The organism is Loktanella sp. D2R18 (genome assembly GCF_003318235.1).
Taxonomy (GTDB): Bacteria; Pseudomonadota; Alphaproteobacteria; order Rhodobacterales; family Rhodobacteraceae; genus Yoonia.
In genome coordinates, this window is the sequence record NZ_QOCG01000005.1 from 1 (window position 1) to 50450 (window position 50450).

Here is a 50450-nt window from a genome sequence, read left to right on the forward strand (position 1 = left end):
GGCTTGCATCCAGAGCGCCTAAAGAGCAAGCATCACCGCACGCAAAAACCGACAAATTAACAAAACGGCGAGGGTAAAACCACGCTAAAGACATGTACGTTTTTGCGGTTTGTAATACACCCTATAGGTAGTGTCGCAAACTTTCGATGGCGGTTGCACCCTGTGATGGCTTGGTTCAATGAATCCTCCTTCCAAAACCAATTTCAGGATTAAGACATTGATCAGTTTCAAAGGCGCACATTACCCAAAACCCGTCATCTTGTACGCAGTGTATTTCTACGTTCGGTTTCGTGAGTTTGCTCAGACCCTCCTCCAAGCGGGCATAAAAGTTCCTAGCTAAATGAAACGCAATTGGGCTTTCGTCTCGATGGTTGGTAGGATGTAGACTAGGCCAGAAAGAGGCAGGTAGTAGTCACGTATATTCGCATTTTACGACCTTGAAACCACGGGGACATCACCCGCTTTCGACCAGCCCCTACAGTTTGCGGCGATCTTGACAGACAACGACCTAAATGAGGTTGAGCGCGTGAATATTCGCTGCAGACTGGCACCGCACATTCTTCCGGCACCATGGGCGCTTGCTGTGACGGGGATCTCGCCAGATCAGTTGGTGGGCCCTGCCCTTCCATCATGGTTCGAGTGTTCACATCAGACACTCTACGAAGAATCTGGTCTTCCTTTATCGCTAAGTCCGCATTTGTTCAGCCTGCGTTTGCAGCCAATCTCAGCGCGGATCACAATGTTTTCTGGACGGCGGGGAAATGCTCGTCCAAGGCGTTTCCTGATCCACCCCGACAAATGGTTCGAGACTGAAAAGACCTATATTACAGCTGGACAACTGTTGCGGAAATTAGTCTTGCCCTAAAGCGCGATGCGCCTCCTGAGACGAAAGTACGCCTTCTTTTACCAGCGTTTCGGCCTGTTTAGCGATCGGAGCGAACCCTTCATCAACCGCAGCAGCGAGCAATGCAGGACCACGGGCACCCTGCCCGATCGCATCTGCAATCGTTGACGAAACCGTCAACATTTCTGAAACTGCCATGCGCCCTCGTTTACCGCTAGAACCACATTGATCGCACCCCGCACCCGCGCAATCTGCACAATTGCGCCGCACTAACCGCTGTGAAAGCACGCCGCGCAGCGTGGCCCCCACAAGGTAAGGGGCAACCTTTAGATCAATCAGGCGATCAACAGCGCTGATAGCATCGTTGGTATGAATCGTCGATAACACGAGCCGACCAATAAGTGCCGCGCGCACAGCAATTTCGGCGGTTTCTTCGTCCCGAATTTCGCCAACCATTACAACATTGGGATCTTGACGCAGGATCGCCCGCAAGGCCGCAGCGAATGACATATCGATTGCGGGATCAACCTGCACCTGATTCACGCCATCAAGCGAATATTCCACGGGGTCTTCTACGGTGACAATCTTGCGGTCATCAGTGTTGATCCCTCGCAATGCTGTGTAAAGCGTCGTCGTCTTTCCGCTGCCGGTTGGCCCTGCCACCAAAAATATGCCGTTTGGAAACGACATCAGCTTTTCGATTTCCGCAATCCGATCAGGCGGGAATTGCAGCGCCTTCCAATCAAGCTGCATACGTGCGCGGTCAAGCAAACGCAAAACGATGCTTTCACCAAATTGGGTTGGCAACGTTGACATCCGGATATCAATATTTCGACCCCGCACAACGATATCTGCACGCCCGTCTTGCGGTCGGCGTTTTTCAGAGATGTTTAAATTGGCCATAATCTTAAGCCGAGACGCAACAGAACTGCGAATGTCTTCTGGTATGAGCCGATCGATGCGTAGCAGGCCATCAACCCTATAACGAACACGTGCGCCGCCATCTTGAGCCTCGATATGTACATCAGATGCACCCAACCCAACAGCTTTCCCAATGATATCATTGACCAAACTAATGACAGGGCCATCATTCGCGAGCGCGCGCAACCTTTCAACATCACCGCTAGCCGCAACATCGGAAGGCGCAATGTCTTGGGCGTTAGCAAAGGTCAGCACCGCAGCAATCGTGCTCGGCGAGGCCATGGCACCTATGACACGCGCATTAAGTAAAAAACTAACACTCGCGAGGGTATCGGCCATATCAGGGTACGCTGTGGCGATAGCATATTGATCATCAACCAAAGCGATTGGTACAACCAATGCTCGCTTCATAAATCCCGTTTCAAGCAGCCTAGAACGGACTAGGTCATGATCAATATCGTCAATTGTCACATAACGAACGCCCATAAAATCGGCGAGCGCTTTATACACCACCTCTTCTTCAAGAAGCCCTAATTCAAGGATCACCCGCTCTACGCGCGTCGTCGCCTCATTGGCGGCAAGCGCAACGCGACGAATGGTACTCTTTTGCAGCGTGCCAACACGTTCAAGGTAGTCCAAAAATGCAGCGCTATTGAAAGCGTTAAGGTCATCAGGCATCGTATATGCAATATATATGTGTTACATGCGCACAACCTACACTATAGGTTGTGACAATAACTATAAGAAATTATCACCAACCACCATCGCAACGGGCAATTAATGGCAAGCGGTATCCTCTCAAACTACCTCGACATGTTGCGTGAAGGCAGTAGTGACTTGATCCCAAATTGGTTCAAGACAGTATTTCTTGGCATGCCCACGGCGAAAAAACTTCGGTTTGATGGCAAACGATCAGACAATAGCCTTCCCATAAACATTCTGGTAAATGGAGAACTGGGAGACAAACCCAAACAGATGGTCACCGTCGATGCTGTTTTGCCTACAGACCTGCTTTTGCGCCGCACGATTGAAATACCACCTGCGGCTCGGTCGTCGCAGACAATGGTCGCAAAACTCGACCTCCAACGCCGTACGCCATTTAAGCTATCCGAGATTTATTGGGCGCTTGATGCAGAACAAACAGGTACTGAAAACCAAGCCATCCAATGGGTTGCAAAGCGCGCGGACATCACACAATTTCGTACCGTTTTACGGTCACATGGGTATGCAGTCCGTCGTTTTGTGACTGATGGAAAGACCAAACAGACCACAATCGCAGATTTTACAGCAGATATCGCACCGAACGCACGATTCTGGCGCCGGCTGAACATCGCCTTATGTATTCTTGTGATTGGATTCGGGGTCGCAATTTGGCTCGAACCTGCATGGCGCGCACGGGTTGAAACGCAAACAGCCAACAGTGCGGTAAATGCATTACGCGCTCAAGCCATAGATTTACGCACCGAGATCGAAGCGCTTAAACAGGCCGATAGTGAACGCACCGCATTTCTAAATGCAGTTTCACAACACCCCAGACTTGTTGACGCCCTGCGTCAGATTACGGTGGCTCTACCTGATACCGTCTGGGTATCTGATTTAGTATTCACAGGGCCGCAGATTACGGTTAACGGGCAAACTTCGGCATCTGCAGCTGATTTGGTTTTGCAACTCACACAAAGCAATCTGCCCTATGTTCCAGCGCTCACAGGTCCAGTGTCACGTACCAACGACGGACGCGAACAATTCGGGCTCGTCTTCACATCAAAACGGCTGCAACAATGATGGGTAACCAATTCCTTTCGCGCGCCGTCACGCTTACGACTTTAGTCACTGTGCTTACTTTGCTTTTCTTTGGCGCCCTATCCCCACTTGCTGGTTGGCGCAGTGCGAAACTGGCAGAACACGCGCAGACACAAGCTAGGCGCGCCCAACTTGAAGATAGCATCGCGCGGCTTGAGGCAGAGCGGGTCGCATTCGTCAGCGATGATTTAGCAGGCCTAACTTGGGAAGGCGCACAAGAGGCAGAAGCCACGGCCAAGGTCCAATCAGCGGTCAACGACATGGCCCGCAACAACGGCATTCTGATGCGATCAATTGCACCGACCCGCGACAACAACACCGAGATTACCAATGCAATTGGCTTCCGGTTGGAATTCGAAGCAAGTCTTGATCAGCTCGTGCCATTCCTTAAAACCGCTGAATTCAGCCAACCAGCCTTGGTTGTGACACGCGCCAGTCTACGCAGGCTCGCACGACCCAATCGCACTGGAACGCAACCAGATATCTTTGCGCAAATCGACATCGTGGCTCCTTTCTCATTAACAACTGAGAGACCCGAATGATTATAGACAAATTCTTACCAATACTAGGAACCGCGCTGTTGGTAGCTACAACCGTGATTGTCGGACAAAAAGCACTAACACCGATACCTGAAATAGCGTTGCTTGATACACCGTCGACGCCGGGTCCCGGCTTGATTGGCGGCAACACTATAACGCGACGACCAACCGTCCCCTCGGTACGTCCCGAAATTTACTACAATGCGATCCTGGATAGGCCGCTTTTCGCACCCACGCGTGCGCCACGGCGGGCCGAAACAGAAACCGCGCATCCAACGGCCGAGGAAACACTACAAAATACGCCGGTCGCAACCAATGCGCCGCCATCAGATGTTCACCTCTCCGGTATTATCGGCGAGGTGAACAACCGATCCGCTTTGCTCGGGTTAGACGACACATATGGAAGTTGGGTGCGGGTAGACGACGAAATCGAAGGTTGGACTATCACCGAAATAGGTGCCGACTGGCTAGAACTGTCGCTGGACAGCCAAACCTATCGCCTGGAGCTTTTCGAATGACACGCCGCACACGCTATACACAAATCTTTAGCTCTCTTGCTGTCTTCTTATGTTTGGCTGCGGCCTGCGCTGATGATCCGAACAATGCCGGGCGCGGCAGTAGACTGCTTGCAAATCAAAACAATGCGGTAGGCACGGCAGGCAGTGCAATCGAACGGTTTCAACAAGCCCTAAACGGACCAACCCCCGAAAGGCGCGTTCTAGGCACCGATACGTTCCTTGCCGAAACGAGAAACGGTAACCTGGTCGAAGCATCAACCGACGGGAGCTTCACACTAAATTTGGTTAATGTGCCGATCGCACAGGCTGCCAACGCGGTCTTGGGCGAGGCACTAGAACGCAATTATACAGTGCAGCCGGATGTGTCAGGTTCTGTGACCTTGCAAACAACGCGTCCGCTTTCAGAGCGCGAATTGCTTGAGACCTTTCAAACAGTTTTGGAGCTGAACGGCGCTGTCATGCAGGTAAACGATAGTCTGATCAGCATTGTGCCAGCAGCGGGGGCAACGCAACGCATATCAAACGGTAACAATGCTCAACTTTTAGGGGCGCGTGTCGTTGCCGTTCCGCTGGAATATATCGGGACAACCGAAATGGTCCGCCTGTTGGAACCAATCATCGGGTCAACCATTCGGCTTCAAGCCATTCCACAACGTAACATCCTGCTCATCGCTGGAACACGTGATGAAATAAACGCGGCGATCGAGGCTGTAAACCTGTTCGATGTTGATGTTCTAAAAGGCAAATCTGTTGGATTGTTCCGATTGCGCGCAGCCGAACCCGAAGCGGTAGTCGAAGAACTCAATGTTATTTTTGAAACCCGCGAAGGCGGTAGCCTTCAAAACGTATTGACGTTTGTTCCCTCCACACGGCTTAGCGCAATTTTGGTAGTCACTTCGCGTTCGCAATACCTCCAAGAAGCGGAAACTTGGATCCGTGACTTGGACCGTACTGCCGGGGGGGCAACACGACGCCCTGTCGTCTACAACCTCCAAAGCCGTAGCGCAGACGACCTTGCACCGATCCTGACAGAGATGCTGCAAGAAGTATCCGCTGAAGAAAGTGCGAATGTCCAAGGCACGGCGCGGATCGTCGCCGACGCCACGAAAAATGCGATTATCGTATGGGGCAATGACACCGAGCAAGAAAGCCTCGCGCGGTTAATCAACTCGCTCGACAGTACGCCAGTGCAGGTCTTGCTCGAGGCGACAATCGCCGAGGTGTCATTAAACGATGAACTAAACTTTGGGCTTCGTTGGTTTTTTGAAAACGGGAACGCGACATTTAGCGATGTAGAAACGGGGGGCGTTGCTTCTAATTTTCCGGGTTTGTCACTTTTGTTTAATGGCGCATCTTCAGCCGCAGCAATTAACGCGCTGAATTCGATCACTGACGTCAATGTAGTTTCCTCACCCAGTCTGATGGTTCTCAACAACCAAGAAGCGACATTACAAATCGGCGATGAGGTCCCCATTGCGACCCAGCAGGTAGTCGATACATCTGACGTCAGCGCACCAATCGTGAACACTATTTCTTTCCGCGATACTGGCATCCTGTTGACAGTAAAACCCAGAGTATCGAGCGGCGGCCAAGTTATCTTGGAGATCGAACAAGAGGTCAGTAGTGTCTCTAATACAACCACCTCAGGCATTGATAGCCCGACAATTTCGCAGCGCCGGATCGAAACCTCGGTCATTGTGACCGACGGCCAAACAATTGCATTGGGTGGGCTTATTCAGGAAAGCAACAACCAAACCAATACACAAGTTCCCGGAGCGGGCGATGTCCCTATCTTGGGCGCATTGTTTCGAAATCGGTCAGATACAATCGCAAAGACCGAACTTCTTATCCTAATCACACCGCGCGTTATACGGAATGGTCAGGAATCGCGAAGCGTCACCGACGAATTGCGCCAACGCATCAGCGGTGCTGACGGGCTTATCACGAATGGCATCGGTGTACCGTCAGACGGTCACCGGATTATCGATTAGGCGGATAGAATGCCAACCTTCGCTTATCGTGCAGTTGATTCCTCCGGCACCCGGCGCAAGGGTGAAGTCATCGCCGCAGATGAAGTGGCTGCACTCGATCAAATTTCTGGGCTTGATCTGATACCCATCGCTGTGAATGAAGGTGGCACGAGTGTACCGTGGTGGGCACGCGACATTAAATTCTTTGGCAAACCAACACTAAAGCCAAAAGAAACAGAGAATTTTTTTACTTCTTTAGCAGCAATGCTAAACGCAAAGACACCCTTACCGACCGCCTTGCGCTTTTGCGCCGACCTATCCAATGACCGTGCAATGACAGCTAAACTCCAAGAGGCAATCGCATCCGTCGAAGACGGCATGTCACTGGCCGACGCGCTGGCCGACGACCAAGGGCTGTTTCCCGAACAGCTTCTTACCATGATCCGGTTGGGCGAGGCATCAAATAGCCTCGCAAACGTCGTGACGCGCGCGGCACAGGCTCTCGAATTAGAAAGCCAGCTACGTCGGGAAGTGCGCCAAGCAATGGTTTACCCAATCATATTGCTGGTCATGGCACTTTTGGTCATGGCACTTTTAGTATTTTATCTGGCTCCGACCCTCGCGCCAGTCTTCAGCACGGCCAATTCGGAACCGCCGCTGATCATAGCGATAATGATGCGCTTGCAACAAGCAGCGGTAAACGACTGGCCGGTAATACTAATCGGTGTAGGTGCGTTGATTACGGTACTGTTAATCAGCCGTGCTAAAATCAAACAAATGGGGCAAAAAATCTTGCAGATTATGCCAGTAACCAAACGCTATTTTTCACGACGCGAAACCTTACGGTTTTGCCAGACGCTCCACTTAATGCTAACAAGCGGGGGCCAACTCAGCGATGCTGTCAAAATAGCAGCTGATACTGCCAACCAACGCAATTGGCGCGACATGCTGTTGGCAGCACATGATCAAATCAAAGCCGGTCAAAGCATGTCCAGTGCGATGCTAGATAGTGACCTTATCGACCCGATGGCGCGGACCATCTTAAAGACAGGCGAACAAAGCGATCAGTTGGTTGCCGTGCTTGGACCTGCGATCACAACACTGCAATCACAAACGACACAATCGCTCGCACAAGCGGTCAAGCTTTTGACGCCATTAATGACGCTTCTTATCGGGGCTACCGTTGGGGCAATCATCCTGTCCACCGTCTCGGCAATTATGGAATTGAACAATGTCGTTTTCTAACGACATCAAGTCCAACAGCGGGTTTTCATTGCTCGAAGTGTTGATCGTTCTAAGCGTCGTGGCATTAACGATCGCAGCCCTATCAACCACCCGCCTCGGGCCTTCTCCAGCGATGGCGCTTGAAACCCAAGCAAGCCAACTCCAACAAACAGTTGCAACAGCCAGAGCCGAGGCCATCCGCAACAACAAACAGACTACTATCACACTAGACCATACTTTATGCACGCAAAGCGATGACACCCTGACGTTTTATCCAGACGGAACTGCGAATGCCGCAAACATCTGCTTGCAACAAGAAACCTTGGAACGCGCGCTTAAACTCGACCCGCTGACGGGACAGCTCGTACGCGGTGTCGGCTTATGACCCGCCGCACAGGATATTCTTTGCTTGAAGTCCTTATCGCCTTTGTCATTTTGACTTTGGTTCTTGCCGCGCTTCTACCCGGCCAAGCACGTCTTTTGGGTCGCGCAACCGTGCAAGAACAACAATTGTTGGCGCATGACTACGCACTATCGCAAGTCGCAGCGATCGGTACATCCACACCGCCGGATATCGGCACGACTGAAAACACATACCGAAACTGGGACATCACAACGACAATCGCCCCGTCAGAAAGTTTGGGCGACCCCACTACGTTCATAGCAATAGAAGTCCGCGTACATAACAGCCGTAGTCAGTTATTGGCGACCGCGCATTCTGTGATGGTTTCCCGATGAACTGGCGCGATCGCAGCGGGCTTAGCCTTCTTGAGTTGTTAATCGCGCTCGCATTGCTTGCCGTGATCAGCGCTGCACTGGCGACAACCACCAACTTTGGGGTTCAACTGCTAAATAGAACAGAACAGTTAAGCAGCACCAACACCGAAATCGCCTTACGGATCAGATTGCGGCGATGGATGGAAAGAGCCGCTGGGCCACAACTGATTGTTGGTTTTCCAACAACATTTTCAGGCACACAAGACAGGGTAGAATTTGTGACCTTGGCCCCTGCCCCGTTCGCACCAGATAGCGCGGCACTGCGGATCATTCTACAAACAGGAACCGACACCTTAAACCTTCAAATCAACGAGGTTGATGATACCGGTACCGCCCTAACAAACCATAATCGCGTTTTAGCCACGGAAATCCGCAATGTCAGTTTTAGCTACTACACCACGGACCCGGACATCGCCGGGTGGCACGACACATGGACCAATGAAACCGCCTTGCCCGCCTTGGTACGCATCACCGCCGACCAGGGCAGCACGCCATCTTGGCCGGAATTCACTGTCCGATTAATATTCGCACAGACAGATTACTGACCAAGATCTTGGTCTTCGCCAGTTCCGCCTTCTTCACCGTCACGACCCAAGGATTTGATACTGAAATCGGCCGCAGTTTCCGGTTCTGAATAGATGTAATCACGCCCCCATGGGTCAATAATACCATCTGTGCTTTCCAAATATGGCCCGGCCCAAGACGCCTCGCCAGCTGGGGCAGATAGCAAAACAGCTAAGCCTTCGCTATCAGTCGGATAGCGTCCAACATCAATGTAAAACAATTGCACTGTCTGTCTAATCTGGGCAATCTGCAACGATGCCGTTTCAGTCTTGGCGCGCCCTAGATAACCAATCAATCGCGGACCAACAACACCGGCAATCAAGGCAATAATTGACAGCACAATCAGAATTTCAAGGATCGTTACCCCCGATTTAGGGGACCATTTTGTGTTTTTTATATTCATCAAATCAGATCCTTAAACAGCCAGACAATCCAGGTAGAAAGACAAAGGAACGGGCCAAAAGCAATACCTGTTTTATCCAATTTAGCATCCTGCGTATATCCTGTAACAGACCCACCCAGAATAGCCAGAACGCCCGCAATAGACGCGCTAAAAACAACCGCGGTCGTACCATTTAACCCCAGCCAAAACCCGATGCCCAACATCAGCTTAACATCACCAAAGCCAAGCCCCTGCCAGCCTCTCCATCGCGCATATGTACTTGCAACAAACCAAAACAACCCAGCCCACAGAACGCCGCCCACGATGTGGTCAATAAATATGACCTCGCCCGTCTGATACGCAAATACTCCGCCAGTCAGCGCAAGCAACGCAGATGCTGTATCAGGTATTTCGAACCGTTCGACATCGATCACGCTGATCCAAACCAACAATAATGCCAATATCAAAGCGGTTGGCATCGGAACGGGCTGAAACCAGCTTCGCAGCGCCAGAAATCCGGTATAAAAACCAAAATGGAGCGCCCATAGGGCCCCGTTTTTGAATGCGGGTGAAGTCATGGTAAGGGGATAAGTTGCGACAGCAAATAGAGCAAGCAATGACAGTGCACCGAAATCGCGGTTTCGCGATCATAGTGGTGCTCGCATCGTTGTTGATTTTGACCGCACTTTTTGCGATTTCAAGCACGCGCAGTATGGCACATATCCAAAATCAAAGTGCGGAACAGTACTTGGCCGCAAACGACAGCCACCGCGTCACATTGCTGCAGCTTGTCTTGGCAAGGGAACCCAACAATCCAACGGGGGGACCGTTAATCTTACCAGCGCCGTTTCACGCGCAAACACTGCGTCTGCAGGACGTCGGCGGTCTCATCGACCTCAACTCTGCCTCGCCTGAACTTCTGGAAAAGATGTTCCGACACTTGCAATTTCCTGACAACGCCCAAGAAAGCTTTCGATCTTGGCGACGCGACGGACGGCGCCTTATGCGGATTGATGATCTCATTCGCATCACCAATGCTGATCCTGTCTTGCTCCCAGACCTTGCCCAAGCCGCTACAGTCTTCTCTGGTCGGCGCGGTATCGCGATAGAACATGCGCCAGAAAAAGTCTTGGAAATCGTCCGCGATGGAGGCAGCACAATTAACGACAGCGACATCTCTGCGGCGTCAAACACTAATTTCCGCGTGTATTTGCAAGATGCTGACAACAGTGAACAAATGATCGGTGTTGTCAGTATTTTCGGCAGTAACGGACAGTCACGCATTTTAGAAGCACGATGACGCTACACACATCACAGATCTTCAAACGCGCCAGGCATCAGGTCTTCCCAAAAGGCAAAAATAGCATCCGCATTTAGTGCTGACATCCAGCCATGGTTTTCAAAATCCAGCCTTGCGCCTGACGAATCCAAACGAGACATGAACAATCGTTTATCCGCATCGCGTTGGGTTGGCGTGCGTGCGACTATCAATTCACGGACACGGGCCAAGCGTTTGGCACGGTCCGATATCGGCCCCCCCTGCCCCGTCTTCTCGTCTTTATAATCTTCGCGTAGCGCCGCCGTCAGATAGCTAACTGGATTTTGCACATTTTTGCGTTCGCTAACATAATCTATCTTTTCAGAAATATGCGCCGAACCGTGTTCTTTGATCCATTGACGGGCCAAACGGTCGCTCACACCTTGCTCTAAAAGCTTTTCGTAAACGGGTTCCTTACGTACACCTTCACCATCATCAAGATCAAGGATCGACAGCTGCGGGTTCTTCGCAATCTTAAACCGAATTTTCGTCACCGAACGCCCCATTTTGCGGGTTTCCGCGGTGACAATGATGTTCGATGTCTTGTTCACCTCTGCAACGGCAGGTTTAATGACCTTTGCATTCAAATGTTTGAACACCTCATAATAGGCGCTGTCATTTACCCCCATCAAGCGTCGAAACAATTCAAGCGGCCACCAACCGGTGCTACCGGTGCGCACAAACCTGTAACAGTTTTCATAAAGTGCCAGCGCGTGACCACTGGTAAACCGTCGTTGAATGTTCAAATTGATCAGCGCGAAAGCCTTAGGGTCATGCAGCTTTTCTGCAAGCGCTGCAGAATAAGCATACTCGCACACGCCACCCTTTAATTTGGCGTAGGATAGCAAACTGGATACACCCCATTCCTGCTGCCCGTTCTCATCCAACATATCCCATTCTGCCGATGTCTCGACCAAGCCGCGCAAGGACTGTTTCAGGGTTTCCATGTCATTCGAATTATAGCCGATCATCGTGCACAATGTACGCGCATCAATCGCGTGTGAATGTTTATGAATCAAAGTGTCATAAGCATTCAGCAGCAGTACATTGGACAGCTTGCGCTGCAACAGCGTCAGCTTCCCGCTCACGTGAATCGCCGCCACGTTCTTTTTTACTTCACCACGGCGCAAGGCACCGCTTAGCGCCACTTGATCAGATACCATTCCTGCTCACCTACTATCGAGGTTTCTTATAGTTTGCATTAAAAGGCACCTAAGTGCAAGAAGCCGGTGGGGACCTTTGGTGGCATAAATCGGTTCCCGTAAATGGGTTCCTTAAATGCAGAACGGGTACGAAATGAAAGAAAAAGGTATCCATATTCGGGATGAGCCGTGCACAAAAACACGCAATTAGGCACTAACACGGCAAATACTGACACTGGGCACCTCTAACCCCGCGAATCGGACCCTGCTATCCTGTATGCGGTGACCACAGAACCCGTATACGGATACCTTTCATCCTGTAACTGGGTCCAAATTACAGCTAATCTATTGATAAAGAATAATTTTTTCTTAGCAAAGTTCTTAAAGTACTTAAAGAATCTAAAGTACTTTATCGCGTGGTTCTCTATGAATTTCAGATATTTTGGACAAATAGGTGCTTAACGATTCGCAAATCCGATTTCATGTGCGATAGTCGAAAGCAAATCACATCAAACAGCTTACATTGAGTTTCAAACATGTCATCTTCAAGCAAGCCTCCCCTGCCTCCTTATATGAACATTGATCCAGCCAAGGCAGCAGCCAAGTTATCTGACCCTATCGACACCACGCGATTCGCAAAAGCGGCTACTTTCGCTGCCAAAGGGCGCGATGATCTCGCCAAGCGGGGGCACGCGCCTGACGGAGAAAAACGGTTGCGCCGCTTTTCCACATGGGAAGTGTGCCGTTACCTAATTCCTGTCGCGACATCGCATCTGCGACGTGTGCTCAAGGCCAACCCTGAACTTCCGCAGGGACATGGTGAAGGCGGGTCAAAATGGTTCACGCTTGAAGACATCTTAACGCTTCGTAAATTCTTTGCCACTGAAGGCGCCGCAGATCGCGAATACCTGCCCTACCGACCTAAAGGCCAGCCAGCAAAAATCATTGCTGTCGCGAACTTCAAGGGCGGCGTTGGCAAAACGTCCACGACGACGCATCTTGCAATGTCGGCGGCATTGGATGGGTACAAGGTGCTTGCCATCGATCTTGATAGCCAGGGGTCGCTTACGTCGATAATGGGTGGCAAGGTGGATGATGAATGGCAAACCGCCTTTCCGTTGATGGCTAAAGACTATGCGATGAATGTCGAGGCCGAAAACAAGCTACGCGCGCGCAACGGGCAAGCACCCCTACCCCTTGATGAAACGCTGTCCGAGGCACGCAATGTCAACGCACGTGATTTGATCCAATCCACCCATTGGCCAAACATTGATCTGATTGGCGCGCAGCTAAACCTGTACTGGGCCGAATTTCAGGTGCCTGTATGGCGTATGCAATTGCGTAGCTGGGCGCTTTGGGATGCGCTTAGCAACGCACTGTCCGGTGAAGGTATTTTAGATGAATATGATATCATCCTGATCGATACCCCACCTGCCCTTGGATATCTGACGATCAATGCGCTGGCTGCAGCTGACATTCTGCTGGTACCGCTTGGCGCGTCGTTCCTTGAATTTGACAGTACGGGCCGGTTCTTTGATATGCTTTACAGCACTTTTGCGTCGATCGAAGACGGTGAAAACGCGGTACGTCGGCGTGACGGGCTACCAGAAATGAAATTTGAATGGGATGCAGTGCGCGCCATTGTGACCCGTTTCGACGCAAACCAGCAAACCGATTTAGCAAATGTGATCCAAGCCTATTTTGGTGATTTTATGACAACCTATCGCCAGGAAGTCACAGCAATGGTGGGCCAAGCCGGTGAACACGTGAACGGCATCTACGAGGCAGATTATCGCGATTTCAACCGCGACACCTATATCCGCGGTCGCGAAACATTTGACCGGACGTGGGCCGAAGTCAAAGAGGTTCTTTTGGGAACTTGGTGGCGTGACGAGCAAATGCAACAATCCGAGCAGGAGGATTAACCAATGGCGAAACGGCGTAAACTAACGACCCCATCTGCCGAAGATCTGCAAGCCATCGATGCCGAGTTTCGCAGCGAAACTCCTGCGCGCGCAACGCGGGGGACTGCACCAATTGCGCAGGTCGCCGCTGATAGCGCCCAATTCGGCCATGCCGAAAATGTGCAGTCACGGCTGGACAGGCTCGATGCCGAACGGCTGCGTGATGCTGAACAGAATGGGTTGATTGTCACTGAAATCCCAACCGATAGAATTACGACTGACGCAATGGTCCGCGACCGTACGGTTCTGAGTGAAGAAGAAATGCTCGAGCTGCGGCTGTCAATCGCGGCCAACGGTTTGCGACTACCTATTGAAGTTTACGCCGACGAGCAGGGCTATAACCTGTTGTCGGGGTACCGGCGCCTGATGGCAGTGCGCGGGCTGGCGGAATTGAACGGTAACGGTACCTATACGACGATCAAGGCTTTCGTGCGCCCAAGTAAGGACACCGCATCGGCCTTTGCTGCGATGGTCGAAGAAAACGAAGTTCGCGCAAACCTTAGCCATTTTGAACGGGGGCGCATCGCGGTGATCGCAGCGCAACAAGGCGCTTTCGGAAGCACAGAGGAAGCGGTGAATGCGCTGTTTTCTTCTGCGTCGAAATCCAAACGCTCGAAGGTGCGTTCTTTTGCAGAAGTGTTCGAAATGCTGGGGGATATGCTTGCGCATGCAGAGGGCCTCACGGAACGCCGTGGCTTGCGGCTGGCGGGGGCATTGCGTCAAGGCGGCGAAACCCGGTTGAGAGCGGCGCTCGAGGCGGGGCAGGGTGGTTCGGTCGAAGAAGAATGGGCCGCGCTTGAACCCGTGATCGACGAGATAGAGCAGGGGCCACAGTTAACGGTCAAACGTGGTCGTCCCAAAGCAGCGACACCAGTAGGCTGGATCGGCAATAATACCTTGAAGTTGTCGACAGGGGTGGTCCTGCATAAAGAACGTGACAGCCAGGGGTTTGTCATTCGTCTGTCTGGGAAACCCGTCGATGCTGAAATGGTCGATGCCGCAATGGAGGAACTGCGAAACCTGTTCGAGCGTGGATAGGGTTTCGCAGCGAAACTCCCGTTAGACAGCATTGATCTTGCATACTTTGGCTAAGGCTGGCTGCAATGATGTGATTGATTTTGTTTTTCAAATCAAACTTTCTGTATATTTGATCTGAAAGCCTGATATAATTACATCATGGTACAGATATGGCAATCGGGGCACTGGCCCAATTTCGTTTATGATCACGCCGCGGTGGAGCCATATTTGGCTCAAGCAATGCATACGCTGGGTGAGGTCCAAGGCGTTCACGCTGGGATCGGTCCCGACGATTTGGCAGAGCTGCACCGCATGCAAATCGTGCAAGAGGCGCTCGCGTCATTCGAAATTGAAGGGGTCAGCCTCAATCAGGATGAAATCGAAGCATCTGTTATCGCATCTATAAAGCACCGTGAAGGCGCGGCGATTTCACGCCGGACTGACGCCATCGTGTCACTGATGGTCGCGGCACGTAATATGAACGCGCCTGTGACCGAACAGCATTTGTGCGATTGGCATCGGTTATTGTTCTACGGGATTGAGGTCGAAAACCTTGGTATGTGGCGGGGCTTTGATATTGAAATCGTGCGCTCTGCCACGGCCGGATCGCATGATGTGCTGTACAAAGCCCCGCCGCCTGATTTGGTGCCTGGCCACATGAGAGATTTCGTTGTGTGGCTAAGGGATGAGGCAACATTGCCCGTACCTATCCGCGCAGCTATAGCCCATTTATGGTTTGAATCCATTCACCCGTTTTCGGATGGGAACGGCCGGATTGGCCGTGCGTTGATCGAAGCCGTTTTTGCCGCATCGCGCCCACTACCATTTTCGTTTTCACGGCAGATCGAAAAGGAAAAGCTATGCTATTATGCTGCGCTACAGGCGGGACGCCAAGAGGGCAGGGGCGGCATTGACGCTACTCCGTTTGTGATATGGTTCTTACAATCGTTGACCCGTGCGGCGGATGCTGGACGTGAGGAAGCGATGTATTTGGTGCGCCGCAATCATTTTTTTGCGCGTCATAGGGCCGCTCTAAACCCGCGCCAGCATAAGGCGCTGACAGTAATATTTGAACAAGGCGCGGAACGTGTGGCGCTTGGCTTAAGCGCAAAAAGCTACCGCAAGATAGCCAAGACCACCGCCCCCACCGCAACGCGTGATTTGGTAGCGCTGGAAAGCGCAGGGGTGTTGCGGCGATCAGCGGCAGGTGGGCGGTCGACCCGCTATGTGATTCTGTATTGATTGACGTCGATACGCAAAAGCGCCACCAGAGACATGCATCGAAAGCCGCACAGGGCAACCATGCGCGATGCGAGCGTCCTGCGTCTTTAGCGAGCCGTTTGTTTCAGTATTGGGGTGTTTTATTAATTTTTTTTTGCAACCCAGTGTTGATTGCTCTGTGGTTGTTGGTTAAGCGTTTTCTTAACTGATTTTTTTAGGAATTAATATTTTGTTTATTTCAACTATGCGCGCGGCTTTTGTCAGTTTTCTTTGGGCATCATCGGGTGGCTTTGCGTTCGCAGATGTTGCAATTCCCATTCAGGCAGAGATTGGCCATTCGGTCACGCTGGACCCGACAGATAGTTTTATGGCACTTGAAGGTGGTGCGCTTCGTGCTGAGTGGAGCTGGGTGGAACGCCCTGCTGTTAGTGTTGCTGGATTTTCTGATGAGACAGCGTTGCGTCCAACGGTTCTCGTTGATGTTAATGGAACTTATGTCGCGCAGCTTGATCTGTTTCCGGCTGATGATCTTGCAGCAATAGAGCCATCTTACTCTGTTACGCTTGAGATCAGCACTGAGAATTTGAGCCCTGTCGCGCAGATTTCCGGACGTAGTCTTTCGGGTTTTGATGCGCCTTTCTTTTTGGACGGTTCGGCCAGCTACGATGTCGATGGGGATGCGCTAAGCTATAGCTGGTCTGTGGATACAGTGCCCACATCGGGTAGCGCGACCTTTGGCAGTCCTGATGCGCCGATGACGGCTGTTTCTTTTGATGGTGTTGGTTTTTACACGCTTGGATTGACTGTGACGGATGCTACTGGTCGCATGTCAGTTGTTGCAACATATGATGTTGATTTCGAGGGTGAAGAGGCACCAGCGTTCGACCTACAAAATACTCTGGGTACGTTTAACTTGGTGACCGAACAATTTTTTGGCCGTCAACAAGTTGAAGGGCGTACCTATATCGGCAGCACGATTGATGGGACTAATGGGCAGTTTGGTTACAACCCGGCCAATGATGGTTTGGATTTTGCGGAACTGTATATCGATGGCGATGTGCGCAACGGGAACATCAACCTGACGCACGGCGATGAGGCACGGATTTCGGGTGTGCGTTTTCAGGCCAATGTTAACAATGGCACATTGGTTGAGAATGCAACCGATCTGCCAGCCTTTGATTTTGATCAGTTCAAGTTTCAATCAGCATTTTTGGCCAGTTTGACAGGCGATACACCTGATCTTTCGGATCAAAACCACAAGCGCTTTGGCGGTGCCTCTAATGCAGACATGGACGAAGCATTGTTTGGCGCGCAGACACGTGTTGTGCACACTAGTCTGCAAGATTTGCGCACCGGCGGATATTCTATCGATGTGTCGCAAGCCGATACTGTGATTATCAATGTTTCTGGCACGTCTGGTATGTTCCAAATGAACCCGCTGGGCGGCACGCAATCTGCTGAACATGTGATTTGGAATTTCTACGAGGCCACATCGATTGATATTAACGCCGTGATTGTAGGTCATGTTTTGGCCCCACATGCACAGCTACGCGGGTTCTCTGGTGGTTCTGTAGGGACCGTGATCGCGCAAGATGTTCAACTGACCAATGGCCCACTGCGCCAAGGTGCATGGTTAGGTGAAGTGGCCGGATCATTAGAGGCCGATGTCACGGCACGTAACGTGGCCCCGGTTGGCGCGCTGTTTTTTGACCAACGTGTCCAAGATGATACGCCGCTCACCCTGAGCGCGTTGGGCAGTACTGATATTGACGCTAATACGCTGTCGGCCAGCTTTGATGTGCTGTTCGGCGATCCAGCAATCCTATCAGATGTGGGTGGGGTTCTTACTGTAGATCCCACACCGTTGAACAAAGAAACGCTTGTCTCGGTCCGTGTCTCAGATGGCGTGTCGCAGGGTGCCGATCAGGTGTTGCTGGTTCCCACTGGCAATCAGGTCCGACCCCAAGCGGTCGCAACGCAGATGGTTACAGGTACGTCGCTGGTAACGTTAGACGGCACTCAGAGCTATGATCTGAATGGTGATTTGCTGTCCTATAGCTGGTCGCTTTTGTCTCAGCCGATTGGCAGCGTAACCAGCTTGAATGCAGATGCGCCGATTGCAACCTTCACGGCAGATGTAGACGGTCGCTATATTGCGCAACTGATCGTGTATGACGGCACTGCGGCTTCGGTGCCGCAAACGATTGTGATTGATACGTTGGCGGCTTTGCCGGTTGCCTATGCAGGCGCCGATCAATTGGCCGATGCGCAAGGCAGCGCCATTGTCGATGGTGGGCTATCATCGGGTGCTGTGCTTGACTTTAACTGGTCTGCAACGGGCCTGACCGGTGCAGACGGCGTGTTTGGTACACCGACAGAAATGATCACAACCGTCGATTTGTCAGATGATGGGGCAGGAGAGCCGTTGCCATCCGCTTTGCAGCTGATCGTGGCAGACGCGAACGGTGTGTCCTTGCCTGATACTGTCTTTGTGGGAACCGGAAACATCCGGCCTGTTGTTGGCCAAGGTGCCGAATTGACGGTCACGGGCGGTATTGCGACCAGCTTGCTGGCTTCTGATTATGCATCCGATCTGAATAGTGATGCACTTAGCTATCGTTGGTCGATTGTGTCGCGCCCAGATAACAGTGTTCTCACAGTTGATCCGGCGGATGCGGCCACCCAAATTGTGATTGGCGCGCAGTTTGACTTTACGCCTGATGTAACCGGTTTGTATTTAATTCAGCTTGTTGCTGACGATGGGCTGCTTGCGGCACGTCCTGCAGTTATTTCTGTGATTGTTGAGAACACCGCACCGATCGCGGTGGCGGCTGCGATTGCAGACAGCGTTGTTGGTCTTGCAGTGACCCTTGACGGTTCGGGCTCATCTGATCCTGACGCTGATGCCCTGAATTACCAATGGGTGGTGACCACCCGCCCGGCAGGCAGCACGGCTACGATTGTCGACCCAACGGCTACGGTTGCGCACTTCACGCCAGATGTGAAAGGCAGCTACAGCTTTGCACTGACAGTGTCGGATTTTGAATTGAGTTCTGACCCGGCCGTGACAAGCCTGACGGTCTTGAACCAGTCACCTGTCATTTCCATTGTCGTGCCTGATGTCATCACTATTGGCGAAGCTGCGGTCTTTGATGCATCGGCTTCGGTTGATCCGGACGGTGATCCGCTTATCTTTACGATCGATGTCAGCGGCCCACCGGGAAGCACACCGCAAATTGATGAACTTCCGGGCGGGATTTTTGGCGTTACGGCCGATATTCCTGGGGATTACACGATCATTGTGTCTGTCTCTGATGGGGAGATCACGGAGAACTCGACCACGACGTTGACCGCGGTAGGCGCAAACTCTGCACCTGTTCTTGCGGTGTTGCTCGATACTTATACCGTCGAGTTGGGCCTTGAACTGGCTTTAGACCTACAAGCGACAGACGTTGACGGTGATGTGCTGACCTTCTACGCAACACCGCTGCCCTTGGTTGATGGGGCCAGTCTTGATGCAAACACAGGTGCTGTGCGGTTCCGGCCTGAAGCAGGGCAAGAGGGGAGCTATACGTTTACGCTGGGTGTCACTGACGGGATCTTAACCGACGAAGCCATCGTGACCGTCGACGCGGTGACAGGCACTGCGAGTGATACATCTGTCTTTGGACGGGTGCTTGATGCGGTTGATTTTGCCAACGGTATTGAAACGCCATTAGCTGGCATACCTGTGCGCCTGGACACAGCAGCGCTGGAGGCAATCACGGACGCGACAGGGGTTTTCCGTTTTGGTAGTTTGACCGAAGGAAGTGATAGCGTCACGGTTGGCCCAGACGCTGACGGAGGGTCAGGTGGCTATGTAGCCGTGCAGCGTGCGATCAATATCACTGCAAATCAAGATCGCGACTTGTCCCCTGATTTTTTGCTGACCTCACTGAACGAAGGGTGTGTTAGTGTCTTGGCCGGACAGATAACGTCGCTGGTCGGTACGTCCACGGGGGTATCACTTGAGTTTGCCGCTGACACGATTTTGAATGCCGACGGTTCTACTTACACGGGGCAAGTCTGTCTTGGTTCACTTCCACGACAAACTGCGCAAGATGGTTTCCCAGAAGACACGCTGGCCTGCCAAATCTACGGTGTCAGTGCTCCTGGCGCGACATTCAGCGCAGGGGCTCTAGTTACCGCGCCTAATTATGACAACTTGCCAGAAGCAACAACGTTGACGTTTTGGGAGAACACGCAAAGCACGCGGTTCCGCCGTGTGGCTGGCGCGGGTGTTGATGCGGGCGCATCGACTGTGAGCGCGCAAGTGGACCTGAACGAGAATGGAATGTTCACCTTCTTGCCGCAATCACCAAGAACCGTTGCTTCGGACGATCAACCGACAGGGAACCACACACTAAGTGTTTTTGAAGGTGACCTGAACGAAGTCTATACATTGCCGGGCTATTTTGCCTTTAACCAAGCCCAGCAAGTGGGGCTAAGCTATCACTCCTCCGCCGCTGATCCGACCGTGATCGTGGCTGGCGACGTGACCATCGCAGATGACGCATCACTGCCAATTGAGCTATCGACACGGATTGCGGTTGGCGGTCTTTCACTGACTTCCGATGTGACGTGGACGCCGCGCGAAGCAGCTGACGGCACGATCCCAGCTTTGGTCGGCGAAGAAGTTGCTTTGCGACAATCTATGCCAGTCGACGCCAGCAGCCTGTCCTCTGGGCGCTATGACTACGACTTCATCGCCCGGGCGCAATACGACTGCTCCACAGTCACCGCCACACACAATGCCGACCTTTATGTGCAAAACGAAACCGACAGCCCTTACGGCGTTGGCTGGTCCATCGACGGGCTGCAAGAATTAGTCGTTGCTGATGACGGGTCCGTCTCAATCATCGACGATGACGGTATCGCTGTGTTCAATCCAGAGCCAACACTCACGGAATTTGATGGTGATCCTTTGGTTATCCCTGTAGTGGGACCGTTTTCCTTTGATATCGGAGACGTTGATGGGAATGGTCTAGGAGACGTAATTGTGGCAGAGGTAGGCACAGGGTCGGTGTCTTTTATATACAACTACGGCGAACGGGAGTTTGAGTATGATGCAGGGCTTGCGCTCGTCGAACCAAATGAAATTCCTGCAACAGGATCATTTGGTCTTAACTTGGGTGATGTTGTTACTGCGGATTACGACAGCGACGGAGATCAGGACATCTTGGTCGGTGTTGCAGACAATAATACTGTGGACGTTTTGTATAATGACGGATTTGGTAATCTAACATGGGATCCGGCCGAAATGGTGCTGGGGAACAACACGGGTGCGCGCGCTATTGAGTACGCCGACATTGATCTAGACGGGCAAGCTGATATTTATGCGCCTTCGGGGTACCAGTTTCTGTTAAGCCGAGGCGGGCGGAATTATGTAAAGTATGGTGGCGAAGATACGACGATCAACGTGTTTGGTGTGCCAGGGAGTTTCTTTACGCGCGCCGTTCTTGCGGATGGCACGCTTGCTGACATTGATGGAGACGGTGATCTTGATCTTTCCTATCGGACATCCAACCGCGTTCAGCTTATCTATAACGAAGGTAATCGTACATACACGAGCACAAGTGACGACATCGTCTATCAGGGAACAGAATACCTGATAGCGACGCGTCACGCCTTTCTTGATGTTGATCTAAATGGCACGCAAGATTTGGTGATAAGTGGGACGAGCGCCCTTAACCTTTACTTGATTTCAGAAGACCGTACGATTTCTGATGCAATCTCTATCCCTCGACCTGCGGGCACCGTTGGGGCACTTACGCCGAATGCGATCGATGCGAATGGCGATGGAATGATGGACCTTTTGGTGTCGGGTAGCTTTTCACTGGATGACCAGGGCCCTGTATACGTCTACGAAAACGCTGGCGATGGTACGTTCCTGCCGCCCGAACAAGGATTTGTTGACCATACTATCGGCAAGTTAGCCTTTGCAGATCTGAACGGCGACGGCAGTTTAGACATGGTCTCAAGTCAGCGGTTTTCAATCACCATTGATTTTTCTGAGCCGAGTGAAAGCGGCAAATTTGTTGCCGGCTTGGGAGAATTCTCTACACTCACCAAGCTCGCAGATGGCACTTTTGAACGGCGCTACAAAGACGGCATGGTCGTTGTCTTTAGCGCGGATGGCTTGCAAACAGCTGAGGTCGATCCGCAAGGCAACCGCCGTGAATATACCTACGGCGGTGACGGACAACTTACCACGATTACTGATCAAGTCGGTGGAGAAACGACGTTTACCTACGATGCCACCGGGCGCCTTGCATCCACAACATACCCTGACGGTCGCACAACCGAATTTACCTATGATGATACCGGAACGTTAACCGACGTTACAGAACCCACCGGCAGTATCGTCAGCTTTGAATACAATGACGACGGGCAGCTTGTCTCAACGACGAACCAAAACGGCAACAACACATCATATAGTTATGACGCAGCTGGAAAGTTTAGCGATGCAACGCTGCCTGACGGGTCGAGCATCGCAGCCAGTGTTGCTGCCTCCCTTGGGCTTGCGGATGGTCTTGGAAATACTGGGCCACTGTTTTACGTGGCACCGGAAGACAGGGTCACGACGGTCACTGACCGTAAGGGCGAGATCACTGAAGTTATTGTCAATCAGTTCGGTTCGCCGATCCAAACCACGGACCCGCTGGGGCGCGTGACGCGCATGACCCGGAACGAGGATAACCTTGTTACGCGGATCGAACGGCCCTCTGATGCGACAGCTGACGGGATGCGGATTGACACCATCGCCTATGACAACAACTCTAACGTCACCGAAATGACCGAAGCGGTCGGCACGGATGCGGAACGCAGCACCCAGTACACCTACGAGCCAGAGTTCAACCAAGTCACCTCCATGACCGACGCGGATGGGTTCACCACGGCCTATGAATACGATGCATTCGGCGAGGTCACGAAAGTCATCGACCCAGAGGGCGGGGAGCGGATCACAGCCTACAACGCCGAAGGGAAACTGACCCAGCGGATCGACGAAAACGGAAACGAGACGACCTACATCTACAACGCTAACCAGAACCTCGGGCAGATGACCTACGCCGATGGATCGATCAGTACGATGATCTATGACGCAACGGGAAACACGACTGCGGTGAACGAAGCAGTCGGCACACCAATTGAGCGGCAGGTGCAACGGACATATGACGCGCTGAACAGGGTGCTTACGGTTGAGGTGACAGGGGACGATGGGGCGCAGATCGAGGGGATCACCAGCTACACCTATGAGCCGGCAGGGAACTTGGCGACAGTCACGGATGAAACCGGGCTGGTCACCTATATGGGGTACGACACGCTCGAACGGCTCGTGGCACTGGACGACCCGGCAGAGGGGCTGATCCAGCGCACATATAACGACGCAGGCGAAGTCACCGAACACATCAACGGCGATGGGGAAATCCATGCCTATGGCTATGACAGCGTCAGCAGATTGTCTGAGACCACCGACCCCGAAGGGTATGTCAAATCCTTCGCCTATGATACGCGCAACAACGTGACATCGGTGATCGACGGGCGCATGGGCGAAACCGTCTTTGGGTTCGACGTGTTGGACCGGATGACGACACGGACCAATCCGATCAACCAGACGATGACACGGGCCTATGACGCACGGGACAATCTTGATGTGCTGATCCGCGAAGATGGGCTGATTGAGACAGCCACCTACGACGGGCTCAGCCGACGCACGCAGGTCGTGACACCAGATAACACGCTGACCTATGCGTATGACGCGCGGTCGAACCTGACCGAAGCCGCTGACAATGACAGCCGGGTGACCTTCACCTACGATCTGCGTAACCGGCTGGAAACCACCACCACGGATGGCACCGTTGGGCCACAGCCCGCGGCCACGATCAGCTACACCTATGACGCACTGGACCGACGGACCTCCATGTCCGACAGCTTGGGCGGGACCACCACCTATGCCTATGATTTTGAGGACCGGCTCACCGATCTGACCGCCCCCTGGGGGACCATCTACAGCTTTGGCTATGACGGGGAGGGGCGGCGTACCTCGCTGACCTCGACCTCGGGACGCGATACCTCCTATAGCTACACAAACGGCCTGCTGAGCGCGCTGAGCCATGCGCAATCGGGCGTCGCACTCACGGATCTGTTGTACAGCTATGACGTTGACGGGCAGTTAACGGCGATCACAGACACCCTCGATCCGACCAAATCACTCAGCATCAACTACGATGATCTGAACCGCCTGGTGCAGGTGGATCAGGGGATTCCTGTGGCCGACGGAGGCACCCCGCTGCCCATCGAAGACTACCAATACGACGAAGAAGGCAACCGGCTCGCGTCGCATCTGAGCAGCCTTTATTCCTCAAACGGACACAACCAACTGACCGAGGACGACAGCTATAGCTACGCTTACGACGAACGGGGAAACCGCGTGTCGCGGACGGACAAGGCTGATGGCAGCGTCGAGACATACAGTTACGACAGCCAGAACCGACTGATCGGGTATGCGTCCGACACGACAACGGCAAGCTATGCATATGATGCGCTTGATCGCAGGATTGCGAAGACGGTGGATGGGCAAACGACAACATGGTTCCGAGACACAGAAGATCTCGGCTCGAGTACAGCCACCAACGGCTCTCTTGAATTCAGGGGCGGTAATTTATTCCGTCGTTGGCTGTTCACTACAGAAGTCGACGAACCTATCGCTTTTGAACAATATTCTGGCAACATAAGCCCATCGTCTGGTGCAATTGTGGATTTGTACGCTGATAAGCATGGCTCAGTTACTAGCGCTACTTCGCCTGCTACAGGCGCTGTATTGGCCACGTATGAATATGATGCATACGGAAACCGACTTACATCCACTACGCTTGTGCAACCGTATGGATTCATCGGGCGGGAACATGATGCAGAAATTGGAACGATACAGTTACGTGCTCGTGATTATGAGCCATCTACAGGTTTATTTCTTCAAGCCGATGTTGCTGGCTTTGCCGGAAGACAAGCTAACCTGTATACATATTCGTCCAACGATCCGGTCAATTTAGAAGATCCAAGTGGACTTGTTGTATCAACAGACTATCGATCTGGTGTTGACGCAAGACAACAAGCTGCCGCCTCGGCCAGTCGTGTTGTAGCGGACGGCGTGTTCGACTTGATGTTAGATTTACTTTCTAACTTAGACTCGTTTAAAAATTTCCCTACTCAAAATGTTAACGCAATTTCTGGCGCTGACGGGGGTGGCAGTTCCCACTGCAACGCGAAGTCCAATCAAATTGGCAATCATGTCTATGTTATATACAGCCGTCTCTCGGGACGAGCCATCAAAGTAGGTATTGCAAATAACAAGCGGCTACTAGCAAATGGAACTCAGTCGGCCCGGGCGCTAGAACAGATAACTGACCCACGGCTACAAGCGCATTCCGTTATTATTCAGACACCGGATGGATTTTACTCCAGAGGTCTGGCCTTGCAGTTGGAGCAGGCTATGGTCGATGCAGTGTTCGCAGTATTCGGTGGCTTCGATCTATCGGACATAGTACACCAAAGGCCCGGACCAAGCTGTAGGATTTAGGATGACTAAAGGCAATTTTATTGAGTCATTCGGTGTTGGGTGGGACCCGCTTTGTTGCCTGCCACCGATAGATTCGCTTCGAACGGCTGACGAAAAACTGTCCTTCCAAGCTACAGTTACTCGTGTTGAGGCCGCACTCCGCAGCTTTCATCCGCTAGCCCTCTCGATTTCTAAGATGTTTCATGAAGAAAAATATGAGTTACAGAACCCCACTATCAGATGGTGCAAGTCCATTTTGACAACTACTCCAAAGGATCGGGCTTACTTTGCCCCAAAAGCAAATCTATATGCGGAAATATTTTACGATCCGCTTAGTTTGGACGCTACTAATCTGGATCAAGTTGAGATAGGAAAGCTGGCGGTTCGTATTGCCGAGAGTACACTGAGAAAACTTTCCGATTGGTCCGACTTCCCTACAGAGCTAGTAACTTCAGCATTGCGAAAATTTGAAGCGGCCAACTATACCTATACTTGGGACATCAAGAGGGCGCTTATCGATAAAAAATTGACCCAGATCATAGTAAGTGGGGAAATTAGCGCAAGTAAAACAACTTGTACGTTTGAAGTAAGCCGCGAAGGTAACGTTTTGTACGCATCCAAAGTTTGGGAGGCAGATGGCGCGCAATGGCAGCTAGCCCAAAGGTTTAATAAGCTATCCGTTGTGGATGGACAACTAATAGTCGGCGTGTTGACGGATAGGATAGTGGACGCGTTTTCTGTTGATCTAGACAGCCTTCCTGCTGATGCAAAGCATGCGTTGATTACTAAATCCGGGTCCCTCAAGCGATGAAACACTGGGTGGCTTGCTCTAACTATGCAAACGCACCACAAACGTATGTACGCAATCTGTACCGGATATGGACGTGTAAAACGCGGAGCAATATTGGTCCACAGAAGCGGCTGCGTTTTGCAGTTGTAGCGGAGTAAAAGTCCGCCAGTTTGTGCCCTTCGTTTATACAGCTACGACAGCCAAAACCGGCTGATCGGCTACGCGTCCGACACGACAACGGCAAGCTATGCGTACGACGCGCTCGACCGGCGAATAGCGAAGACGGTGGATGGGGATGCGACGGGTTATGTCTATGATACGTCGATGGAAAACCCGCTCGCGCAGGATGATATCCTGCTAGAATTCGAAGCAGGGACCGAGCCATTCCTCGCACGGCGTTGGGCGCATTCGGTTGCGGTTGACGAACCGCTCGGGTATGAGGAATATCTGAGCACGCAAGACCCCGGCACCGGGGTAGAACACGCGATGTTCTCGGATCGTCTGGGCGCGATCAAGCAAACGCAAGGGGCCATGCAGCAGCCGTATGGTTACACCGGACGAGAGTTTGATGCAGAAAACGGACTGTATCACTACCGTGCACGAAGTTACGATCCACTGACGGGAATGTTCCTGCAAAGCGATCCGATTGGGTTTGGGGGTGGGCAGTTGGGGCTGTATGCCTATGTTGGGAATAATTCGAGCAATCTTGCAGACCCTTCTGGTTTGTCAGCTGTCGGAAACAGTCAAGTCAATAACACTACGGATAGATCAAGGAAGGGGGCATTCCCGCCTATAGCATATGGGGTTGGAGTTCTTGCCGGTAGAATTGCTGATGTATTTGGACAAATAAAATTGGTTAATTTACCCGCTGCAGTCAGGAATGATTATCCGGGTGCGGGCCGAAACTCTTCACCCCTAGGAGAAAATGATCCTGCATGCCTTGCGGCCAAAGAGGCTGTGCGGCAAGCAAAAGCGTTTAGGGCTTCCGTTGGCGGGAGTTGTACGCCTGCAAACGATCCGGCTAACCCAGTTCGGCTCGTTGCGGCGAGAAGAGAGGCCTTGGCGCGGCAAACTAGAGACATTGTCTGTCCAATGAATCCGTCGCAACTTTTACAGTTTGGCGTAACGCCGCTTGGTGAGCGTATTGCCAAAGAAAATGCATTTGGACATTGGTTCCGCTGTAGTGCAATTATTCAAGTGCACGGTAGTAGAAGGTAGTATTTGTTGATGGCTCATGACATTGAGTGCTTTGAGTGGCGGTTTACTTCTCAAGCGAAAATCCACCCGCTTGTCGCAATTGATCCGATTGCCATTGAGATAAATGATGCATTTTGCTCGAAGGATCTAAGAGATATTAAGCTAGCAGATTTTGAAGAATTTAGTGTATGCTTCACGTACCTTGAGCCAAAAATCGCAATTCTGTATGCTGCAAAGCTCATAAGTTTGGTTTTCGACGAAGGTGATTTATCAGGTGCTTGTATCAGAAACCTAGTTTTTCAGATTGCCTCTATCTCGTTTACGCAACCATTGAGCTTTTGGACAAAAGACAGTTTTTTGTTAACGCCCTTAGAGAAGAGCTTCCTTTCAGCAAAAATTTTGGAACTGGCACTCAGTGAGCAATGTAGTGATATGTTGCCTGAATTAGAAATTGCGTTTGATGTCGTTCTAGCGGCGAATCCTGTTGGCCCGTAGTGCCGACGGGTCAGGTGACCTTCGAAGGATACGATGGAAAACCTCAGCACCCAAGACCCCGGCACCGGGATCGAACGCGCAATGTTCGCCGATCGGCAGGGTTCGGTTCTCTATGTGACCTCCCCGGTAGGGACTGTTGCGTTAAATCGTAAGACGCTAGTTTAGGCAGGGCAGGGGGCGCAAATGCAACGAAAACAACCATTCAAACGCCATCGTTTTCCATCATTGATCATTTTATCCGTAGTACGGATGTATCTGCGATATCCGCTCTCATATCAAGATGTCGCAGATCTCCTTGCCGAGCGCGGCGTTGATGTTGATCGCTCAACCGTGTTTCGTTGGGTGCAAAAATTTGGACGTGAATTGGCGAAGCGCACGGAGCGCCATTTGTGTCGTTCAAGCTTAGATTGGCACGTCGATGAAACCTATATCAGGGTTGGCGGAAAGTGGCGTGCGATTGATGCCAATGGCCAGTTGGTCGACTTTCGGCTGACCACAAGGCGTGATGCTAAAGCCGCCAAAGCCTTTCTAAAGAAGGCGATCGAACGTGTCCGTCTTCACCGCCCTGTTTCCATTTGCACCGACAAGGCACCGACCTATCGGAAGGTCATCAAAGATATCAATCATCAATATGATCCACACTTTGATTACATCACCCACATCGACAAAAAGTACCGAAACAACCGTGTTGAAAGCGACCATGCTGCTCTGAAGAGGTTGCTTGGTTACCGGCAAAGCTTCAGATCATTGAGGGCGGCGAAAGCAACACTACAAGGCATGGAAACCATCAGAACAATCAAGAACGACCATATTCAAAAGCGACAACTAGGAGTACGAGGGGAGGTCGCCTTCGTAAGCCAGATATTTGGTTTGGCAGCATGAAAACAACGTGTTAGCCTCATTTTATGCGGACAAAAATTAATGCAACAGTCCCCTATTTATTAACATCAGAGTTCAAATCGGCAAAGGATCCGATGGCGACTTCAACACATACAATTTTGAAAGAACGATTTTCATATTTCTAGGTGCAGTCAGTTGAGCATTCCAAATATTTTCGAGACCAAGCGTAAGAATTATTCGGCGAAGTGTCCGCATTGTGGTGACCCGCATCACTATACGGAGCTGCAATTTCCTGCCGTCAATGACCGAGGAACCTGGGTCATCAAGTGCAATGCATGCAGTGAACACTTTGCCATTGGTCTAAAGAACCCTGTTGAATCACCCACAGGCACTTGTAAGGTTCTCGAGCGTTATGACGACGAAGAAAACCCCTATGCTGGACTTGCCGAATATGCGGTAGAAAAGGCTGTCTATAAACTTGCGATCAATGATGAAGATCCGATTTTCGACTACAGCGCTCACCCGATTTACTGCTGTCCTGAAACCGATGAAGGCTTGGAAAAAGCCGCTCTGGCCGAGCTTACCGCAGCTATTGGCGATATTAGACAGCAATGGGGGATCATCCAAAACAACTATCTCGCGCGTCGAATGCCAGATGTTGACCATTTGGTCGTCTCGATCAAGGTGCCGTGCTCTTGCGCTCAAAACCACATGGCCACCTTCTATTGTCCTCTCCAGATTAATCCAAATGCGAGTCTTGAAGAAGATGATTTCTTATTGGCCAATATCTCGGGTGTTGACCTAGATGACGTCCTAAGCGGGATACATTCGAAGTCCTATCTTATGGTGGCGCTAGACAAACTCATTGTGAGATGGCGTTTGTGTAAGGATCAAGTTCTGATCGCCGCCCCTTTCGTGGGTCATCAATGGAAATCCAAGAGCCAAAAACTTGAGATCTGGGAACGCCTCCTGAAGCAATTAGATGCCAGGCGAACTGTCTTTTTGACTCGCTCTGCGACATGGTCTGGCTATAAGTCGGCTCTGCAAGAAACTGGTTTGGATCACGATGTCCTTGCCAATTATGGCCTCGAAAACCAAATCGTGGCCACCGGCAACAAAAAGCAAGACTTTCATGCCAAGGTTTATATTGGAATTGGTGACCAATGCGAGGTTTTCAGTGGCTCAGCCAACCTAGTGGATGGTCCGTCTATGGAGAATGCAACCTTTGCAGTCTCTCCGCGCAACAAGGTCATCAAGAAATATGTAGATCCGCTAAAACTCTCACTGCCTGACGCGCCCGACCGAGCCAATCATCATCTGATGATCCATCTAACGGATGATGGCTGGATCGGTACGCTACAAGACGGCCCCGCACCTGAGTTGACCTGATGGATCTGCGTCGCTCCAAACCTACCGAAATCGTACGTTCGTCACGACATGGGAGTTTCCGATGGTGTTTGACTTGCAAAGCAGATTCTCAATGCAGGTCGTTACATGTGAGGCTATGCCTTATGGGAGTGTAGACAATTTGCTCGGATATGCATTGATGAATGGGAGTTCCACCAGTTGCTAGTTTGCCCCGATTGCTTCGAAGACAAGGGTCTTAAGGCGCGAATAGAAGAGATAAGGCCGCAATTTAATGAAGGAAAATGTGATTATCATAATACTAAAAAAGGTGTACCCGTCGTAGCAGTTGCCGAAGTACTGAAGGATGTTATCGAGAACAACTACCATCTTTCCGGCTATGGGTATGACGGTGAACCGACAGGTGAACTTCTTCTACCCCTCATCGAAGACCTTGCACGGCCTGATCAGTTTGAAATTGCAGAAGAACTCCAAAACGAGTTGATCAACCTCGATGATTACTGGCCGCCGGATGGCGGCGACCCATTCTTTGCGGATGATACTGGATACACGCGTATTGAGCAGTTCTTCGACGATACGCATTCTGCTCGATGGCAAGAGTTCCGCAGTGAAATCATGAGCGGGCAGCGGTTTTTCAGCCGACGTGCCAGAGATTTGCTTTCTGAACTATTCGATGGGCTGCACCTACTTCGCAACAAACGCAATGTACGCGCCGTGCGAACGCTCAAGCCGAGCGAGGTTGCACTGTACCGAGGTAGAAAAGCAAATGTCGCCGATGCTCAATCAAGAATTAGAGCGGCTCCTGAAAAGGAACTAGGCCCGCCGCCAGAGAAGCTGCGGGGTGCGGGTCGGATGAATCCATCAGGTATCCCGGTGTTCTATGGCGCTGAAGATATTGAGACGTGCTTGGCAGAGCTGCGACCGGCGGTGGGAGAGACAGTGATGGTCGCACGCTTTAGATTGACGCGCCCGGTTGTCGTCCTGGATACGACGTTGTTCGCATCACCACCAAAACAGCCCAACATCTTTGCAAAGTCGCATAACGAAAGGTTGAGTCTTTGGGGTTTCATGGCTGAGTTCATGTCGGAAATCTCGATGCCATGCCTGCCTGATGACGAGCACTTAGACTATGTTCCTACCCAAGTCGTCGCGGAGTATCTCGTACACGAGCATCTCTTTAACGTTTCAGGTCAAGAACGACATTTGGACGGGCTAATCTTTCAATCAGCGCAAAAGCCGGGAGGCAAGAACATCGTCTTGTTTGGACCAGCAGGGCTCGTTGAAACAGAGGCGAAATCACGTCCTAAGACCAACCCGGAATTAGCTGGGCTTCAAGTTGTCCCAAAATCGGTTGTTGAGATGAGGATACATGGGGTTTCCATCGATGCATTGGAAGTTGGATCGCACCTGAATGAATATGACGGTTGATCGGCCCAGAATTTCAGAGCAGTGATGACACGGCTACGTTAAATGTTTTAGTTGGGCGTCAATGAGCAAGCTTGGCACAAAGACCGACCTGTCTTCACTCCAGATGTTTAGGCCAAAAGAGGCGACCACGTGGATGCAACAGCCCTAGCTTCTCTAGGTTTTCTAACTATGCGGACCCAACGTGCTCCCCCCGAAATGCCTTCAAGGTTGTTAAGTCTGATAGGAAATTGCGCGCGCCGGTATCTTCCAACAGTGTTCTTTGCTTTATAATCCATAGGTCCGTTCCAGATAGTATTTGAGGCCTTGTCATGCACATTGAAGTTCTTAACGCTATTGTGGCCATCGGTTCATGTTGTCTGCAACGATAACTCCTCTCCGCTTTCTTTTGTATTATTTTCAAGGGGATAATCGTTTCAAACCGGCCAGTGAGACTTTCTTGACCTTGAATTCCATAAATCGTTGCAAAAGCGGTGAAACGAAAACTTGATCTGGTGGAAAATCTATGCTTATCAATGAAATAATCGGTTCACGTCGTTAGGATATCGTTTCATGGCCCTTTCGGATCAAGACATTCTCAATTTCATAGCGGCGAACCCCGGTGCCGGACGGGATGCTATTCGTAAGGGGGTGGCACAAGATGTAAGTGAAACGACCGTTTGGCGGGCCTTGAAGCGCTTAGTGGATGAAGGTCGTCTTGAGGTCTCAGGAAAGGGCCGGGCGACAGGCTACCAAATAGCGGGTGCAGCGGTCGTGCGCGCATACTTATCAACCCCATACAATCGACGACCTCTAGTGTTTTACCGGCCAGAATTTTTGGATGCCTATGTTCCGGGAAAGACGTGGTATTTGACTGAAGCCGACCGTGCTCGACTGCTTGAGGCCGGGCGACCTCAGGGGCGAGAACTTCCAGCGGGTACTTACGCGCGCCGCATTCTGGAACAACTTCTTGTAGATCTCAGTTGGGCGTCCTCACGGATGGAAGGCAACACCTATGACATCCTGCAAACCGAAAGACTGATCCGGTTCGGCGAGGAGGCCGAAGGAAAGGATCGCAAAGAAGCTTTGATGATCCTCAACCATAAAGAGGCCATACAGTACGTCGTCGATAATCTTGACGAGATAGGGCTCCGCCGCCCTGATCTATTTGCGCTTCATGCCCTCCTATCGGACGGCTTGCTTGCAGACCCTGCCATGTCCGGGCGGTTGCGGGCGATGCCAGTTGGGATCTCGCATTCGGGCTATCGGCCTCTCGATGACGCGGTTACGATCACCGAAGAATTTGACATTCTCATACACAAAGCGGCTCAGATCACCGATCCGTTTGAGCAGTCATTTTTCTTACTCGTTCACATCCCGTACTTGCAGGCTTTCGCGGATGTAAACAAGCGGACGTCGCGCGTTGCTTCCAACATCCCATTGCTGAAATCGGACCTTGCACCGATGTCTTTTACTACGATGGATGACAGGGATTACATTGACGGCCTGATTGGGATTTACGAGTTGAACAACGTGTCGCTGCTCCGCGAGGTTTACCTCGACGCCTATGTGGCTTCGGCGGAAAAGTACCGCATTCTGCGCGCCGAAGTGGAGAGCCCAGACAAAGCGGCGCTGGCCTACCGGGAGTTCGTCCGCACTGCTGTTCGCCGTTGCGTTTTAGAATTCAAGGCGTTCCATCAAGATGAAGTGCTCGCGATGGCCGCTGAGGCTGCTGTGCCAGAAGATGATCGCGCCGGCGTTGCCGCCTATGTCAAAGATCAGCTCTCAGGTCTTCACGAGGGGAACGTCATTCGTTATCGCCTCAAGCCTAGCGATCTGCTCGGGGTAAATCTGGGATAAAAAGCGCGGATAGCTATCTGTTTAGAAACTCATGATATTTGCAATGGCAGGACACATTCATGAAAACTAGGTAATTGGACTGGTACACATATTAGTTGCATAAGTTAATTCAGTCGTGGGCGGCCTATTTGAGCGTTTTCACCAACCAAGTGATTTCGTTGCGGGCCGCTGCAATGAGGCTTTGGTAAGATTGTACAGAAACGTTGGCGGCGAGCCTATCAGGGGAAAGCTTGGGGTCACGTCCTTTGCCTACAACCATAATTTCAAAGGCAGCCGTTGAGTCTAACTGACTGGTTAATTCGTCACGGTAATCCTCAGCTTGGGCCACTTCTTCGCGTCCAATCGTCTTGCTTGGGCGTTTAAATTCAATCAACAGGTAACGTCCATCGAACCCTTGGGTGAGCAATAAGTCAGGGCGCTTACTTGCTCGATCTCCTGAATACTTTCTGTCACAGAACTTTCTTACGACAGTTTTCAAAGACGCATTCGATGCCATCAATGAATAGTGGGTGCCAAATAGCCATAGGTTTGTGTCCAGCGCCTTATGCATCGTGTCTTCAAGGGTATCAGGCTTGAGCGACAAATCTGTCAGATAGTCCAAAAATTCGATGCGGCGTTGCGCCTGAGAATGAAGATGGGACAGCTCCAATAATCCGAAGTCGGCCAGTGCTTCTGCGAAATATAAGACCTCGCCTTTGCTGGCTTCATTGATTTTTCTAACACCTCCCAGTAACCATCATGTTCCATAGCGTCCAAGGCGACATCGGCAATGACCTGTGCCCTGGCGTCACTTTCCGAGTAGTACTTATTGAGGATTTTGTTCAATGCCTTCTCGGCAAACCCGCGCCGATGTTCTGGCAAATTTTCGAGACGCTTGTTAATTTGCTTTTGTAGACGCGCCTTCTGGAGGTTCAGTTGCCGGTTGTGTGTGCTCTTAAGCTTTGACTTAACCTCATCTCGAACAAAGCTACTAATCTGCTCAAATGCTTTGCTGCTTTCATTGACCCCACCCCAATCGGCTGTGACCATTCCCGCAGTATCAGGAACGGAGATTTCACCAGCCAGGTTTTTCAGTAGTTTGCGGGGGATCTCCTCATCGTCATCGAGTCCAAAGAACGATGGGGGTCCGACGATCTTCCCGTCGACCCTAAGACTGATTCCTGCTGTCTTCGGTTTGGATTTTGAATGAGAAATAGTATAGTGCAGGGCAACTGGACCGGTGGCATCCAAAGTCTCTTTTTTCTTAACGTTGTGTCCTGGCAGGTCCGCAATACCTAACACTTCGCCATTAACGTGAATCTGAAAAAGCCGCTCTTGGCCATATTCTCTAAACAATAACTCTCTCAGCCTGTCTGCAGTTGGATAGTTGAGACTTTGGTCAAGTGATGTAAGTTCGACGATCGAACCCGTTTCTTTGTCTGATGCGAGATCAATGATGAAATCCAGCGGGATTTTTTCTAGGTCATCATCCGCTTCAAGCAGAATTTTCTTGTCGATGGTCAGAGTACACCGGTTAATTCCGTTGGAAGAGGTTATTTTCATCGATGAAGCGAGGGTCAGTCCCGCAAATTTTCCAATTCCTTTGCGGCCTTTCACCCTTCGCTTGTGTTTTGGTGTGGTTTCGCCCGACCGCTGCCTCTTGTCGCTGGCGATATCGAGGTAATTTTGACGAATTTGTTCTTCGCTCATGCCGCTGCCGTCGTCTCGCACAACAACGGGAGCAGGCATAAGCGGTGGGGGGATTTCGACCCACACGTTCAATGCGTCAGCGTCCCAAGCATTATCTATTAACTCTTTAAGCGCAGCTTCACTGGAACGGTAAGTTTCGCCCAATATACGTGTTAAACGCGGATTTACTAAGAAATGGGCTTTTTGCTGCATGACACTATCATTACCGTCGGTGAAGGATCCTTCAATAGGAATATCAATACCTTGTTCGAGTTGGTAGGCGTTCCTAGGGTTAACCCTTTTCAAAACCCAACTGATCTCCAGCTATCTTAGCGATAGTGATTGCATCATAAATCCCGCGACTTAAGGTAAACCGTAAGAGGGTTTTGTTAATGTCATCAATTCTAAAGTTATTTCGAGTTATCTTTTTCTACGCGCTCTATATTTTGATGTGCATGCTTGTCGTAACCTTTGCGTTGCAAGGCTGGCCTATTGGCGGACAGATGCTTTTTGCGTTTGGGGTGCCGACCTTTTTGGTCTGGCGGCAAGAGCACAGAAGAGCACGCAAAGCGCACAGCAGCTTGGATACGGTTGAAGAAAGAAAGCTGCATGACGATTCATCCAGCACCGCGCCGCGTCTTTCTGATGAAAAAAACGTCCGCAAACCTCCGGTGAGTTCTGAAAAGCAAATCGCCGTTCCGTCACTGCCGCCCAAACCACCAAAACAGAATTACGCTGAAATTGTGCGTGCTGGCCAGACTGCGGCACCAGCGCTATCCGCAATAGCCGAGCGGTACGAGAACGCGCGGCCATCGTCTCGAAAGCCGCAATCGAATTCCCGCAAGAATGGCTGGGTACCTACCGCGGAGACAGCGACTGTTGCCGGACGCGATATCGGTGGGATGGTCTATGTCGGCACGCCGCCATTGCTCAATCATCATGGCTATCGCGACAAATGCAGGGCCTACATCGATCCGTCACTCTCTGTCGCAAGGGCAGGCGATGATAGGGCTGGGGAGGGCATGTCATACTGGCCTGGGTACTCTGATATTTCAGCGCGAGGCAGAGCGACCTATCTAGAATGGTTGGCAAGTGGCCGCTCTGACCCATCCTATGATACGGGCTATATGTTCTTGTATTTCTACGGATTAGAACGGCGATTTTTCGTCGATCAATCCAACGCTGATGCAAAGGATATCATCGCGGAAGTTCGGAGATTGATTTCTCTTTATCCTGAAAACCATTCGGTGAAGCGATACTTGGGTGAATTTCTTGATATCGCGACACTTGCCGAAACTGAGTTTGAGGCGCTGGAGCCAACCTTTGAACGCCAGGGGTGGGAGCTTCCTTTTTCGCTGAAATATGCGATTGGTGCGCGTCTGGATAAGGGAGAAAACCTGAGCGCAGACTGGGTTCTGAGCTGGTTGATGTGCCATCCAGAGAGCCATTTGCGCACGCCCGCTACGCGCTGCCGTGAAGAGTTCCTGGCGTTGTTCAAGATCCGGTTTGATGATCGCTTTCCAAACGGGCTGAAGGTCAGTAAGCCGCGCAAACACCTCAAAGCAACGTATCGCGCAGCCTCAAGCGAGTTCGAGGGGACACTCAATCCAACAGCCGATGGCAAACCCGTTCCTGATATCTCCGGATTGCGAAAGCCGGTCGAGATTGCGCAGGAAGTTGCAGATGAAGTCATAGACGACCTTGATAAGCTGAGCCGCTACCTTGGTCGGAACCCCGAGGGTCGAGGGAGCATAGAAGCGCATGCCCTCTTGCCACTAGATCTGTGGGCACTGTTCCCATCAACAGAAATGGAAGCGCTGAAAGAATGGTCGAGGGGGATCATGCAGAGCGGCGGGCTTGTTCCGCTGGCCGACGTGATCGAAAAGCTCGAAGGACAGCGCAGCACGAAAATTGGCAAGCGACAGCTAACAGGGGCAGCAGATGCTTTGGCGCGTCTTGGATTTGGGCTTGCACCTGACCCGCGCTTTGCGCTTCGTTCACCGAAACTGGAAGAGCCTGTGGTTTTGTTTGATCTCGGCGAGCAGATCGAAAAGCTGGAAGATGTTTCGGCAAGCTATCAAACAGCGTTGATGGAGTTGGCTCTTGCCTCGTTTGTTGCCCATGCTGACGGGCGTATCGCCGATGCTGAACGCAAAGCGTTGGAGGCTCAAATCGCATCTGTTGTGGGGCTGAGTGAGCGAGAGCGGCACCGCCTTCAGGCAAATATGGTATGGTTCCTTGCTGTGCCGCCTGACATGACGCTGCTGCGCCGCAAACTCAAAGATGTTGGTGTAGAAGACCAAAAGGCGATGCGTGCGGCCTTGGTGGGTGCGGCACACGCCGATGGTGTCATCCAATCCGAAGAAGTCGCTAGCATCGAAAAAGTGTACAAGGCACTGGGTCTTGATCCATCACTCGCCTATTCTGACCTTCACGCTGGAGAGATTGCAGACGCGCCACGCACTGTTCGTGCGGCCCAGCCGGGCAATTCTGGAGAGGCCATTCCTGAATTACAAAAGGCAACCGGGCCAGTGCTGGATGCATCACGGATTGCCGCCATCAGATCTGATACGGCGCGGGTGTCTTCTGTCCTTGGGCAGATATTTGAGGCCGAGGAAGTAGCAGAAGAGGGCAGGGACACCAAGGGTGCAACGCTGTTTGCTGGGTTAGATGCAAAACATGGGGCACTGCTGTTGGAGTTGGTGGGTCAAGAGAACTGGACCGAGGACGCATTCGAGCAGCTTTGCGGAAAGCATGCATTGATGCCGTCAGGTGCATTGGAGGCTATAAACGAATGGGCCTTTGACACACATGATGAAGCCTTGCTGGACGAATATGATGGATATGACGTGTCTCCCGAGATTGCGGATGCGATAAAACAAAAATTAGAAGGGGAGGGGCGTCATGTCTAAATTGAAGCCACGTGAACGCGATGCAATTGTTCAGGCTTTGCGGGCGGGGGTCGTGCCAAAGCTGGGCCTGCGTCATATTCAGGTAGGGCGCGTTCGTGAGATCGAAGAACTTGTGAAGGACATGGAACGCATCGCGGACGGCGGCTCAGCCATCCGTTTCGTTATCGGGGAGTATGGATCAGGCAAAACCTTCTTTATGAACCTGATCCGGTTGGTGGCTTTGGAAAAAGGGCTGGTGGTGATGTTCGCTGATCTTGCACCCGACCGGCGTATTCACGCGACAGGTGGGCAAGCACGCGGCCTCTACGCAGAGATGGCGCGCAATCTGTCAACGCGCACAAAGCCAGATGGTGGTGCTTTGGCCAGTGTGGTTGAGCGGTTTGTCAGCCAAGCGCACCGAGACGCCGAGGAAAAAGATGTGCCTACGGGCACCATCATTCGCGAGCGCTTGGGCCATTTTGAAGAACTCACTGGCGGTTTTGAATTTGCAGAGGTCATTCGCCGGTATTGGGAAGGTCATGAAAACGGGGATGACGAACTTAAGTCGGCAGCACTTCGTTGGCTGAGGGGAGAATTCGCAACCCGCACGGATGCGCGCAAAGCACTTGGCGTGCGCACGATTGTCGATGATGCGAGCGTTTACGATCATCTCAAGCTGATGTCGGCATTTGTGTGCGAGGCGGGTTACAAAGGGCTACTTGTCGGCCTTGATGAAATGGTGAACCTGTTCAAGCTGACATCGTCCCAAGCGCGCAATGCGAACTACGAGCAGATTCTTCGGATTCTGAACGACGTACTTCAGGGCAGTGCCGAGAATCTTGGGTTTCTCATGGGAGGCACGCCAGAGTTTTTGATGAACACGCGCCGTGGGCTTTATAGCTATGAAGCCTTGCAATCGCGGCTAGCGGAAAACACCTTCGCCCGCGATGGGCTCGTCGATTTGTCGGGCCCTGTTGTGCGGCTGGCCAGCCTGACGCCGGAAGATCTGTTTGTTCTGTTGGCCAATGTCAGACGCGTGATGCAGGACGATGAAACGGCTTTGCCTGATACAGCGCTTGAAGCCTTTATGAACCATTGCTCGGACCGGATTGGAGAGGCCTATTTCAGGACGCCGCGCAATACCGTCACTGCTTTTGTGAACTTGCTGTCAGTTCTGGAGCAAAACCCAGGTGTTGAATGGAGTGACCTAATCGAAAAGATCGACGTCTCAGAAGATCGAGGCGAAGACATGAGCGACGTGGAGGAAACGACTGGTGCTCAGCCAAGTGGTGACGACGATCTGATAAGCTTCAAACTCTGAGCCCTGAGGATGAGTAGCGCCTTTGATCAACTTGCCTGCCCTGTCCAGAAATGGATCAGACAGCAGGGGTGGCGTGAGCTGCGCGATATTCAGGCGCGCGCAATTCGGACCATTTATGAGAGTGAGAACGACCTCATCGTCGCGGCATCGACGGCCGGTGGTAAAACAGAGGCTGCATTTCTTCCATTGATCTCTCAGGTGCTGGATGCACCGGCAGAGGGTGGCGGTTTCGATGTGCTCTACATCGGACCACTCAAGGCGCTGATCACCGATCAGGCGGGGCGGCTCGAAGGCATCTGCCAAGAGGCGGAGCTTCCAGTGGTGCCATGGCATGGCGATGTGTCGCAATCGGTCAAAACGCGCGCTATGAAGAACCCCAAAGGGATTTTGCTGATCACGCCAGAGTCGCTTGAGGCGTTGTTCGTCCGTCGGGGCTTGGAGATTTCGCGCTTGTTCTGTGCAACTCGAGCTGTGGTGATCGATGAGTTGCATACTGTGCTCGATAGTGAGCGCGGGGTGCAATTGCGGTCCCAGCTGACACGTCTTGAGTTGGCGATCAAAAGGCCTATCCGCCGGATTGGACTATCTGCGACGCTTGGGGATATGGATCTCGCCCGCGCTTATCTGCGGCCTGACAATGCGGAACAGGTCACATTGATCGAGGCAGAGGGCGGAGAAGCGGAACTGAAACTCCAGCTGCGTGGATATCTTTCCGGTGGAGAAGACGACAACACCCCATCTGCCACAGACGCTGTCGCAGCGCATTTGTTCGAGCACCTACGGGGAAGCGATAATCTTGTGTTTGCAGGCGCCCGCCAACGTGTCGAGATCTATGCCGACCGGCTGCGTGATCTTTGCGAGCGAGAACATCTTCCCCAAGAGTTTTATCCGCACCATGCCAGCCTTTCACGCGATCACCGTGATTTTGTCGAACGCCGTCTGAAAGATAACAGCAAACCGACCACGGCTGTCTGCACATCTACTTTAGAGTTGGGTATCGATATCGGCGATGTAACCTGTGTGGCGCAAATTGGCGCACCTTTCACTGTCGCAGCCCTGCGGCAACGTTTGGGGCGTTCGGGGCGTCGGGAGGGTCAGCCAGCCATCCTCAGACAGTACGCTGTTGAAACGAGGCTCACTTCGGATAGCAGCTTTGTGGATCGTCTGAGGCTAGGGTTGGTAAGGTCAATCGCGATGATTGACCTGTTGTTGGATGGCTGGTGTGAACCACCCAAGCCGCAAGCGCTGCATCTGTCGACACTTGTCCATCAAATCCTTTCAGTGATCGCACAACGGGGAGGGGCCCCAGCCAGTATTCTATACAGCGTGCTGTGTCGCGAAGGCCCGTTTCGGCAAGTCACCACAGCAATGTTCACTGATGTGCTGCGCGCGCTCGGTCATCCTGAAACGGGTTTGATAGAGCAAACGGATGGGGGTTTGTTGCTCTTGGGCCAAAACGGAGAGCGACTAGTCGAACATTATAGTTTTTACGCGGTGTTCAAGACGCCCGAAGAATACCGACTGGTTTCAAACGGGCGGGATCTTGGGACATTGCCAATCGACAACATCCTCTCACCTGGGATGATGCTCATCTTCTCCGGACGCCGTTGGTTGGTTCAGGAAATCCATGATCGTGAGAAAGTTATCATGGTCAAACCCGCCAAAGCAGGTGTGCCGCCTGTGTTCGGCGGCGACCCGGGCGAGATCCATGACAAGGTAATCGCGCGCATGTTCGATGTGTTGGAAACTAATACCAAGCCCAACTACATGGATGCCAATTCGCTCGAAATGCTTGAGGAGGCGCGGCTGAACTATGCGCAGATGGGGTTTGCTAACGCGTCCCTAGTCAATTTGGGCGAAGAAACCTCAATCATCGCAACCCGAGTAGGGACAATAAAAACGACAACCTTGGCACTTGCGCTGAGAGGGTTTGGATTTTCTGTCGAACAATATAATGGCTTCTTACAGGTGGAAGCAGGTGACGAAAACTCGCCAATAATAGAAGTTCTAAAGAGGATTGGAGAAGGTGAAGAAGTTGATCTATTTGCAGGCGCTGGCAACCTGCTGACCGAGAAGTTTCACCCGTATTTGACTCGCGAATTGTTGGAGCTGGATGCGATTTCATCAAAAGTTGAGCCACAGCATCTTGTAAGGGTCGTCGCATACCTTGCTTCCAGCAAATATGGTGGGAAGTGGCAGGTAGGAACGAACATGGGACCCATATGACAAACTTAATATGGCTTATTCGCCAACTTATTATCAAAGAGGTATACTTTGACAGATCGTAGTGCGGTTTCTACAATTCGAGGCTACTTCTACCAGTTTGATCACTCGATCCTGAGCATTCTTGACCTCGTCGAAGCCAAAGAAAGCGTGTCGATTGAATGCATCGAAGACATCGATGTGCGAACAGCAACAGACACAACTGCTGTCCAATGCAAATACTACGAAAAAACCGAATATAATCATTCTGTTATCAAGCCAGCCATAATTTTCATGCTTTCGCATTTCAAAGAAGGTCTTACAGACGGTCAGGCGTAATCCTATGTCGGGTTTCGTACTTTTATGCCGATAGACCCCAAAGGCGGCGAATGGCAAATTCTCGCCCGCGCCGATGGTCTTGGTGCTTTTGGCATCAACGGCAGGGCAGGGAGGTTGACAGCTATCAGCTCCCCCCGTCATCCGGCAATTGCGCCCCGCCCGAGCGGTCCAATTTCAACAGATCGGTTCGATCCGGCGCGGGGCCCCAAGGCGTGCTGTAATGCCAGACAAACAATGCTTGTCGGCGGACATGACCCAGGGCCATATCGTCCCTCAGGAACGGGAACTCGATGCGGGATGGCAACGACGCAGGTGCATGCAGCCGCAACCGGGCCCGCGGATCACCTTCAACGTGCTCAAACGTTTCGACCACGGAATAGATCGACGCAGGGGGCGCGATGACCGGTGCCGCCACCACCCGAACCCGCGTGGTCAGGGTGACGTCGATCCCGCTCCCATCGTTGTACAAAGCCGTGATCGCCAAAAGATCACCGGCCAATATCGGGGATTGCGACACTTGATCCGGGTTGCGCAGATCACTGAGCCGCAACCCGACCGGGACGCCAAGCGATAACTGCGCCTGTGCTTCCACTTTGCCGTCGGGCAATGCGACCAACACGTCCTGCGCAGTGCCAGGGGCCGCCTTGGGAAAACGGCGAAAGCGGACATTGGCGATTCTGTCGGTGCCGAATTTATGGAGCAGATTGCTGGTCTGGTTCACCGGACCAAAGGCCAGATACAGGGCGCTGTCGCGGTTGTATTCCCGCCGATCCGCCGCTAATAGCCACAGCGGGGCATCCGGCACGGACTTTTGCGCTGTGGTGCCATCGATTGCAGTCTGAACGGCCTCGATAATGACGGTCAGCGATCCTTGCCAGTTTGGACCAATCTGCAATTGGCTGTCGTCAAGCGGGCCAAGCCGAATGCGCCATAACTGCCCTTTGTGATGGCGGCGGATGACATCCACATGCGCGCCAAAACCTTGCGATTTCCGACGCGCTTGCATGTAAGAGATTCACTCCGCCTCCCGGACGTGGTCCACTCAGGAAAAGTTCCAACAGCGCGTGAAATAGCAATGCGTCCGAAGCAGCCCGAAGCCTCGTCCGATGAGCTGTTCCGCAATTCGTTGAAAGCTATCTTGCCAGATTGCGGCGTTCATCCAAGTTCAGGCGGGGTAGCTGCGGCCCATATTTTAGCTCCATGCAATTCAATACCTTGTTAAAGAATTTGCACTTCGGTTGTGAATTCACCCGGCTACAAGTCGATGCCGCATAATAAGGTTTATGTTAAATAACTAACCAATGACGTTGCTACTATGGGGCAAATGCCCTACGTAAGATTGATCATACAATTACAGAAATGTGACGTCACATTCTAAACCGAGTTGCAAAAGATCCCCTATCTTGCTGGAAAGCTAGGAGAATGAACGCACTTAGTTAGTGTAGGATTTAACACTCACCTGAAGCAGACCCCGACCCAGTTAAATGTCCTCTGTTAGTTCAAAAATGAGCCCTTCGCCTTGACGAGGACCTGATTCTTTAAAGACAATCGTCGCATCTTTGTTAAAAACCACTTTTCCAATTTGAACCTTCTTTCCTGCAACATCAATTTCGCAAGGGAGAGCTTTGTCAGTCATCTTATAAACGAACCCTCTTGTGAAAAGTTGATTGAGGGCTTCAGCAGTCAAAGTAGATGCGAGTTTATCGGAGCTATTAGGGAAAACATCTTTTTGTGCTTCGACAACGCAGGCTTGAAACTCGCGTCGCTGGCCAGCGTCAAAAGCCAAAACAGACGAATCCGCTCCAATGACGCAAACACCAGATAACGTCATGTCCAATGGTTTACCTCCCCGGGTTCTGGAGCGCATACCCATAGACTGATGCCCCATCAACCAACCCCAGCGGGTCGGCTTGGATGTATCTTCCCAGCGTCGGATCGTAGTCGCGCATCCAGTTTTGGTGGAGGGCGGTTTCTGATTGGAACCACTGGCCTGGGAAGCGGAGGGTGCTGTTGTCTCCGGTGGAAGTTTGCACGCCGCCGAAGGGGAGGTAGGAGGCCTCCCAGACTTTGGTACCGAGCGTATCGGTTGCGAAGATTGGCCGTCCGATGTGATCGGTGCGCACGAAGTAGAGCGCGCCGCCTTCAACCACAGCCACAACCATGCCATCCGCCCAGATATACTCGCGGATCAGCGTGCTGGTGCCGAGGCTTTCATCATAGTCGTATTCCGCGATCCGGTTGCCCGACGCGTCTCGAACGGCGACGGAGCAGCACGCCATTCAGTTTCGAACTACCAACAAATACCCTTTATTTTCACCAACAAGAAAATAGTAGCTACATTTGCCCTCCCGGCAAATGTAGCTATCGACGCTTACCATCTCGTCCCGATAGAAAGAATACCCTAGGAGATGATCTGCTATTGTATCAGGCCAAACATGGTTCACCTCCCGTACAAAATAGATCTTATCTTGATTGCTTAGTCCAGATTTTAGAAAACCTGGACTTGCTGAGCTAGACATGCCTCCGTTTAATAACTCTATTTCCCGTAGGACACCGATATCACCGAATAGTACCCCTGCGCTGTCCCAATATTCGCGCGTATTTTTAGTATCCGCGAATATCGCATTTTCTATAAAGTGATCGATTGCATTGTTTAGCTGCAACCTCTGGGTCAGGGGTAGTATCACTACTAAATATACCATGGCAACGACGACAAAAATGCCACCGAACCACATAACGGATGTCCCGCGCATCAGCTTAAAAGGCACAACAACCGCTCCCATTCAAGGGCCAGCTACCCATTCGAACTCTGCGCTCCCTAAATAGACCAAGCATATAGTTTTGCCCTGTGTTTTCAGAAACATACATATTGGTTCTGTAATTATAACAGTTCGGACAATTCCATGTGATGTCAATATCATCGGTCCGCAACTCAAAGTTTCCAATCTTAACATTCCGTTCCCACCACCCCTGTGGGGCATCGCCAAATCGGCGCATATTATTGGAAATGTCTATGTCATCTGCACCGCCTGTAAGGCCGGGCAATGTTGGCAGAAGCCGATTTAGACAAATTTTATTTCTGATGCGGTCTTCGAAAAGCTCCTTTGCACCACTTATAGTATTAGGAAATCTACTATTAAAATAGTCATTATAATTCCTTGTGTTGTCATCATCTCTAGATCCAAATGGATTAAACTGGTCTCCCAATCCGGGTTCGCTTTGCTTCCCCGTCGGATCAGTATACCTCCCCGGGTTCTGCAGCGCGTAACCATACACACTTGCCCCATCGACCAGCCCCAGCGGGTCTGCTTGGATGTACCGCCCTGTTGTCGGATCATAATCGCGCATCCAGTTTTGGTGGAGGGCGGTTTCTGATTGGAACCATTGGCCGGGGAAGCGGAGTTCTGAGTTGTCCCCGGTGGATGTTAGCACGCCGCCGAAGGGGAGGTAGCTGGCCTCCCAGACTTTGGTCCCAGCATCATCGGTTGCGAAGATGGGCCGTCCGATGTGATCGGTCCGCACGAAGTAGAGCGCGCCGCCTTCAACCACAGCCACAACCATGCCATCCGCCCAGATATACTCGCGGAGCAGCGTGCTGGTGCCGAGGCTTTCATCATAGTCGTATTCCGCAATCCGGTTGCCCGCCGCGTCGTGCAGGGCGTGGATCGTCTCGCCCGTCTGCGTCAGGCGGCGGATGATCTGCTGGCCAAGGAAATTGTATTCATATTCGGCCTGAATCACCCCGTTGATCGCAAAGGACGACATGCGCCCTGCGTCATCGTAGTTATAGCCGTAGCCCGGCCCGCTGCGGTTGTCATAAGTGACATTGCCCGCATCATCATAGGTCAGCGTGCGGGTGCTGCCGGTGCTGGAACTGATGCTGCTCAGGCGGTTGCTGTCGATCGGATAGCTGTAGATATCCGTCGTGGTCGCCGCATCCGCATAAGACATCTGCTGCGTCCGGTTGCCGACCCCATCATAGAGCCAGTCCAGTTCCCCCCAAGCCCCATCAGCAGAGGCGAGGAATTCACGTGGGCTATAGTCAAAGAGCTCGTTTTGGGTCGGGTCAAGATTATCGGTGACCGTTTCAAGATTGTCCCGGTTGCTCCAACCATAGCTGACATCGCGCAGGGCGCTGCCAAGGAGCGTGTCGCTCAGCCCGGTCAGACGGTACGAGCTATCGTAGGTCGCGAGCAAGCTGCCCCCATCCCCATAGGTCGCGGTGTTGAGCGGCCCCATCGGTTTGTAGGTTATTGCGCTGATCACATCGACCGCCGCCGCGTGCGTTCCTGTGAGCGGGTCATAGCCCTGCCATTGCAGCCCGGTGATGTCCCCATCGAGATCATAGCTGAACAAAAGCTGCGATCCGCTGGGATAATCCATTTGCGTCACTTGCCCGCCTGCGTTGCTGGCGTATGTCGTGCTATAGGCAATCCCATCCACTTCGCGCAGGTCTTCAAAGAAGCCGCCGCGCAACGTGTCGTTGCTAAAGTCCGTCCGCCCCGTTTGGTCGGTCACATAGGCCAAGCCGCCAATGTTGTGCGGCTGTGCCGGGTCAGCGTGATAGGTGAATGTCTGGTCCAGCGTCGCATCAGACGAGTAGGTCTTGGCCGTCAGGCGTCCGCCGTCATCATAAGCGTAGTTGGTCACAATCCCGCGCCCATCCGTGGCTTGGGTGGTGAGGCCGCGGTTGTCGTGGACATAGGTCATGGTCCCACGGTCCGCGCTTGTCTCGCTGACCATCTCGCCAAAGCCGTTGAACGCAAAGCCCGTCTCGATCCCGCGTGGATCGGTGTAGCTGGTCATCTGATCGCTGTCGTCGTGATCCATCAGCGTGGTGTAGTTTGCCCGATCCACAACATCTGCCATCCGGTTCAGCGCGTCATAGGACATCGTTGTGGTCAGGCTGTCTGCGTCTGTGACCGTTGAAAGGTTATCTTCCACGTCATGGCTAAAGTCTGTGATCTGCCCGTTTGAGCCAACCGCCTGCAGGATACGCCCCAGCTCATCATACTGCGTCTCAGCCAGATAGCTGACAATCGCGCCCGCATCCGCGTATTCCGTTTTGATCACATTGCCCATGGCGTCGTAGTCAAAATCAATCGTTTCGCCCGATGGCGCGGTGGTCTGCACCAAGCGTCTGGCTTCATCATAGGTAAAGCCCCAAGACCGCCCCAGCGCATCAACTGACCCCGTCATTTGGCCAACGATGTCATAGCTATAGGTGGTGACCTCGTCCAAAACGCCCGGCTCAAACGTGGATGTTAGCAGACGTCCTGCCATATCGTAGCTAAGCGCCCATTCGAACCCTTGGTGATCGCGCACCAGCGTTGGCTGCCCAGAGGGGCCATATGCCAGCACCTCTTGCATCAGCCCATTGGCGTCGGTGGTGGTCAGCAGCTGCCCGCGCGTATTGTAGGTATAGGTGGTGACGTCGGTCACACCATCTGCAATCAAGCCCGGACCATCCAGTGAGGTCAGCACTTTTAGCCCAGAGGCCAGCGTTGTGTACGTATACGTCCATGTCCGCACAGCGCCCAGATCGGGGCTGCCTACCAGAACATCTGTCTGAGAATAGGTCAGCATCAACCCATCAGCGTCATAGGTGAATGTCTCCGACAGCTCAGACGTCGTGCGCGTCAATGGTTTGCGCAGATCAGACGCGGGCCACGTATAGGTCGTCACACGCGGGTTGATGCCATCCGCATCTTCGGTGCGCGTCAGAATACGACCCGCAGCATCACGCGTCAGAACCGTGCGCGCACCATTGCGCTCAATCGTCTCAAGCTTGCGGCCATTCGTGTCGTAAGTAGCGGTGGAATTTGATCCAAGACAGCTGACGGTGGAAATGCCCTCGACAGATACAAGACGGTCCTGGCCCGCAATCTCTTCAAAGGAATAGACAGTTTCTTTGCCCAATGGGTTGGTCGTTGTCACAGAATAACCATCCACCGTATCAACCGGTAGGCCAATCTGATGAAGATCTGCTCCGGCAAAATGCGTTGTGGAGATAGCCCGGCTTGTCGCTGTATCATACGCAAAAGTCGCGTAATCGTAGGGTTCGAATGGTTTCGGATAATCGCCAAAGATTTGAATCTCAGCCACTTGCAGATACTGATTGCTGTGTTCGATTGCAATGTACTGTACTGCGGCTAGCGAACTTAAATCATAGGTATGTACTGAACCATCGCTGCTTCCTGAAATCGGCGCAAAACGATGAAGTTCGCTATGGCTACCATCATAAATGACAACCTCTGCACCATCGAGGCGGTACCCAAGTTCGTATCGATCTTCTCTGTTCGTAATAACAACGTCTGTCAGGGAGCGCTCGACCCCCAGATCAACCTGGATGAACTCATCTGCGCCATTGTCAGTGACACCCAGGCTTGATGGATCCCCGTCAAGAACTTGCTCCGGGAAGTAACTCCCATAAACTGAACTTGAAGTCGCAGTGACAGCATCGTCGAATAGCGTAAAATCATAATCAACAAGACCCTCGGGGTAATCTCCGAATACTTGGATTTCAGAAACGTGTAAATATTGGTTACTATGCTCTATCGCGACATACCGTGTGGCACCCAGTGAGGTCAGATCATATGTATGTACCGTACCCTCAGTTGCCCCAGTAATAGGCGCAAAGCGGTGGATTTCATTATGACTTCCGTCGTAAATTACAACCTCGGCCCCATCGAGGCGCTCAGCGTCACTATCCCCCCTATTGGCAATCACAACTTCAGTCAGGGACAATTCAAAACCCAAATCAACCTGAATGAACTCATCTGGGCCATTGAGAGTATGTGCCCAGTTCTCCCCCCCTTTGATGCCATCAATTACTTTGTCTGCTGTACCACCCCAACCCGATGAACTTGATGTTGCCGTCACAACTTGAGAAAGCGCTCGAGTCAAATCGGTTTCACCAATTTGATATGTGTTATCGCTCAAGCGCCCGTCAGAAATGCCGATGAGGCGATCGAGGTCTGCTGTATCATAGCTAAATTCTTGCGTTGATAAGGACGTGCCCGATGCAATGTCTTGGACATCTGTCATCGTCATCAACAAGCTGTTGCTGGCAAGACTCGCCTCGCGGTAGCTGTAGTTGATCTGGATATCGGCGGCCAATGTTGCACCATCATAATCAGTATCGATGTTGATTTGCGTGACAACCGGCACAATCGCATTTGAGTTCAGCGTATCATTCCAAGTGAACTCGGCGCGTTGACCACGGTTATCGTGAACCACAACAGGTCTATCATTGAGGTCATAATCAACAGAAATCGCATAGCCATCAGGCCAACGTATTTCTGATAAGACCGCAACTTCAGGGTTTTTATCGCTGTAGAAATCTTTGCGGCCTGAACCGTGGGTCAAAACATGACGCCCCGCTTCGGCAACAACGGCGACCGCGAGCGTGTAATTGTGGTCAAGATCTGTTGGTGCCGCACTCGCACCCGTGAAATGCAGGATCGAACCATCCGCCAAATGCACCACGCGCGTATCGGTATCATAAATCTCGATTCGTTGCGACCAAATCGCAAACCAGTTGCGCCCCCAACCATCGTCGGATCTGTTGTATGAAGATAGACCTTCATCCCGGAAACGGCGCTCAAAATTAAACCGTGGATCAACAAATGACGTCCAATCACGGATCGTCTGGTGCTTTTGTCCTGTGGCAACGGAAACCGGATTACCTACTCCGAGTGGGTCCTCTTTCGATATAGGACATTGCATTGTGGTCGGGGGTGGTGTGCAGGCACCCAGACGAACATTCCAACCGTTATGCTCTGGTGGTTCACGATCGCAGTACTCATCTCCTCCAGCCGCTACGGTTCCAGCGGGAATAACACTTCCAAACCCGTCATGCTCGCCATGACAAAGGTACTCCGTCCCAGTTCGAATATCATTGGCAGAGAAATGCTCTTCAATATCGATATCGGTGATGCGCATATTTTGCGCTGACGATGGCCCCGCAATCCTCAAGCTTACTTCGCACTGCGCCCCAATCTCTTCGCGGTGAAAATAAGAGTTACTGCTACGCGAGAAAAACCCCGGACCGCCTTCTTGATCATGCGCAGTGGCAACTGTAGAAAATGACAAAGCAAGAGCGGTTAACAGCAGTCCAATAAAGCGACGCATCAGGTGAAACCTTTATATCCATAAAATTGTAGATTAAATGCAAATTGCAATCATGACGAACGTTAATCGCCAGCGTGCCCCTGTCAACTACAAATGTTAACGCTTAATCAACTGATTGTTGATCTCCCGAAAAACTGACAACACACGCG

The 50450-nt window shown here is 51.9% G+C and carries 36 protein-coding genes; 26 read left to right on the forward strand and 10 right to left on the reverse strand.

Features of this window, described 5'->3' with window-relative positions; genetic code table 11:
• Positions 1-418 precede the first annotated feature (418 nt).
• Positions 419-865, forward strand: coding sequence for an exonuclease domain-containing protein (locus tag DS901_RS02465; RefSeq protein ID WP_113775357.1), 447 nt, complete (start codon positions 419-421; stop codon positions 863-865).
• On the opposite strand, the gene DS901_RS02470 is transcribed toward DS901_RS02465, so the two are convergent.
• On the reverse strand, positions 851-2443 hold the full coding sequence (locus DS901_RS02470) for a GspE/PulE family protein (RefSeq protein WP_113775358.1): 1593 nt from the start codon (positions 2441-2443) through the stop codon (positions 851-853). The genes DS901_RS02465 and DS901_RS02470 overlap by 15 nt on opposite strands.
• A 102-nt stretch (positions 2444-2545) precedes the next feature.
• Here DS901_RS02470 and DS901_RS02475 point away from each other — a divergent pair, with 102 nt between their 5' ends.
• From DS901_RS02475 to DS901_RS02510, 8 genes are read left to right on the forward strand one after another with little or no spacing between them, the layout of a single operon-like run.
• On the forward strand, positions 2546-3547 hold the full coding sequence (locus DS901_RS02475; protein ID WP_113775359.1) for a PilN domain-containing protein: 1002 nt from the start codon (positions 2546-2548) through the stop codon (positions 3545-3547).
• Positions 3544-4107 (forward strand): type II secretion system protein GspM, encoded by a 564-nt coding sequence (gene gspM / locus DS901_RS02480; protein ID WP_113775360.1) that lies wholly within the window; start codon positions 3544-3546, stop codon positions 4105-4107. The genes DS901_RS02475 and gspM overlap by 4 nt, the downstream gene beginning before the upstream one ends.
• Positions 4108-4145: 38 nt before the next feature.
• The gene (locus DS901_RS02485; RefSeq protein ID WP_147249829.1) at positions 4146-4622 is read left to right on the forward strand and encodes a hypothetical protein; all 477 of its coding nucleotides are present in this window, start codon (positions 4146-4148) and stop codon (positions 4620-4622) included.
• Entirely contained in the window at positions 4619-6613 is a 1995-nt protein-coding gene (gspD, locus tag DS901_RS02490; protein WP_113775362.1) for a type II secretion system secretin GspD, read from the forward strand. Before DS901_RS02485 ends, gspD begins: the two co-directional genes overlap by 4 nt.
• A gap of 9 nt (positions 6614-6622) precedes the next feature.
• Positions 6623-7837 (forward strand): type II secretion system F family protein, encoded by a 1215-nt coding sequence (locus DS901_RS02495; protein ID WP_113775363.1) that lies wholly within the window; start codon positions 6623-6625, stop codon positions 7835-7837.
• Entirely contained in the window at positions 7824-8201 is a 378-nt protein-coding gene (locus tag DS901_RS02500) for a pilus assembly FimT family protein (protein WP_113775364.1), read from the forward strand. The genes DS901_RS02495 and DS901_RS02500 overlap by 14 nt, the downstream gene beginning before the upstream one ends.
• Positions 8198-8554, forward strand: coding sequence for a type IV pilus modification PilV family protein (locus DS901_RS02505; RefSeq protein WP_113775365.1), 357 nt, complete (start codon positions 8198-8200; stop codon positions 8552-8554). The genes DS901_RS02500 and DS901_RS02505 overlap by 4 nt, the downstream gene beginning before the upstream one ends.
• Entirely contained in the window at positions 8551-9138 is a 588-nt protein-coding gene (locus tag DS901_RS02510) for a prepilin-type N-terminal cleavage/methylation domain-containing protein (RefSeq protein ID WP_113775366.1), read from the forward strand. Before DS901_RS02505 ends, DS901_RS02510 begins: the two co-directional genes overlap by 4 nt.
• Here the strand turns inward: DS901_RS02510 and gspG are convergent.
• Positions 9132-9560 (reverse strand): type II secretion system major pseudopilin GspG, encoded by a 429-nt coding sequence (gene gspG, locus DS901_RS02515; protein WP_113775367.1) that lies wholly within the window; start codon positions 9558-9560, stop codon positions 9132-9134. The genes DS901_RS02510 and gspG overlap by 7 nt on opposite strands.
• Entirely contained in the window at positions 9560-10117 is a 558-nt protein-coding gene (locus DS901_RS02520; protein ID WP_113775368.1) for a prepilin peptidase, read from the reverse strand. Before DS901_RS02520 ends, gspG begins: the two co-directional genes overlap by 1 nt.
• Positions 10118-10155: 38 nt before the next feature.
• Here DS901_RS02520 and DS901_RS02525 point away from each other — a divergent pair, with 38 nt between their 5' ends.
• A complete protein-coding gene (locus DS901_RS02525; RefSeq protein ID WP_113775369.1) occupies positions 10156-10839 on the forward strand; it encodes a hypothetical protein in 684 nt (227 codons plus the stop codon).
• 11 nt (positions 10840-10850) lie between these two features.
• Here the strand turns inward: DS901_RS02525 and DS901_RS02530 are convergent, their stop codons facing one another.
• On the reverse strand, positions 10851-12020 hold the full coding sequence (locus DS901_RS02530; RefSeq protein WP_113775370.1) for a replication initiation protein: 1170 nt from the start codon (positions 12018-12020) through the stop codon (positions 10851-10853).
• Positions 12021-12535: 515 nt separating this feature from the next.
• Between DS901_RS02530 and DS901_RS02535 the strand changes: the two genes are divergently transcribed.
• From DS901_RS02535 to DS901_RS02585, 12 genes are all read left to right on the forward strand, one after another.
• The gene (locus DS901_RS02535; protein ID WP_113775371.1) at positions 12536-13924 is read left to right on the forward strand and encodes an AAA family ATPase; all 1389 of its coding nucleotides are present in this window, start codon (positions 12536-12538) and stop codon (positions 13922-13924) included.
• Positions 13925-13927: 3 nt separating this feature from the next.
• On the forward strand, positions 13928-15001 hold the full coding sequence (locus tag DS901_RS02540; RefSeq protein ID WP_113775372.1) for a ParB/RepB/Spo0J family partition protein: 1074 nt from the start codon (positions 13928-13930) through the stop codon (positions 14999-15001).
• 138 nt (positions 15002-15139) lie between these two features.
• Entirely contained in the window at positions 15140-16222 is a 1083-nt protein-coding gene (locus tag DS901_RS02545) for a Fic family protein (RefSeq protein ID WP_113775373.1), read from the forward strand.
• 208 nt (positions 16223-16430) lie between these two features.
• Positions 16431-25817 (forward strand): PKD domain-containing protein, encoded by a 9387-nt coding sequence (locus DS901_RS02550; protein ID WP_147249830.1) that lies wholly within the window; start codon positions 16431-16433, stop codon positions 25815-25817.
• 1 nt (position 25818) lies between these two features.
• On the forward strand, positions 25819-26607 hold the full coding sequence (locus DS901_RS02555) for a hypothetical protein (protein WP_113775375.1): 789 nt from the start codon (positions 25819-25821) through the stop codon (positions 26605-26607).
• Between the two features lie 303 nt (positions 26608-26910).
• A complete protein-coding gene (locus DS901_RS02560; RefSeq protein WP_147249831.1) occupies positions 26911-27804 on the forward strand; it encodes an RHS repeat-associated core domain-containing protein in 894 nt (297 codons plus the stop codon).
• 9 nt (positions 27805-27813) lie between these two features.
• Positions 27814-28278, forward strand: coding sequence for a hypothetical protein (locus DS901_RS02565; RefSeq protein WP_113775377.1), 465 nt, complete (start codon positions 27814-27816; stop codon positions 28276-28278).
• 33 nt (positions 28279-28311) lie between these two features.
• Positions 28312-28443 carry a hypothetical protein gene (locus DS901_RS18940; RefSeq protein WP_258546633.1) on the forward strand — a complete coding sequence of 44 codons (132 nt, stop codon included), beginning with the start codon at positions 28312-28314 and terminating at the stop codon, positions 28441-28443.
• Between the two features lie 18 nt (positions 28444-28461).
• Positions 28462-29160 (forward strand): IS6 family transposase, encoded by a 699-nt coding sequence (locus DS901_RS02570; RefSeq protein WP_113775378.1) that lies wholly within the window; start codon positions 28462-28464, stop codon positions 29158-29160.
• A gap of 153 nt (positions 29161-29313) precedes the next feature.
• Positions 29314-30507 carry a hypothetical protein gene (locus DS901_RS02575; RefSeq protein WP_113775379.1) on the forward strand — a complete coding sequence of 398 codons (1194 nt, stop codon included), beginning with the start codon at positions 29314-29316 and terminating at the stop codon, positions 30505-30507.
• A 177-nt stretch (positions 30508-30684) separates the two neighbouring features.
• Positions 30685-31911: an RES domain-containing protein gene (locus DS901_RS02580; protein ID WP_113775380.1), complete on the forward strand. Its 1227-nt coding sequence runs from the start codon at positions 30685-30687 to the stop codon at positions 31909-31911.
• A 549-nt stretch (positions 31912-32460) separates the two neighbouring features.
• The gene (locus DS901_RS02585) at positions 32461-33747 is read left to right on the forward strand and encodes a Fic family protein (protein ID WP_113775381.1); all 1287 of its coding nucleotides are present in this window, start codon (positions 32461-32463) and stop codon (positions 33745-33747) included.
• Between the two features lie 124 nt (positions 33748-33871).
• Here the strand turns inward: DS901_RS02585 and DS901_RS02590 are convergent, their stop codons facing one another.
• Both DS901_RS02590 and DS901_RS02595 read right to left on the reverse strand, forming a co-directional pair.
• The gene (locus tag DS901_RS02590; protein ID WP_113775382.1) at positions 33872-34348 is read right to left on the reverse strand and encodes a hypothetical protein; all 477 of its coding nucleotides are present in this window, start codon (positions 34346-34348) and stop codon (positions 33872-33874) included.
• Positions 34336-35628, reverse strand: a complete 1293-nt coding sequence (locus tag DS901_RS02595) for an ATP-binding protein (protein ID WP_147249832.1) — start codon at positions 35626-35628, stop codon at positions 34336-34338. Before DS901_RS02595 ends, DS901_RS02590 begins: the two co-directional genes overlap by 13 nt.
• Before the next feature lie 179 nt (positions 35629-35807).
• Here DS901_RS02595 and DS901_RS02600 point away from each other — a divergent pair, with 179 nt between their 5' ends.
• The 4 genes from DS901_RS02600 to DS901_RS02615 are packed head-to-tail and all read left to right on the forward strand — an operon-like array spanning position 35808 to position 42168.
• Positions 35808-38327, forward strand: coding sequence for a TerB N-terminal domain-containing protein (locus DS901_RS02600; protein ID WP_113775384.1), 2520 nt, complete (start codon positions 35808-35810; stop codon positions 38325-38327).
• Positions 38320-39627 (forward strand): ATP-binding protein, encoded by a 1308-nt coding sequence (locus tag DS901_RS02605; RefSeq protein ID WP_113775385.1) that lies wholly within the window; start codon positions 38320-38322, stop codon positions 39625-39627. The genes DS901_RS02600 and DS901_RS02605 overlap by 8 nt, the downstream gene beginning before the upstream one ends.
• 9 nt (positions 39628-39636) lie before the next feature.
• Positions 39637-41853, forward strand: coding sequence for a DEAD/DEAH box helicase (locus tag DS901_RS02610; RefSeq protein WP_113775386.1), 2217 nt, complete (start codon positions 39637-39639; stop codon positions 41851-41853).
• A gap of 48 nt (positions 41854-41901) precedes the next feature.
• Positions 41902-42168, forward strand: a complete 267-nt coding sequence (locus tag DS901_RS02615) for a hypothetical protein (protein WP_220150211.1) — start codon at positions 41902-41904, stop codon at positions 42166-42168.
• Positions 42169-42292: 124 nt separating this feature from the next.
• Here the strand turns inward: DS901_RS02615 and DS901_RS02620 are convergent, their stop codons facing one another.
• From DS901_RS02620 to DS901_RS02640, 4 genes are all read right to left on the reverse strand, one after another.
• Complete coding sequence (locus DS901_RS02620; protein ID WP_113775387.1) at positions 42293-43174, reverse strand: hypothetical protein; 882 nt, start codon at positions 43172-43174, stop codon at positions 42293-42295.
• A gap of 474 nt (positions 43175-43648) precedes the next feature.
• Positions 43649-44005, reverse strand: a complete 357-nt coding sequence (locus DS901_RS02625) for a hypothetical protein (protein ID WP_147249833.1) — start codon at positions 44003-44005, stop codon at positions 43649-43651.
• 4 nt (positions 44006-44009) lie between these two features.
• On the reverse strand, positions 44010-44447 hold the full coding sequence (locus tag DS901_RS02630) for an RHS repeat-associated core domain-containing protein (protein ID WP_113775389.1): 438 nt from the start codon (positions 44445-44447) through the stop codon (positions 44010-44012).
• Between the two features lie 478 nt (positions 44448-44925).
• A complete protein-coding gene (locus DS901_RS02640; RefSeq protein WP_113775391.1) occupies positions 44926-50301 on the reverse strand; it encodes an RHS repeat-associated core domain-containing protein in 5376 nt (1791 codons plus the stop codon).
• Positions 50302-50450: the final 149 nt, after the last annotated feature.

Bases quoted from the DNA above. Each gene is read 5' to 3' on its own strand.
- DS901_RS02470 (WP_113775358.1), bottom strand. From the start codon at position 2,443: ATGCCTGATGACCTTAACGCTTTCAATAGCGCTGCATTTTTGGACTAC.
- DS901_RS02475 (WP_113775359.1), top strand. From the start codon at position 2,546: ATGGCAAGCGGTATCCTCTCAAACTACCTCGACATGTTGCGTGAAGGC.
- gspM (WP_113775360.1), top strand. From the start codon at position 3,544: ATGATGGGTAACCAATTCCTTTCGCGCGCCGTCACGCTTACGACTTTA.
- gspD (WP_113775362.1), top strand. From the start codon at position 4,619: ATGACACGCCGCACACGCTATACACAAATCTTTAGCTCTCTTGCTGTC.
- DS901_RS02495 (WP_113775363.1), top strand. From the start codon at position 6,623: ATGCCAACCTTCGCTTATCGTGCAGTTGATTCCTCCGGCACCCGGCGC.
- DS901_RS02500 (WP_113775364.1), top strand. From the start codon at position 7,824: ATGTCGTTTTCTAACGACATCAAGTCCAACAGCGGGTTTTCATTGCTC.
- DS901_RS02505 (WP_113775365.1), top strand. From the start codon at position 8,198: ATGACCCGCCGCACAGGATATTCTTTGCTTGAAGTCCTTATCGCCTTT.
- DS901_RS02510 (WP_113775366.1), top strand. From the start codon at position 8,551: ATGAACTGGCGCGATCGCAGCGGGCTTAGCCTTCTTGAGTTGTTAATC.
- gspG (WP_113775367.1), bottom strand. From the start codon at position 9,560: ATGAATATAAAAAACACAAAATGGTCCCCTAAATCGGGGGTAACGATC.
- DS901_RS02520 (WP_113775368.1), bottom strand. From the start codon at position 10,117: ATGACTTCACCCGCATTCAAAAACGGGGCCCTATGGGCGCTCCATTTT.
- DS901_RS02525 (WP_113775369.1), top strand. From the start codon at position 10,156: ATGACAGTGCACCGAAATCGCGGTTTCGCGATCATAGTGGTGCTCGCA.
- DS901_RS02530 (WP_113775370.1), bottom strand. From the start codon at position 12,020: ATGGTATCTGATCAAGTGGCGCTAAGCGGTGCCTTGCGCCGTGGTGAA.
- DS901_RS02535 (WP_113775371.1), top strand. From the start codon at position 12,536: ATGTCATCTTCAAGCAAGCCTCCCCTGCCTCCTTATATGAACATTGAT.
- DS901_RS02540 (WP_113775372.1), top strand. From the start codon at position 13,928: ATGGCGAAACGGCGTAAACTAACGACCCCATCTGCCGAAGATCTGCAA.
- DS901_RS02545 (WP_113775373.1), top strand. From the start codon at position 15,140: ATGGTACAGATATGGCAATCGGGGCACTGGCCCAATTTCGTTTATGAT.
- DS901_RS02555 (WP_113775375.1), top strand. From the start codon at position 25,819: ATGACTAAAGGCAATTTTATTGAGTCATTCGGTGTTGGGTGGGACCCG.
- DS901_RS02560 (WP_147249831.1), top strand. From the start codon at position 26,911: ATGGAAAACCCGCTCGCGCAGGATGATATCCTGCTAGAATTCGAAGCA.
- DS901_RS02565 (WP_113775377.1), top strand. From the start codon at position 27,814: ATGGCTCATGACATTGAGTGCTTTGAGTGGCGGTTTACTTCTCAAGCG.
- DS901_RS18940 (WP_258546633.1), top strand. From the start codon at position 28,312: ATGGAAAACCTCAGCACCCAAGACCCCGGCACCGGGATCGAACGCGCA.
- DS901_RS02570 (WP_113775378.1), top strand. From the start codon at position 28,462: ATGCAACGAAAACAACCATTCAAACGCCATCGTTTTCCATCATTGATC.
- DS901_RS02585 (WP_113775381.1), top strand. From the start codon at position 32,461: ATGGCCCTTTCGGATCAAGACATTCTCAATTTCATAGCGGCGAACCCC.
- DS901_RS02595 (WP_147249832.1), bottom strand. From the start codon at position 35,628: ATGCAGCAAAAAGCCCATTTCTTAGTAAATCCGCGTTTAACACGTATA.
- DS901_RS02600 (WP_113775384.1), top strand. From the start codon at position 35,808: ATGTCATCAATTCTAAAGTTATTTCGAGTTATCTTTTTCTACGCGCTC.
- DS901_RS02605 (WP_113775385.1), top strand. From the start codon at position 38,320: ATGTCTAAATTGAAGCCACGTGAACGCGATGCAATTGTTCAGGCTTTG.
- DS901_RS02610 (WP_113775386.1), top strand. From the start codon at position 39,637: ATGAGTAGCGCCTTTGATCAACTTGCCTGCCCTGTCCAGAAATGGATC.
- DS901_RS02620 (WP_113775387.1), bottom strand. From the start codon at position 43,174: ATGCAAGCGCGTCGGAAATCGCAAGGTTTTGGCGCGCATGTGGATGTC.
- DS901_RS02630 (WP_113775389.1), bottom strand. From the start codon at position 44,447: ATGGCGTGCTGCTCCGTCGCCGTTCGAGACGCGTCGGGCAACCGGATC.
- DS901_RS02640 (WP_113775391.1), bottom strand. From the start codon at position 50,301: ATGCGTCGCTTTATTGGACTGCTGTTAACCGCTCTTGCTTTGTCATTT.